General features: G+C 71.1%; 53 protein-coding genes and 1 pseudogene (2 of these 54 only partly in view). 41 read left to right on the top strand and 13 right to left on the bottom strand.

Annotation, left to right across the window (positions count from 1 at the left end; translation table 11 throughout):
- Positions 1–314 carry the 3' portion of an ATP-binding protein gene (locus tag WMF44_RS17725; RefSeq protein ID WP_437300296.1) on the top strand. The gene continues 1,243 nt to the left of window position 1, outside the view, so the window shows 314 of its 1,557 coding nt (coding positions 1,244–1,557); its start codon lies beyond the left edge, outside the window; its stop codon occupies positions 312–314.
- Between the two features lie 109 nt (positions 315–423).
- On the top strand, positions 424–831 hold the full coding sequence (locus WMF44_RS17720) for a DUF421 domain-containing protein (protein ID WP_437300295.1): 408 nt from the start codon (positions 424–426) through the stop codon (positions 829–831).
- 110 nt (positions 832–941) lie between these two features.
- Here WMF44_RS17720 and WMF44_RS17715 read toward each other — a convergent pair whose 3' ends face one another.
- On the bottom strand, positions 942–1,301 hold the full coding sequence (locus tag WMF44_RS17715; protein ID WP_437300294.1) for a four-helix bundle copper-binding protein: 360 nt from the start codon (positions 1,299–1,301) through the stop codon (positions 942–944).
- 91 nt (positions 1,302–1,392) lie between these two features.
- On the opposite strand from WMF44_RS17715, the gene WMF44_RS17710 reads away from it, so the two are divergent.
- From WMF44_RS17710 to mnhG, 12 genes are all read left to right on the top strand, one after another.
- A complete protein-coding gene (locus tag WMF44_RS17710) occupies positions 1,393–1,578 on the top strand; it encodes a hypothetical protein (RefSeq protein ID WP_437300293.1) in 186 nt (61 codons plus the stop codon).
- A 401-nt stretch (positions 1,579–1,979) separates the two neighbouring features.
- Positions 1,980–2,576 (top strand): hypothetical protein, encoded by a 597-nt coding sequence (locus WMF44_RS17705; protein WP_437300292.1) that lies wholly within the window; start codon positions 1,980–1,982, stop codon positions 2,574–2,576.
- Between the two features lie 560 nt (positions 2,577–3,136).
- A complete protein-coding gene (locus WMF44_RS17700) occupies positions 3,137–3,472 on the top strand; it encodes a hypothetical protein (RefSeq protein WP_437300291.1) in 336 nt (111 codons plus the stop codon).
- A 170-nt stretch (positions 3,473–3,642) separates the two neighbouring features.
- Positions 3,643–6,585 carry a UPF0182 family protein gene (locus WMF44_RS17695; RefSeq protein WP_437300290.1) on the top strand — a complete coding sequence of 981 codons (2,943 nt, stop codon included), beginning with the start codon at positions 3,643–3,645 and terminating at the stop codon, positions 6,583–6,585.
- A gap of 125 nt (positions 6,586–6,710) precedes the next feature.
- Positions 6,711–7,724: a universal stress protein gene (locus tag WMF44_RS17690; protein WP_437300289.1), complete on the top strand. Its 1,014-nt coding sequence runs from the start codon at positions 6,711–6,713 to the stop codon at positions 7,722–7,724.
- A gap of 47 nt (positions 7,725–7,771) precedes the next feature.
- Entirely contained in the window at positions 7,772–10,090 is a 2,319-nt protein-coding gene (gene mbhE, locus WMF44_RS17685) for a hydrogen gas-evolving membrane-bound hydrogenase subunit E (protein ID WP_437300288.1), read from the top strand.
- A complete protein-coding gene (locus tag WMF44_RS17680; protein WP_437300287.1) occupies positions 10,072–10,494 on the top strand; it encodes an MnhB domain-containing protein in 423 nt (140 codons plus the stop codon). The genes mbhE and WMF44_RS17680 overlap by 19 nt, the downstream gene beginning before the upstream one ends.
- Positions 10,491–10,841 carry a sodium:proton antiporter gene (locus tag WMF44_RS17675; RefSeq protein ID WP_437300286.1) on the top strand — a complete coding sequence of 117 codons (351 nt, stop codon included), beginning with the start codon at positions 10,491–10,493 and terminating at the stop codon, positions 10,839–10,841. The genes WMF44_RS17680 and WMF44_RS17675 overlap by 4 nt, the downstream gene beginning before the upstream one ends.
- Positions 10,838–12,328 carry a proton-conducting transporter transmembrane domain-containing protein gene (locus WMF44_RS17670; RefSeq protein WP_437300285.1) on the top strand — a complete coding sequence of 497 codons (1,491 nt, stop codon included), beginning with the start codon at positions 10,838–10,840 and terminating at the stop codon, positions 12,326–12,328. The genes WMF44_RS17675 and WMF44_RS17670 overlap by 4 nt, the downstream gene beginning before the upstream one ends.
- A gap of 4 nt (positions 12,329–12,332) precedes the next feature.
- Positions 12,333–12,830, top strand: coding sequence for a Na+/H+ antiporter subunit E (locus WMF44_RS17665; protein ID WP_437300284.1), 498 nt, complete (start codon positions 12,333–12,335; stop codon positions 12,828–12,830).
- 1 nt (position 12,831) lies between these two features.
- Positions 12,832–13,113: a monovalent cation/H+ antiporter complex subunit F gene (locus WMF44_RS17660; protein WP_437300283.1), complete on the top strand. Its 282-nt coding sequence runs from the start codon at positions 12,832–12,834 to the stop codon at positions 13,111–13,113.
- A complete protein-coding gene (gene mnhG / locus WMF44_RS17655) occupies positions 13,103–13,483 on the top strand; it encodes a monovalent cation/H(+) antiporter subunit G (protein WP_437300282.1) in 381 nt (126 codons plus the stop codon). The genes WMF44_RS17660 and mnhG overlap by 11 nt, the downstream gene beginning before the upstream one ends.
- 25 nt (positions 13,484–13,508) lie before the next feature.
- Here the strand turns inward: mnhG and WMF44_RS17650 are convergent, their stop codons facing one another.
- Both WMF44_RS17650 and WMF44_RS17645 read right to left on the bottom strand, forming a co-directional pair.
- Positions 13,509–14,540, bottom strand: a complete 1,032-nt coding sequence (locus WMF44_RS17650) for a mechanosensitive ion channel family protein (protein WP_437300281.1) — start codon at positions 14,538–14,540, stop codon at positions 13,509–13,511.
- 3 nt (positions 14,541–14,543) lie between these two features.
- On the bottom strand, positions 14,544–15,647 hold the full coding sequence (locus WMF44_RS17645) for an AI-2E family transporter (protein WP_437300280.1): 1,104 nt from the start codon (positions 15,645–15,647) through the stop codon (positions 14,544–14,546).
- Between the two features lie 408 nt (positions 15,648–16,055).
- On the opposite strand from WMF44_RS17645, the gene WMF44_RS17640 reads away from it, so the two are divergent.
- The 4 genes from WMF44_RS17640 to WMF44_RS17625 all read left to right on the top strand — a co-directional run bounded on the left by WMF44_RS17640 (position 16,056) and on the right by WMF44_RS17625 (position 19,626).
- A complete protein-coding gene (locus WMF44_RS17640; RefSeq protein ID WP_437300279.1) occupies positions 16,056–16,925 on the top strand; it encodes a hypothetical protein in 870 nt (289 codons plus the stop codon).
- A 198-nt stretch (positions 16,926–17,123) separates the two neighbouring features.
- A complete protein-coding gene (locus WMF44_RS17635) occupies positions 17,124–17,558 on the top strand; it encodes a DUF6184 family natural product biosynthesis lipoprotein (protein WP_437300278.1) in 435 nt (144 codons plus the stop codon).
- Between the two features lie 204 nt (positions 17,559–17,762).
- Complete coding sequence (locus WMF44_RS17630) at positions 17,763–19,130, top strand: glycogen debranching N-terminal domain-containing protein (RefSeq protein ID WP_437300277.1); 1,368 nt, start codon at positions 17,763–17,765, stop codon at positions 19,128–19,130.
- A 232-nt stretch (positions 19,131–19,362) separates the two neighbouring features.
- The gene (locus WMF44_RS17625; protein WP_437300276.1) at positions 19,363–19,626 is read left to right on the top strand and encodes a DUF6184 family natural product biosynthesis lipoprotein; all 264 of its coding nucleotides are present in this window, start codon (positions 19,363–19,365) and stop codon (positions 19,624–19,626) included.
- Positions 19,627–19,713: 87 nt separating this feature from the next.
- Here the strand turns inward: WMF44_RS17625 and WMF44_RS17620 are convergent, their stop codons facing one another.
- Complete coding sequence (locus tag WMF44_RS17620; protein WP_437300275.1) at positions 19,714–19,923, bottom strand: hypothetical protein; 210 nt, start codon at positions 19,921–19,923, stop codon at positions 19,714–19,716.
- A 5-nt stretch (positions 19,924–19,928) separates the two neighbouring features.
- On the opposite strand from WMF44_RS17620, the gene WMF44_RS17615 reads away from it, so the two are divergent.
- Both WMF44_RS17615 and WMF44_RS17610 read left to right on the top strand, forming a co-directional pair.
- Positions 19,929–20,426 carry a DUF421 domain-containing protein gene (locus tag WMF44_RS17615; protein WP_437300274.1) on the top strand — a complete coding sequence of 166 codons (498 nt, stop codon included), beginning with the start codon at positions 19,929–19,931 and terminating at the stop codon, positions 20,424–20,426.
- Between the two features lie 190 nt (positions 20,427–20,616).
- A complete protein-coding gene (locus WMF44_RS17610; protein ID WP_437300273.1) occupies positions 20,617–20,817 on the top strand; it encodes a hypothetical protein in 201 nt (66 codons plus the stop codon).
- A gap of 5 nt (positions 20,818–20,822) precedes the next feature.
- Here the strand turns inward: WMF44_RS17610 and WMF44_RS17605 are convergent, their stop codons facing one another.
- The 4 genes and pseudogenes from WMF44_RS17605 to gspC form a co-directional block, all read right to left on the bottom strand.
- Positions 20,823–22,382 (bottom strand): phytoene desaturase family protein, encoded by a 1,560-nt coding sequence (locus WMF44_RS17605; RefSeq protein ID WP_437300272.1) that lies wholly within the window; start codon positions 22,380–22,382, stop codon positions 20,823–20,825.
- A 47-nt stretch (positions 22,383–22,429) separates the two neighbouring features.
- Positions 22,430–22,714: pseudogene (locus WMF44_RS17600) on the bottom strand (hypothetical protein); the annotation flags it as partial.
- A 3-nt stretch (positions 22,715–22,717) separates the two neighbouring features.
- Positions 22,718–23,080 (bottom strand): hypothetical protein, encoded by a 363-nt coding sequence (locus WMF44_RS17595; RefSeq protein ID WP_437300271.1) that lies wholly within the window; start codon positions 23,078–23,080, stop codon positions 22,718–22,720.
- Positions 23,077–24,018: a type II secretion system protein GspC gene (gene gspC / locus WMF44_RS17590; RefSeq protein ID WP_437300270.1), complete on the bottom strand. Its 942-nt coding sequence runs from the start codon at positions 24,016–24,018 to the stop codon at positions 23,077–23,079. The genes WMF44_RS17595 and gspC overlap by 4 nt, the downstream gene beginning before the upstream one ends.
- A 369-nt stretch (positions 24,019–24,387) precedes the next feature.
- Between gspC and WMF44_RS17585 the strand changes: the two genes are divergently transcribed.
- The 3 genes from WMF44_RS17585 (at position 24,388) to WMF44_RS17575 (ending at position 27,919) form a co-directional block, all read left to right on the top strand.
- Entirely contained in the window at positions 24,388–25,863 is a 1,476-nt protein-coding gene (locus tag WMF44_RS17585; protein ID WP_437300269.1) for a sensor histidine kinase, read from the top strand.
- Positions 25,860–27,233 (top strand): sigma-54-dependent transcriptional regulator, encoded by a 1,374-nt coding sequence (locus WMF44_RS17580; RefSeq protein WP_437300268.1) that lies wholly within the window; start codon positions 25,860–25,862, stop codon positions 27,231–27,233. Before WMF44_RS17585 ends, WMF44_RS17580 begins: the two co-directional genes overlap by 4 nt.
- A gap of 227 nt (positions 27,234–27,460) precedes the next feature.
- Positions 27,461–27,919, top strand: a complete 459-nt coding sequence (locus tag WMF44_RS17575; protein ID WP_437300267.1) for a hypothetical protein — start codon at positions 27,461–27,463, stop codon at positions 27,917–27,919.
- Positions 27,920–27,938: 19 nt separating this feature from the next.
- On the opposite strand, the gene WMF44_RS17570 is transcribed toward WMF44_RS17575, so the two are convergent.
- Complete coding sequence (locus WMF44_RS17570; RefSeq protein ID WP_437300266.1) at positions 27,939–29,222, bottom strand: hypothetical protein; 1,284 nt, start codon at positions 29,220–29,222, stop codon at positions 27,939–27,941.
- Positions 29,223–29,471: 249 nt separating this feature from the next.
- On the opposite strand from WMF44_RS17570, the gene WMF44_RS17565 reads away from it, so the two are divergent.
- The 8 genes from WMF44_RS17565 to WMF44_RS17530 all read left to right on the top strand — a co-directional run bounded on the left by WMF44_RS17565 (position 29,472) and on the right by WMF44_RS17530 (position 41,089).
- On the top strand, positions 29,472–31,064 hold the full coding sequence (locus WMF44_RS17565; RefSeq protein ID WP_437300265.1) for a CotH kinase family protein: 1,593 nt from the start codon (positions 29,472–29,474) through the stop codon (positions 31,062–31,064).
- A 74-nt stretch (positions 31,065–31,138) separates the two neighbouring features.
- Complete coding sequence (locus tag WMF44_RS17560) at positions 31,139–32,161, top strand: calcium/sodium antiporter (protein ID WP_437300264.1); 1,023 nt, start codon at positions 31,139–31,141, stop codon at positions 32,159–32,161.
- 78 nt (positions 32,162–32,239) lie between these two features.
- Complete coding sequence (locus WMF44_RS17555; protein WP_437300263.1) at positions 32,240–34,186, top strand: TrkH family potassium uptake protein; 1,947 nt, start codon at positions 32,240–32,242, stop codon at positions 34,184–34,186.
- A gap of 189 nt (positions 34,187–34,375) precedes the next feature.
- Positions 34,376–35,059, top strand: coding sequence for a potassium channel family protein (locus WMF44_RS17550; RefSeq protein ID WP_437300262.1), 684 nt, complete (start codon positions 34,376–34,378; stop codon positions 35,057–35,059).
- 136 nt (positions 35,060–35,195) lie between these two features.
- Positions 35,196–37,925 (top strand): TonB-dependent receptor domain-containing protein, encoded by a 2,730-nt coding sequence (locus tag WMF44_RS17545; protein WP_437300261.1) that lies wholly within the window; start codon positions 35,196–35,198, stop codon positions 37,923–37,925.
- On the top strand, positions 37,925–39,268 hold the full coding sequence (locus tag WMF44_RS17540; RefSeq protein ID WP_437300260.1) for a hypothetical protein: 1,344 nt from the start codon (positions 37,925–37,927) through the stop codon (positions 39,266–39,268). Before WMF44_RS17545 ends, WMF44_RS17540 begins: the two co-directional genes overlap by 1 nt.
- A 2-nt stretch (positions 39,269–39,270) precedes the next feature.
- Complete coding sequence (locus tag WMF44_RS17535) at positions 39,271–40,359, top strand: hypothetical protein (protein WP_437300259.1); 1,089 nt, start codon at positions 39,271–39,273, stop codon at positions 40,357–40,359.
- A gap of 7 nt (positions 40,360–40,366) precedes the next feature.
- Positions 40,367–41,089: a hypothetical protein gene (locus WMF44_RS17530; RefSeq protein WP_437300258.1), complete on the top strand. Its 723-nt coding sequence runs from the start codon at positions 40,367–40,369 to the stop codon at positions 41,087–41,089.
- Between the two features lie 143 nt (positions 41,090–41,232).
- On the opposite strand, the gene WMF44_RS17525 is transcribed toward WMF44_RS17530, so the two are convergent.
- Positions 41,233–41,442 (bottom strand): MbtH family protein, encoded by a 210-nt coding sequence (locus WMF44_RS17525; RefSeq protein ID WP_437300257.1) that lies wholly within the window; start codon positions 41,440–41,442, stop codon positions 41,233–41,235.
- Positions 41,443–41,625: 183 nt separating this feature from the next.
- Here WMF44_RS17525 and WMF44_RS17520 point away from each other — a divergent pair, with 183 nt between their 5' ends.
- Together WMF44_RS17520 and WMF44_RS17515 are read left to right on the top strand one after the other, a co-directional pair.
- Positions 41,626–42,486, top strand: a complete 861-nt coding sequence (locus tag WMF44_RS17520) for an SDR family NAD(P)-dependent oxidoreductase (RefSeq protein ID WP_437300256.1) — start codon at positions 41,626–41,628, stop codon at positions 42,484–42,486.
- A gap of 399 nt (positions 42,487–42,885) precedes the next feature.
- A complete protein-coding gene (locus WMF44_RS17515; protein ID WP_437300255.1) occupies positions 42,886–43,209 on the top strand; it encodes a hypothetical protein in 324 nt (107 codons plus the stop codon).
- A 32-nt stretch (positions 43,210–43,241) separates the two neighbouring features.
- On the opposite strand, the gene WMF44_RS17510 is transcribed toward WMF44_RS17515, so the two are convergent.
- Complete coding sequence (locus tag WMF44_RS17510) at positions 43,242–43,640, bottom strand: hypothetical protein (protein WP_437300254.1); 399 nt, start codon at positions 43,638–43,640, stop codon at positions 43,242–43,244.
- 378 nt (positions 43,641–44,018) lie between these two features.
- Between WMF44_RS17510 and WMF44_RS17505 the strand changes: the two genes are divergently transcribed.
- Positions 44,019–44,951: a trypsin-like serine protease gene (locus tag WMF44_RS17505; protein ID WP_437300253.1), complete on the top strand. Its 933-nt coding sequence runs from the start codon at positions 44,019–44,021 to the stop codon at positions 44,949–44,951.
- 30 nt (positions 44,952–44,981) lie between these two features.
- On the opposite strand, the gene WMF44_RS17500 is transcribed toward WMF44_RS17505, so the two are convergent.
- Complete coding sequence (locus WMF44_RS17500) at positions 44,982–45,248, bottom strand: LysR substrate-binding domain-containing protein (RefSeq protein ID WP_437300252.1); 267 nt, start codon at positions 45,246–45,248, stop codon at positions 44,982–44,984.
- 236 nt (positions 45,249–45,484) lie between these two features.
- Between WMF44_RS17500 and WMF44_RS17495 the strand changes: the two genes are divergently transcribed.
- Positions 45,485–46,822, top strand: coding sequence for a hypothetical protein (locus tag WMF44_RS17495; protein WP_437300251.1), 1,338 nt, complete (start codon positions 45,485–45,487; stop codon positions 46,820–46,822).
- Between the two features lie 28 nt (positions 46,823–46,850).
- Here WMF44_RS17495 and WMF44_RS17490 read toward each other — a convergent pair whose 3' ends face one another.
- Complete coding sequence (locus WMF44_RS17490) at positions 46,851–47,786, bottom strand: LysR family transcriptional regulator (RefSeq protein ID WP_437300250.1); 936 nt, start codon at positions 47,784–47,786, stop codon at positions 46,851–46,853.
- A gap of 184 nt (positions 47,787–47,970) precedes the next feature.
- On the opposite strand from WMF44_RS17490, the gene WMF44_RS17485 reads away from it, so the two are divergent.
- The 6 genes in view from WMF44_RS17485 to WMF44_RS17460 are tightly spaced (at most 20 nt apart) and all read left to right on the top strand, a layout consistent with a single transcriptional unit that may run on beyond the window.
- Positions 47,971–48,930: a DUF2169 family type VI secretion system accessory protein gene (locus WMF44_RS17485; protein ID WP_437300249.1), complete on the top strand. Its 960-nt coding sequence runs from the start codon at positions 47,971–47,973 to the stop codon at positions 48,928–48,930.
- Positions 48,917–49,483, top strand: a complete 567-nt coding sequence (locus WMF44_RS17480) for a hypothetical protein (protein WP_437300248.1) — start codon at positions 48,917–48,919, stop codon at positions 49,481–49,483. Before WMF44_RS17485 ends, WMF44_RS17480 begins: the two co-directional genes overlap by 14 nt.
- A complete protein-coding gene (locus WMF44_RS17475; protein WP_437300247.1) occupies positions 49,480–51,681 on the top strand; it encodes a type VI secretion system Vgr family protein in 2,202 nt (733 codons plus the stop codon). Before WMF44_RS17480 ends, WMF44_RS17475 begins: the two co-directional genes overlap by 4 nt.
- Positions 51,678–53,861 (top strand): type VI secretion system Vgr family protein, encoded by a 2,184-nt coding sequence (locus tag WMF44_RS17470; protein WP_437300246.1) that lies wholly within the window; start codon positions 51,678–51,680, stop codon positions 53,859–53,861. Before WMF44_RS17475 ends, WMF44_RS17470 begins: the two co-directional genes overlap by 4 nt.
- The gene (locus WMF44_RS17465) at positions 53,858–54,367 is read left to right on the top strand and encodes a hypothetical protein (protein ID WP_437300245.1); all 510 of its coding nucleotides are present in this window, start codon (positions 53,858–53,860) and stop codon (positions 54,365–54,367) included. Before WMF44_RS17470 ends, WMF44_RS17465 begins: the two co-directional genes overlap by 4 nt.
- A gap of 20 nt (positions 54,368–54,387) precedes the next feature.
- A protein-coding gene (locus WMF44_RS17460; RefSeq protein WP_437300244.1) for a DUF6531 domain-containing protein crosses the window boundary here: on the top strand, positions 54,388–56,524 show its 5' portion. The gene runs 1,859 nt beyond the window's last position; only the first 2,137 of its 3,996 coding nucleotides appear in the window; the start codon lies at positions 54,388–54,390; its stop codon lies off the right edge, out of view.

Here is a 56,524-nt window from a genome sequence, read left to right as displayed (position 1 = left end):
TCACCGTCTCCGTGGGAGAGGACCGCGATCGTGCCTTCGTCACGGTCGCCGATCAGGGCATCGGCATCGCGCCGGAGGATCTCGAGCGGATCTTCGAGCCGTTCCGCCGCGTCGGCGCGTCCCGCGAGCTGGTGCCCGGCGTGGGGCTCGGGCTGTGGCTCGCGCGGCGGATCGCCGAGGCGCACGGCGGGTCACTCGGCGTGAGCAGCGCGCCCGGCCAGGGATCGGTCTTCCGCCTCGATCTGCCCCTCGCGGAGGGCGAAACGGGCCCGATGTCGCCGAGCGCTCGGGCGGCGTCGGCGCCGCGGAGCTGAGCGCGTTGGTGAGAGAGCCGCCGCGACGACCACGACGACACGTTCGACGTCTCGGTCGACGTCTCGGTTACCCCTGGACGTCCCCGGCCTGACCATCATGACAATGGACATGGCTGACGTGACGCGATCACGCTCGGCCCCGTCAAGGATGGGTCCGGTCGCGCTCGGCTCGACGCTCGCGACCGTGACGCTCTCCAAGAGCGCGGCGCTCCTCGATGGTGTTCTCGCGTTCGCGCTGCTCATCTCGCTCCAGTTCCTGATCACCTGGCTCTCGGTCCGCTCGAAGGCGGTGAGCCATACGGTCAAGGCCGAGCCGATGCTGCTGGTGCGCCGCGGGGAGGTGCTCCCGCGCGCGCTCAAGCAGGAGCGCGTCGTCGATGACGAGCTCCTCGCGGCTGCGCGCCAGCAGGGGATCATGTCGCTGGCGGACGTGGAGGCGATGATCCTGGGGACGGACGGCAGCTTCTCGGTGATACGGCGCCCTCCGTCGAGCGAGCAGGCCTCCTCCACGTCGTGAGCGGGCGCTCACCTGCGGCGACCCGGCGCGGGTTCAGCGGAGCACCAGGCCGCTCGTCATCGAGCGAGCCACGCTCCGCCGCTCCTCACGGGGAGCGCTGGACCGGACGCCTACGCCGCGCGCGCGACAGGGGAGGCGTCGCGGCAGGCTTCTGCGCAGGCGCGGCATACCTCCGCGCACATGTTCGTCCGCTCGTCGTCGAAGCGATCGCACTCGGACGCGCAGCGGTCGCATACCTCGGCGCAGACCTCGCACGTGCGGCCGAGGAGCGGCGACCCTCTGAGCATGAAATGCGCGCTCATCTGGCAAATCTCCGCGCAGTCGAGCATGATCTCGACGTGGCCCGGCTCGGCGTGCGCGCCGCCCTGACGGAGACAGTGGATCACCATCTTCTTGCAGAGCTCATGGCAATCGAGGCACGCGCTGATGCAGGCCTTGGTGTCCTGGCTCATCTTCGAAACGTCGATCATGATCTTCCTCCTGCGGTCGGTGTTTCCGGAGCTGTGCTCTATCGGACGGTCGCGTGAATCCCGCTCTGGAGAGCCCGGACACTCCGCACTCATGGGCGATGTCCTCGATGTGGTGCTCGTCGTCGCCTGCCTGGGAGAGGGCGCAGCGCTCGCGTTGGCTCAGCCCCTCGTCCGTCAGGCGCTCGGTGCTCTCCGCGCGCACGCGTGCGCCCTGTGCGCCGTGCACGGCGCGTGCCGAAAGACGCTCCAGGATTCACGCGAGTGGCTCCTGGCGTGAATCGCACATTGGACCCTTCGCGCTTTGACACAGGTCGTTGTACGACGAGCAGAGACGCCGCTCTGCGCGACAGGAGACACTCACGGGCATGACCGAGATCGTCGCACCGGCAGCCGATGGCGTCGAGGATGCCGCTCGGGCGATGTGCAGCTCGTCGAGCAGAGTGCACCCGCGCGCGTGGACGCACTCCGCCTGAGGTGTTGTCGAGCGCTTCGGCGCGCTTGGCCCCGAGCGCCGGGCTCCGTCGCTCGCACGGGGCGATCGGGGCACGAATTTGCATGCAAACGTCGCGTGCCCCGACCAGCCAAGGCACTGCAGCCTCTCACGTGCGGGTGGCTGCGCTCGTTCACGCACCGGCTCGACCGTGCGTGAAGCAACTCTCAATCAGGGGAGCAGGACGCATGATGTTCTACAGGACCGCATCGTTGGTCTCGGCGATGGCCGCCGCGGCGCTCGTGGTCGCTTGTGACCGCAACCCGGGCGAGGACGTTGTTCAGGCCCGCAAAGAGGCGCAGGAGGAGATCGCGCGCATCCAGCGCGAGGCGGAGCAGAAGATCGCCGAAGCTCGGCGCGAGGCCCAGGAGGAGATCGCCGAGGCCAGGAGAGAGGCGAGGCAGGAGCGGGCCGGCGTGCGCGAGGACGTGGCCGAGGAGCGCCGGGAGCTCGAGGAGGCGCTCAAGGGCGCGCGGCACGACACGAAAGAGGAGTACATCGAGTACGCGCGCAAGCGGGCTCGGCTCCTGGAGCTGCGGGCGGCGGAGCTCAAGGCGCAGGCGCCCACCGTGCCGGCGGTCGACCGAGGCCCCGTCGACCAGGCGCTGCAAGAGATCGAGGCGAAGCACCGCGAGGTGATCGGGGCTCTGAACGAGCTCGGCAAGGACACGAGGCAGCCCTGGAGCTCGGCCAGGGCGGAGATCGACAGGAAGCTGAGCGAGCTCGAGCAGCGCGTCGACGCGGCCGGCGGCGCCGCGAAGGCGGCGGCGAAGCCCGCCCGGTGAGCGTTTCGCAGCAACAAGGACTGCGACAATCCGTTCGACACCCCGGCAGGCGGCGTCCACCAGAATGCGCATCTGCGAGGCGGCGATGAGCATCTGGTTGTCGACGGCGAAGTCCTCGAAGAGCGATAGCAGGTCGACCTCCTGCGGGTAATCGAGCCCTGGTGGCGGTGCGCCCTGCTGCAGATCAGCCGCTGAGAGCGCCGCGCCAGGGGCGTGCGCCTCGCGGGAGGCCGGCGCAGGCCATTGACCAGCCCGCGCGCTGGCTTCATGGATATTACCGTGGAAAGCCGCTGCCTCCGGCGTGATGCCGCGCTGCGGGGCGAGCTCGAACGAAGACCGACGAGGAACTGGGAGGGGTCGATATGCCAGGAGACAACCCGTCTGCCACGAGCACGCCGGACGACGTGCGGGAGCGGGCCGCCGAGGGCAGCGCAGCGACAGCGCAGCCCAGGCCGGATCGGGAAGATGGCGCAGCGGCCGAAGCGGAAGCGGAGGCGGAAGCCGAGGTGGCGGGGAATGCTGCCTCGGCCTCGAACTCGGCTGCATCCAGAAATTCGGCTGTGGCCACGTCTGCCGCGGCGGCCACCGACGCCGACGCGGACGCGGACGCCGACGCCGACGCCGCTGCGGGAGATGCAGCCAGCCGCTCTTCCGCTTTCCACAAGAGCTCATCGGGCCACAACCGCGGTGACGCCAGGAACGTGAACATCGTCATCTTCCCGGACTCCGGCGCGACCGTCGCCTGCCTCCTTCTGGCGTTATCGAAGACTGGTGGTCTGAGCCTCGGCGCTCCCGCGCCCGTGACGCAGCTCCTCGAGTCGCTGCTCGCGCAGCAGCGGGAGATGCATCAGCAGCTCGTCCACGCGCTTCAGGCGCTCGCGCTCAAGGGCGGCTGAGGCGTGCCGGACGAGGGCGCTCAAGGGGCGGACCATCCCGGCGCGCTGCCGGCTCGCCTGTCCGTGCATCGCTGACACGCACCCGCAGCTCTGGATCGGGCGCGGTCCTTGCGCCTTGAGGGCGCACGCTGTCGCGCCCCGCGTGGGGCCCTGCTCGAGGGAGGCATCGAATGTACGTTCTCGTTATCCTGGTGCTGCTCGGCGCCGGAGCAGCCCTGATCACGCGGGGGATGTGGATGCGCAAGCGCCTGCCCATCGCGGCGGGAGCGCTGCTTGTGGTAAGCACGCTCGCGTTCTTCGGGTTCCTGAGCTTCTGGGGCGAGTACCTCTGGTTCGCCGAGCTCGGTTACACCGCGCGCTTCTGGAAGGTGACGCTGGCCCGGTTGATCTCGGCGCTCGTCGCCGCAGCGCTCGGCGGGCTCGTCGTCTTCCTGCTGACCCTTCCTGCGCGGTCGCGCGGCGCGCGGCGCATCCCGACGCTTCTCGGCGCGGCGCTCGGCGCCATCTGGGGCTTCTTCGGCTGGGCGGTGATCCTGCGCTTCCTCGAGCGCGCGCCCACGGAGCTGCGCGACCCCGTCCTCGGCCGCAGCACCTCGTTCTACCTGTTCTCGTTGCCGTTTCACGATGCGGTTTACTTCCTGCTGTGGGCCCTCGCGCTCTTCGCGCTCGCCGGGGCGGCGGTCGACGCGGGCCTTGTGCCGGTGAGGCGGAGGGTCCGTTATCCCGCCCCGGAGCACGCCGCGGCGCCTCCTGCGGAGCACGCCGCGGCGCCTCCTGCGGAGCACGCCGCGGCGCCGGCCGTCGCGGGCTCCGCCGCGGACGCCGCGCCGGCCGGTGCCGCACGGTACCGCGCGCTCTTCTTCTCTCTCGGCGCGCTCGCCCTCGTCGTGGCCTGGGGGCGCTGGCTCGCGGCCTATCACCTCATGTACTCGGAGTGGGGCGTGGTCGTGGGCCCGGGCTGGACCGACGTCCACGTGCGCCTGCCCGCGACCCGGATCGTCGCCGTCATCGCGGCGCTCGTGGGGTTCGCGCTCTTCCTCCCGCCCGTGCAGCGCGCCCTCTATCGCCTCGCCGCCGGCGAGCGCGGGCCGGGCCGGCGCACCGTGGCGGGGCTCGCCGCGCTGCCGGCGCTCCTCGTCGCGGCGCCGTGGGCGCTCGGCATGTTCGTGCTCCCGCTGCTCTTCCAGTGGCTCAAGGTGGTGCCCAACGAGCTCGCGCTCGAGCGCCCCTACCTCGCCCACAACATCGCGTTCACCCGCGCGGGGTTCCGCCTCCACGACGTCGAGGTCACCGAGTTCCCCGTCTCCGACCGGCTCACCCGCGAGACCCTTGCGAACAACCAGGATCTCCTGTCCGAGGTGCGCCTCTGGGACCCGCGCGCGCTCGACGCCGTGCTCCATCAGTTCCAGGCGATCCGCCTCTATTACGACATACCTGGCATCGACATCGATCGCTACACTGTGGGCGACCGCTACCGGCAGGTCATGCTCGCCCCGCGCGAGCTCAGCGCGGAGAACCTGCCGAGCGAGCACCAGACCTTCGTCAACCGTCGCTTCAAGTACACGCACGGTCACGGCGTCGCGATGGCCTCGGCGCACGACTTCACGCACGACGGGCAGCCGAACCTGCTCGTGAAGGACATCCCGCCCGTCTCCGTCTCCCCCGAGCTCGCGGTCGAGCGCCCGGAGATCTATTACGGAGCGACCACCCACGGCTACGTGGTGGCCAACTCCAGAGAGCCGGAGTTCGACCATCCGAGCGGCTCGGAGAACGTCTACACGCGCTACGCGGGCACCGGCGGGATCGCGCTCGAAGGCTTCTTCCGAAAGCTCCTCTTCGGGTGGAAGCTCGGCGGCACGAGCTTCCTCGTGTCCGGCATCCCCACGGACGACAGCCGGGTGATGTTCCGCCGCGAGGTCCGCGAGCGCGTGGGGGCGATCGCCCCCTTCCTGGCGCTCGATCGCGATCCGTACATCGTCGTCGCCGGCGGGCGGCTCCACTGGATCGTCGATGCGTACACCACGTCGAGCTATTACCCTTACAGCGAGAGCTTCTTCTCCGCTGAAGACACCGGGATGAACGGGGGGCACGCGCTGGGCGACGCGGGCGGGCGGGCAGGGTTCACGCATCACCTCCGCCACGCGAACTACGCGCGCAACTCGGTCAAGGCGGTGGTCGACGCCTACGACGGCTCGGTGCGGCTTTACGTCTTCGAGCCGGAGGATCCGATCATCCAGGTCTACAGCCGCATCTTCCCCGGCCTGCTCCTGCCGCGCGAGGAGATGCCGGCGGAGCTCCGCGCGCACGTGCGTTATCCGGAGGATTTCCTCCTCGCGCAGGGGCTCGTCTACGCGAAGTACCACATGAGAGATCCCGAGGTGTTCTACAACCAGGAGGATCTCTGGACGCGCGCGACCGAGAAGTATTACGAGGAGGTCCAGCCGGTGGAGCCCTATTATGTGATGTGGAAGCCGCCGGGCGACGGGCGACCCGAGTTCACCCTGATCCTGCCGTTCACGCCGAAGAACCGGCAGGTGCTCATCGGCTGGATCGCCGGCATGTCCGACGGCGACAACTACGGGCGCATGCTCGCGTACAAGTTCCCCAAGGAGACGCGTGTCCTCGGCACCCAGCAGATGGATACCAAGATCGACCAGGATCCGGTGCTGTCGGCGCAGCTCTCGCTCTGGAGCCAGCGGGGTCAGAAGGTGATCCGCGGCAATGCGCTGGTCATCCCCGTCGAGGACACGCTCCTCTACGTCGAGCCCATCTTCCTCCAGGCGGACACGGCGGCGTATCCGGAGCTCCGGGTGGTGGTGGTGATGCACGGCGACCGGATGAGCTACGCGAGCTCGCTCGACGCGGCGCTGCGCGGCCTGGTGGAGGGCGAGCCGCCCCCGACGCCGGCCGTGGCGGGCCTGCCCGGCGTGCCCGAGGCGCCGGGTGGGCCCAGCGTGACCGACGGGCTGGCGCAGCGGGCCAACGGCGCCTTCGCGAGCTACCTGCGCCTGCTCGGCGAGCGTCGCTTCCACGAGGCCGCCACGGAGCTCGAGGCGCTGAGCCGGACGCTCGAGGAGCTCCAGCGACCGTCCGCCCTGCTCGACGAGCGGTAGCGGGACGCCGCGCGCGGCCGGTCGGGGCGGGCGAGGCGGCTGCGCGGTCGCTCGACCAGCAACCGAGCGCGCAGTCGTCGCACGCCGCACAGGCAGGCACACCTTTCGCTGCTCCACGGTGGTCCATGCCAATCGTCTGCGACACCGACTTCTCTCCAGCCGCACAGCAGGCTGGGCGGGCCGCTGCGTCCCTCGCCCAGCGGCTCGGCGAGGAGCTGCATCTCGTCCACGTCGTCGACGAGCTCGGCTCCGAGCTCCTTATCGGCCACGAACAGGACGCGTTGCTCGATCCAGAGCGCGAGATGCTCGAGCGGCAGACCGACGCGCTGCGACAGCTTGGAGCGCGGGTCGAGGCGCGGCTCGTCGCCGGGTTCCGGCACGCCTGGCTCGCCGAGATCGCGAGCGCCTGCCGAGCCCGCCTGATGGTGATCTCGCACCGCCCCGCGAACCGGCTCGAGCGGCTGTTCGGGGACGGCGTCGAAAGAATACTCCGGAGCTCGCCCGTCCCGGTGCTGGTCGCCAAGGGCTCCGAGCGCCTGCTCGATTGGCTGCAAGGCGAGCGCCGCTTGCGCGTCCTGGTCGGGCTCGACCCCGCCGACTCTCCTCGAGCCGCTCTGGGCTGGCTCACCGAGCTCGACGGGGCGGGGCCGCTCGAAGCGCTCGTCGCGACCTTCCACCGAGAGCTCGGCCTCGTGAGCTTCTGGACGCGGTTCGTGTCTGCCGCGGCGAGCCGAGGCGTCTTGCATCCCTACCGCGACAGGCCCCTGGCCGGGGCTCGCAGCGCGGTCGAACCGCGCGCGCTCGACGGGGCGACCTCACACCTCGAGGTCATCACCCGCCATCCGGCCGCCGAGCTGCTCCGCCTGGCCCGGCGAGAGCAGGTCGACCTCCTGATCCTCGCTCGCGATCCGTCGCAAGGTCGCCTGTGGCGAGCGCCGGTCTGGCGCACCATCCTTCAGCCGAGCCTGCCGTGCAGCGCCGTGTGCGTGCCCGCGACGTATGCGCCGGCAGAAGCCTCGATCTCGCGCAGCGAGCCCGCGGCTCGACGCATGCGGCGCCGGCGCCCGCGGGCGCGATGGTCTGCGCGGAGCGCGCGCGGAGGACAGAGAGCCCATGGCAACATGCAGGGCAGAGCGTAGCCACATGCCAGGGGGGACGCGCCCCGTTCGGCAACAAGGGTTCTTGCATGCTACCGACCCTCGCATCGACGATCGCCATTCCCTTCCTGGGTGCGGCGCTCGTGCTGGTTCTCTCGCCGCGGTGGGCTGGACGCGTCGCGCTCCTCCCCCCTGTGCTCGTGCTGTTCATCATGCTCCCGCGCTGGTCCGAGGTGTCCGGGGGTGCATCGACGACGATCCCGATCGCGTGGCTCCCCTCCGTCGGGATCACGGCGAATTTGCGCCTGGACCGCCTCGGCGCCTTCTTCGTGCTGCTCGTCGCCGGCGTGGGCCTCGGCGTCGTCCAGTACAGCCGCGCCTACCTCGGACCGAAGGGCAAACCCGCCTACTGGGCGACGCTCCTCGCGTTCATGGGGGCCATGATCGGGGTCGTCCTCTCGGACTCGCTCGTGCTCCTCTACGTCTTCTGGGAGCTGACCACCATCGCGTCCGCGCTGCTCATCGGGATGGACTTCACCGATCCGGAGGCGCGGAGCGGCGCGGTCCGCGCGTTCCTGGTCACGGGCGCAGGGGGCCTCGCGATGCTCGCCGGCGTGGTGTTGCTCGGGCAGCTGGCCGGAACGTACAACCTGTCCGAGCTCGCCCCGCGCGCGGGCGAGCTCGTGGCGAACCCGGCCCATGTCCCCGCGCTCATCCTCCTGCTCGTGGGGGCGTTCACCAAATCGGCGCAGTTCCCGTTCCATTTCTGGCTCCCGGGCGCCATGGCCGCGCCCGCGCCCGTCAGCGCCTATCTTCACTCCGCCACCATGGTGAAGGGAGGTGTCTTCTTGATGGGCCGCCTGTTCCCGGTGTTCCATGCGTCCCCCGTCTGGCAGCCTGTCCTCGTCACGGTGGGGCTCACCACGTTCGTCGTTGCCGGATGGGACGCCGTCCGGGCCTGGGACCTGAAGAAGCTCCTCGCGTACAGCACGGTGGCGTACCTCGGCGTGCTGACCGCGCTCTACGGCCTCTATGCGAGGACAGGGACGCGCGGTGAGCTGCTCACTATCGCGAACCACGCGCTGTACAAGTCCTCTCTGTTCTTGCTCGTCGGCTGGATGGAGAAGGTGACGGGGACACGCGATCTTTCGGTGCTGAAGAGGGAGCACTGGTTCCGGCGCGAGCCGGTCGCCGGGGTCTTGATCGGGTTCGGCGCCGCCGCCATGGCGGGCTTTCCCTTCGTGTTCGGCTTCATCAGCAAAGAGATCCTCTTCGAGGCGCTGCTCGCCGATCGCTCCCCGGCCGGCGTGGTCGCGGTCGTGGCGGCCGTCGTGGGCGGGGCCCTCGCGGTCGCCTATGCGCTCAAGCTCTTCGTCGGCTCGTTCTGGGGCCCCGACATTCCGCCCGAGGATCGCGGCCATCCGAGGCACCAGCTCTCGCCATGGCTGCTCGTCGTCCCCCTCCTCCTGCTCGCCCCGCAGGTGCTCGGCGGCGTGGCTCCGGGGCGGCTGGGTTCTCTGCTCGAGCCCGGAGCCGAGCGGCTGGGGTGGCTGGCCGTGTGGCACCACGTGGACGCCCTCTTCGCCCTCAGCTTGATCACGATCGCGCTGGGGGCGGGCGGTTATCTCCTCTGGAGGCTGCACGCGAAGCCCCCCAGCGAGCCGGAGACACAGATCCTCTCCGACCGCATCTCCGGGGTCGTCCTCCGCCTCTCGGGCTGGGCCGGTCGAGCCGTACAGGCCGGGGGACTGCCGCGTTACCTGGCGGTGATGCTCCTCTTCGCCGCCGCGGCGTCGTGCTCCGCCGTCGCCCTGGGGGATGGGCTCGGCGCCACGGGGACGTGGGGCCCCGATCTCGGGGTCGCCTGCCTCCCGGCGCTCATGATCGTCGCCGGGGCCGCGCTGACGCCCTTCGGGACGAGCCGTGTCGCCAGGGTCGTGACCATGGCGGTCGCGGGGTACGGCGTCGCGGTCTTCTACATCGTCTTCCGCGCGCCCGACCTCGTGCTCACGCAGGTCCTGGTCGAGACGGTCTCGCTCATCCTGCTCCTGCTCGTCTTTCGCAGGCTCCCCAGGCTCGCTCCCGACGCGCGGCCTCGAGGGGTGCGCATCGCGCACGCCGCCGTGGCCGGCACCGTGGCGGTCCTCGCGGCGACCCTCGCCTGGAGCACCGGTGTCCATCGTCCGAGCGCCCCTGCCGGAGCGGATCAGCTCGCGCTGTCGCTCCCCGAGGCGCACGGGAGAAACGTCGTCAACGTCATCCTCGTGGATTTCCGGGGCGCCGATACGCTCGGCGAGATCACCGTGCTCGCCGTCGCCGCCTTGGGCGTGGCGGCGCTGCGCCCGCGGCGCGAGCCGGCTCAGGCGTCCAGGCATGGGGGGGCCGGGTCATGCGATCGCCCTTCCTGAGCTACGTCGCCACAGGGGTGCTCCCGTTGATCGTCGTCTTCGCGCTCTTCCTGCTGCTCCGCGGGCACGACGCGCCGGGCGGCGGCTTCATCGCCGGGCTCGTCACGACCATCGCGTTCGTCCTGGCGGCCCTGGCCTTCGGCGCGGGCACCGTGCGGGCCGCGCTCAACCCGCTCGCTTGCCGGATGCCCTGGATAGGCCTGCTCATCGCCGCGGCGTCGGGGCTGCCTGCCGTCGCGCGCGGCCAGGGCTTCTTGACCCATTACCACGTGCCGATCGGCGCCGACGAGGCTCCCGCGCTCCGCCTCTCGACGACGCTGCTCTTCGACGTCGGGGTCTATCTCACGGTGGTCGGCGCGGCGATCAAGGTGCTCGACGCCTTCTCCGCGGAGGCGCCGCCGTGATCGGAGCCGCCGCGATCGCCGCCGGGGCGCTCCTCGCTGCGGGTCTGTATCTCATGCTGTCCCGCGACGTGCAGCTCGTGGCGATGGGCTTCTTCCTGCTGTCCAACGGCGTGAACCTCTTCGTGCTGACCGCCTCGGGGATGCCCGCGGGCGCGGCGCCGCCGCTGATCCCGGAGGAAGATCCGGCCGCCGCCCTCGCCCGCCCCACGGCCGATCCGCTCGCGCAGGCGTTCATCCTCACGGCGATCGTGATCGGCTTCGGGATGGCCGCCTTCCTGCTCGCGATGGCCGTCGACATGCACCGGAGGAAGGGGAGCGATGAGCCGTCCGGGGGGGACGACGCATGAACGCCGCGATCGTGGTGGTGCCGGTGCTGCTGCCCCTGTTCACCGCGGTGCTCCTGGCGCTGTTCTCCGGGAGGCCGCGGCTGGAACGGTGGCTGTCGCTCGCCAGCGGCGCCCTCCTCTTCACGACCGCTCTCTTGCTCACCGCCCGGACGGCCCGCGGCGCGATCTTCGTGCTCGCCATCGGGGGCTGGCGCCCGCACGTCGGCGTCGTGTGGGTGGCGGACGCGCTCTCCGCCCTGATGCTGCTGTTCGCGTCGATCATCGCCCTGGCCGCGCTCGCCTACGCGCCCGGATCGCTGCGCGGCGCGCGCGAGCGGCGGTGCTTCTATCCGCTCCAGCAGCTCATGATGGCAGGGGTCAACGGCTCCCTCGTGACCGGCGATCTCTTCAATCTGTTCGTCTTCTTCGAGCTCATGCTCCTCTCGTCCTTCGCGCTGCTCGCGCTCGGCACCCGGGCTGCAGCGCAACGGCATGCGCTCGCGTACGTGGTGATCAACCTCGTCGCCAGCGCGGTGCTCCTCGGCGGCGTCGGCGCGGTCTACGGCACGGCCGGCACCGTGAACATGGCCGAGCTCGCGGTGCGCACCCGCGAGGGGGGCCTGCCGTCCGCCTTCTGGGGCGCGGGGGCGCTGGTGATCGTCGTCTTCATGGTCAAGGCGGCCCTGGCGCCGGTGTTCTTCTGGCTGCCCGACGCGTACCCGGAGGCGTCGGCCGTGGTGAACGGCCTCTTCGCCGGGCTCCTCACCAAGGTGGGCGTCTACACGCTGTTCCGCTCCGTCCCGCTCCTGGGCGCCGCCGCGCCCGGCGGGCTCCGCTCGGCGCTCCTCGTGATCGCCGCTGTCACGATGGTCGTCGGGGTCGTGGGGGCGCTCGGACGAAGCACGATGCGCGGCATCCTGTCGTTCCATATCGTCAGCCAGGTCGGCTACATGATCTTCGGGCTAGCGCTGTTCACCCCGATCGCGGTGGCAGCGGGGCTGTTCCACACGCTCCACAACATGGTCGCGAAGACAGCGCTCGTCTTCGCAGGAGGCGTCGTGGAGGGCATCGCAGGGCCGGGGGCGCTCGGCCACGCCCGCGGGCTCGCGCGCGCGCACCCGTGGGTGGCCGCGGGCTTCTTCGTCCCTGCCATGTCGCTGGCCGGACTGCCCCCGCTCAGCGGGTTCTGGGGCAAGCTGCTGCTCGTCGTCGCTGGCTTCCGGGCCGGAGCCGTCGTCGCCACCACGGTATCGCTCGTCGTCGGCCTCCTCACGCTCGCGTCGATGCTCAAGATATGGACGGCCGTCTTCTGGGGGGAGCCCACCGGCCTGCGCACGCGCGGCGCCGGCGGCGACCGGGGCATGCTGGGCGCGACGCTCGTCCTCGGCGCGCTGACCGTGATCCTGGGCCTCGCGGCGGCGCCGCTCTTCGCGCACCTCGAGCGGACGGCGACCACGCTCCTGGAGGTGACGCCGTACGTGGACGCGGTCCTCGTCCAGCGACGATGAGCCGATGAACCGCCTCGCGTTGAACCTGCTCCTCGCGATCGTCTGGGTCCTGCTCCAGGTGGAGCTCTCCCTGGGGCGCCTGGTCGTGGGCTTCCTCGTCGGCTTCGGCGCGATTGCGCTCACCGAGCGAGCGCTCGGCAGGAGCTTCTACGCGCGCGCTGCGGCGGGCGTGCTCGCCCTGGCCTGGAGCTTCGTCAAGGAGCTCGTCCTCTCGAACCTCACGCTCGCGCGCGACATCCTCCGCCCGCGGTCCGTGTTCCATCCGGCGTTCGTCCGCCTCGATGTGCGCGCCCTGAGCCCCGTGCAGACGATCCTCCTCGCCAGCCTCATCTCCCTGACCCCGGGCACGCTGACGGTCGACGTGGGCCTGGAGGAGCAGGCGCTCTACGTCCACTCGCTCTACGCGCGCGATCCCGCGGAGCTGCGCGGCCGGCTGCGCCGGTTCGTCCGTCTGATCCAGCGCGCCGCAGGCCGCGGGCTGCCGCCATCGCTGGAGGAATGACATGGGAAGCGTCGATCCGCGGTCCGCCGTCCTCTTCGCCTCGCTCTTCGTGCTCGGCGCCGGCATCGGGCTCTGCACGATCCGCGTCGCGCGCGGGCCGACGAACTTCGATCGATTGCTCGCGTTCGATTGCCTGTTGATGAATGTCGTCGGCGTGGCGCTCGTGGCGTCGATGCTGCTCGCCACGGACGCGTTCATCGACATGGTGCTGGTGACCGCGCTGTTCGGGTTCATCGGCACCATCTCGCTGGCCGCCTACCTGGAGGGCTCCCTTGCTCGCTAGCGCGCTCGAGATCGCCGCCGCCGTGGCGGGGACGTTCTTCATGTTCGTGGCGTCGCTCGGCGTCCTGCGCCTGCCGGACTTTTATGCGCGCATCCACGCGCCGACCAAGGCTGCGACGCTGGGGCTCGCGTTCCTGCTCGCCGCGCTCGCGCTGCACTTCCAGGAGCTCGCGAGCGTGACCAAGGCGGCGCTGGTGCTGTTCTTCGTGGGCGTGACCGCGCCCGTGGGCGCGCACATCCTCGCGCGAGCGGCGTACCGGAGGGGCGTGCGGGCGCCCGGCACGCGGGTCGACGAGTACGGGCCTTCCGTGCAGCACCTGCGCAGCGAACCCGAGCGTGAGGAGGAGGTGAAAGGCAAGGAGGACGGGTGAGCCAATGCCGACCGGGAGACGCTGGTCAAGGCGCGCCCCCGTCGGTATCGCGGCGCTCTCCCCGGCCCGGCGGAGCCGCGTCTCGCGGCTCCTGCGCCCGGGCCACGCCGCGGGGCCGCGGCACCGGGCTCTTGCCGGCGGGCCACCCCTCGCGCTGGCGGGAGCGATCGCCGTCGGTCTCCTCGGTCTGGTCGTGGAAGAGCACCTGCGTGGTCGGGAAAGGCAGATCCACGCCGCCCTCGGTGAGCGCCCGCTTGATGGCGACGAGCACCCGATCGCGCGCGTCGAGCGCGTCGTGCTGGCGGGGAGGCCTGATCCACCAGCGGACGCGCAGGTTCACCGAGCTCGCGGCGAGCTCCATGGCCAGCACGTCGGGCGCTGGCTCAGGGAGCACGCCCTCCACGCCGCGGAGCGCCTCCAGGATGAGCGCCCTGGCGCGCTCGATGTCGTCGCCGTAGCCGATGCCCACGTCGTACTCGATCCTGCGCACCTCGAATGCCGTGTTGACCACGACCGAGTTCGTGAACAGCTCCGAGTTCGGGATCACGACGCGCCGGCCGTCGTACGTCTTGAGGAGCGTCGCGCGGGTCTGGATCTCCTCGACCGTGCCCTCGTAGCTGCCGAAGCGGATCTGGTCGCCGATGCGGAACGGCTCGGTCAAGAGGAGGAGGATGCCCGCGAGGTAGTTCTGGAGCACGTCGCGGAACGCGAAGCCGATCGCGACCGATCCGATGCCGAGGAACTGGAGGAGCGAGGCCGGCGTGAAGTTCGGGAAGACGATGACGCACCCGACGAGGGCGCCGAGGATGAACATCGCCCCCTGGGTCAGCCGTCCGAGGACCAGCCCGAGGTTCTGGTTCCGGCGCCGCGTCATCGCGATGCGCCGGATCGTGGTCCTGAGCAGCTTGCCGGCGACGTAGAAGGCCGCGAACACGGCGAGCGCGATCCCGATGCTGGGCAGCGAGGAGATCAGGTCGGCGGCCAGGTGATGCACCTTGTCGACGGCCTGCGCCCACGCAGAGGGGCTCTCGCCGGGAGGCGCGGCGCTGGCGCTCATGGCCTACCGCTGCTCAGGGAGCCCCGGAACCGGCGCATCCTCCCCCTGGCTCACCGTGGTGTCGCCCAGCACGCCCTCGACGTAGACCCGCTTCGCGAGCACGACGAGGACGACCAGGATCGGCGTGGCGAGGACGACGCCGAGGCCGCCGGTCAGCGTGCCCATCAGCACCTGCGTCACCAGGATGAGCCCCGGCGGCAGCGACACCGTGCTCCGCTGGATGAGCGGTGTGATCAGGTAGCTCTCGACGACCTGGATGCCCAGGTAGAGCGCGATCACGTAGCCTGCCAGGGCCGGGCCTTGCAGCAGGCCGAGCAGCGCGGCGGGGACGGCCGAGAGCACCGGTCCGACGTAAGGAACGAACGTCAGCACCGCCGCCAGGATCGCGAGCGTCAGCGCCAGGTGGATGCCGAGGAGCGCGAGGCCGATCCAGGTCATGACGCCCACGATGGCCATGGAGAGCAGCCTCCCGAGCAGCCATCGGCGGAGGAGGTGCCCCATGTCATCGAGCACCGTCGACGCCTGGGCCCGCCGCGCGACGGGGACGAGGCGGAGCAGGCCCTTGCGGTAGGCCGCGGGCTCGGCCGCGAGGAAGAGGCCCAGGAACAGGACGACCACCGCGCCCGCAAGGGCGCCGAGCGTTGTCGAGAGCAGGCGTGTTGCGCCGAGGACGGCCTGCCGCGCGTGCGGGAGGACCTGGACGTCCGAGAGGCGCTCAGCGAGCTCACGGCCCCAGGCGTACCGCCCGGTGTGCTCGGCGGCGCGGCGTGCCGCCTGGGGCAAGCGCTGCGCGAGCTCGTCCACCTGCGCCGCGAGCGACGGTGCGATGAGCCAGGCGCCCGCCGTGACGGCGGCGGCGAGCGCGGCGACGGTGACGGCCAGCGCCCAGCCGCTCGAGAGAGGGGAATGGCGGCTCAGCCAGTCTCCGATGCCGCGCAGAACGATGGCCAGGAGGAGCGCCGCGAAGACGAGGAAGACCACCTCGAACACGGCCCCGAGCACCCAGAGGAGCAGCCCGATCACGGCCACGGTCGCGACCGCGGCGATGCCGCTCGATCGCGCCTGCCCGAGCCCGTCGGCGTCCGAAGCCGGTCTCCGCTCCACCATATCGGCTCCGCGGGCGCGCCGCTGCGCCTCTGCACACGCCTATTCCGCCGGCGGGGTCGCACGTCAAGCCACCGAGGGCGCGCTCGTGCCAGCCTGACGTGCGGCGGGCGTGCGCCGGGGCTCTCGAGTCCAGCTCACGAGTGCGCATGACGGTGACGGCGCTCGGCCGTGCCCGGCGCCGCTCCGGGAGCACCGTCGCTTGCAGGCTTGCCCGTCGCTGGACGGGCGCGGCGTTCCCTTGCGGGCACCGAGGCGTCTGCGGCAGCGCATGTCGAGCCTGTGGCGGCGCTGCCGGCCCGGCGTCTCGCGCCGGCCGATCCCTGCCGGCGAAGCGCTCCGCGGTGTCCCTGGCGTGCGATGGCCGAGCTCGGCGTCGGCAGAGGCACGCCAATCGCAAGATGTCGGGGCATGTTGCGAAGAACCTGCACGCGGATGCTCTGGTCGGGGACGGTTCTGATGGTGGCCGTCGCCGGCTGTCGAACCGATGAGCCGCGCGGAGAGGCCCTCGGGGAGAACCTGCAGAAGGAACCTCCGGCGCAACAGCAGCAGCGCGGCGCGCAGGCGCCTCCGGAGAGCGCAGCGCGGCAGGCTCCTCCGGCCGACGTCGAGGTTGGCGGCGTGCTGTCTTGCCGCCCCGAGGCCGAGATCGAGGCCACCATGACCCGCCTCATCGCGCTGGCGGACTCGAACGAGGACCGGGCGCTCTCGAAGGACGAAGCGCTCGGCCTGACGAACGTCGTGGTCGGCGGCTTCTTCTTTCGCGCCGACGAGAACGGCGACGCGGTGGTGACGCCCGAGGAGGGCCGGAAGGTGCGAGCGGAGTTCATGGACCAGAACCCCGCGGCCGCCGCGCTCTTCCAGGAGGCGCGCAAGACGACCGGCAAGAGCCCCTTCGCGACGCTGGCCCGGCTGTTCGACGTCGACTACGGTAAGCCGCTCCCCATCGCCGAGGCGCGCGACGCGGCCCGCGGCGCGGTCGAGGACCTGTACCGCGCGGCCGATCAGAACCGCGACGGGGTCCTCTCGCGCGCCGAGGCCAGCGGCGTGGCGTGGGAGGGCGCGCGGGCGCTGGGCCGGTCGGCGTTCGAAGCAGCCGACGGCGACCGGAACGGGCGCCTGACGTCGCAGGAGTTCCAGGCAGCCCTCCAGGGGCCGGCCAAGGTGGCCTTCGCCATGGCCGATACCAACAACGACGGACAGCTCGCGGAGGACGAAGCGGCCAGGGCGATGGGGCAACTCGTGCAGCGGCTCGGCGTCCAGCCGCCCGCGGCGCAGTAGCAGGTGACGCGCTCGCCACGGCCGGCGTGCCCTGCTGGCGCCCGCCTGGATCGCGAGCGCGCGGCCTGATGACGCCGTCCAATCCGGGATGTCGCCATCGAGGTGGATGTGCTCCGGCCGAGAGGCACCACCATCGCGCGATCGCGGCGCGCTGGACAGCGCCCGATCTGCGCGATCGGGCTGGTTGGGGAGGAAGAGATGATGCGAACGAACCATGGGACATCGGTAGTAGGCCTGGTCCTCGCGGCGGCGGCGACCCTGCTCGCGACGGGATGTGATCGAGAAGAAAGGGCGCTCGGGACGACGCGCCCCCCGGAGGGCGTCCAGGCCCAGGCGCGGACGGCGGTCGCCAGCGCGGTCGATAGCATCGTCGCGGCGCGGTGCGACCGCGAGGCGCGGTGCAACAACGTCGGCCAAGGCCGCGAGTATGCGAGCAAGGACGCCTGCGCCACCAGGATCCGTGCCGAGTGGCGCGACGAGCTCAACTTCGCCGAGTGCCCGGGCGGCATCGATTCCAAGGAGCTGAACGAGTGCTTGCAGGAGATCCGCAACGACGACTGCAACAATCCGTTCGATACCCTCGGCCGGATCGTCGCCTGCCGCTCGAGTGATCTCTGCCGAGCCACTCCCTAGCTGCGCTCTCGCGGCACGGCGATCGCAAGGTACGTAACGCACGTCAAGCGTATGCAACGGAGCGCGATGCGAGCTCATGAGTCCACCCGTGCAACTGACCCGGAGAGCGAGCGCCGGCCGCGGCCAGGACCCGGAGCAGATGAGCGATCTCCCGCCGGGCGGCAGGAGCGCAAGGAGCGGTGGCTCACCCAGGGCGTCCCCTCGATGGCGCAGAGCATCGCGGACGCGGTCGTCCTGAAGGAAGGCGGCGTCTTCCTGGTCACCGACCAGCGCGGCGCGATCCCCCTGCGCGGCGAGCACGGCTTCGGTCTCTACTACCGCGATTGCCGGTTCCTGAACGGCTATTGCATCGAACTCGACGGCATCCGGCCGGAGGCGCTCGCCTCCACGGCGGAAGCGGGCCATGCAGGCACCTTCCAGCTCTCGAACCCCGAGCTCCGGATGCGCGATGGTCACCTCCTGTCTCCGCACGAGGTGGGTATCCGGTGGGAGCGGATCATCGACGGCGCCGCGGCCGCGCTCTACGAGGAGATCACGATCCACAACTATGCTCGCTCGGCGATCGAACTCGAGGTGAGGCTCACCTTCCGCGCCGAGTTCGAGGACATTTACGTGGTCCGCGGCCTCACGCCCGAGGCGCTCGGCGAGCTCCGCGCCCCGGCATGGGACGCCGAGGAGCTGCGCTTCTCGTACGATGGCGCCGACCGGCGCCGCCGCGCCGTGACGGTCCGCTGGGCCCGCCGGCCGGACGCGATCGATGGCACCTCCGCGAGCTTCCGCGTCCGGCTGCCGCCGGGCAGGAGCCAGCCGATCCCCCTCGTGATCACGCTCTCGGAATTCCCGGCCGCGGCGCGGAACCACGTGCGGTCGTGTCCGGACGTGGACGTCGGGGCCGCGAGGCGGCGCGCGGAGGAGCGCTCTGCCGCCTTGCTGGCCGAGCGAGCCCATATCGAGACCGACAGCCTGCTCGTCAACCGCGTCCTCGCGCGCTCGTTCGCGGATCTGCGCCTGCTGCGAACCCCGCTCGGTCAGGACATGTTCTTCGCGGCCGGCGTGCCGTGGTTCACGACCCTGTTCGGCCGCGACAGCCTGATCACGGCGCTCGAGGTGCTGCCCTTCCGGACGGACATCGCCGCCGACACGCTGCAGCTCCTCGCGCGGTTCCAGGCGCGCGAGCAGGCCCCGCGGCGCGATGGCGTGTTCGGCGGCATCGTGAGGGCTGCCATGCATTTTCGGATGTACCGGCTGCCCGAGCTCTTCTGCGGCTTCGCGCGCGATGAGTACGGCGGCCCGGTCCGCTACCCGGTCTCATGTCATCCGCAGGCGTGGGCCGCGGGGGCGGTCCCGTACATGCTCGCCTCGCTCCTCGGGCTCGAGCCCGAGGGCTTCGAGCGACGCCTGCGCGTCGTGCGCCCGGTCCTGCCCCGGCTCGTGCGCCGCGCGACGGTGCGCGGGCTCACCGTGGCAGACGGCCGCGTCGACCTGGACCTCCGCAGGGCTGGAGGCGACAGGGTCGAGGTCGACGTGCTCCGGGTCGAGGGCAACATCGATGTCGTGGTCGAGGAGCGCTGAGCCGCACCGGCCGCTGCGCTCCGTCTCTGATGTGACATGTGACGAGAAAGAGAGAGAGAGAGGGGTAACCATGCAGAGGATCGTTGGGAGACCGGTGGTGGGCCTGATCCTGGCTTCGGGGATGAGCCTGTTTGTGGCGTGTGGCGGAGAGGAGGGTTCTCAGGGGACGCGAACCCCGGACGGCGCCCGGCGCGAAGCGCCGGTGCCGGTCGGCAGCGCTGTGGATAGCATCGTGGCAGCGAGGTGCGAACGCGAGGCGCGGTGCAACAACATCGGACAAGACCGGGAGTACTCGAGCAAGGATGCGTGCTCGAACGAGATCCGATCCGAGTGGCGCGACGATCTCAACTTCACCGAGTGCCCGGGCGGCATTGACGCCGAGGAGCTGAACGAGTGTCTGGAGGGGATCCGCAATGAGGAGTGCGGCAATCCGTTCGACACCCTCGGGCGGGTCGTCGCCTGTCGCTCCAGCGATCTCTGCCGCGACACGCCCTAGGGGCTGGTCCGACCGGGCGCCGCTCCGGTCATTGTTGTGAAAAGGGGAAAGCGGACATTCCGCCGCTCCGCTGCGCCCGAGAGGGGCTCATTCTTCACGGGCGAGCGCAGTATACAGCGCGACGAGCGCCCGCTCGGCAGCGCGCAGCGCGATCAGGATCTGCTGGTCGGACGCGGGTACGCGGTCCGCGAGTGAAGGCCGCCCGCCGATGGGTCCGGCCGCGCCGGGTTCTCTCCCTCCGATAAACGTCGCGGTGGAGCTGCGCTGCAGGCTGCCGCCCCATGGATCACGGAGCATGTCGCGTGTTCTTCAGCAACTGGAACAGCCTGGGTCGGATCGTGCTGGTCGGCGGCCTCGCCTACGTGGCGCTGGTCGTGCTGCTCCGGGTCTCCGGGAAACGCGTGCTCTCGAAGATGAACGCCTTCGACCTGGTCATCACCATCGCGCTCGGCTCGACGCTCGCGACCGTGATGCTCTCGAAGAACGTGGCGCTCCTCGATGGCGTGCTCGCGTTCGCGCTGCTCGTCTCGCTCCAGCTCCTGATCACCTGGCTCTCGGTCCGGTCGAAGGCGGTGAGCCGGATGGTCAAGGCCGAGCCGACGCTGCTCGTACACCGCGGAGAGATGCTCCCGGGCGCGCTCAAGCAGGAGCGCGTCGTCGAGGCCGAGATCCTCGCGGCTGCGCGCGAGCACGGGCTCATGTCGCTGGCAGAGGTGGAGGCGATCATCCTGGAGACGGACGGCAGCTTCTCGGTGATACGCCGCTCGCCGTCGGGCGGGGAGGCGTCCTCCACCCCATGAGCATGGCGCTCGCCCGTTGACGCGCTGGACAGGCTGTAGAACCCGGATTCTCTCAGGGGTAGGGTGATGATGAAGATGGGAAACGCACTTTCTGTGCACGGTTTGCGGAATGAGCGGTGACGGCTACTCCTTCTCAAGCCGAACGGCGCTGTTCTGGTGAGCGGCTGCCTGCCGAAGGAAAGGTTCCCTGATGTTGCTGCATTTTGCTGCACCGAAGCTGATTGTTGTCCTGTCGAGCGTCGCCGCCGGCGCGCTCGTCTCCCCTCTCGTGGGGCGCGCGGTGCGTCCCCTGCGCGCCCCCTCGTCAAGCGCGATCGGGCTCGGCATGATGCTGCGGATCGTCCTCCATCGCCGTCACCCGCCGCCTCATGGCGAGATTCACGACGGCTGAGCCGGTCAGCGCTCCGCGGCCGGCCCGCGGCCGTGCTGCTCAGGCCGCGCCGAAGGGGCCTGCCGGCACCGCAGCGGCGGGCCGCCACTCTCCTTCCACGCCGCGAAGAGCTCGTCGTCCCTCAGCTCGACGGTTCGACCGAACACCTTGCGCAGGGCCGTGCGGGCGGCGAAGTAACCGCACATGCCGTGGACGCCTCCGCCCGGCGGGGTCGAGCTCGAGCAGACATACAGGCTCCAGTTCGGAGTCGAATACGGATCGAGCCGCGCGACCGGGCGGGTGAACAGCTGGCCTGCATCGGTGACGCCTCCGGCGATATCACCGCCAACGCAGTTCGCGTTGTATCGCTCGATGTCGGCCGGCGAGCGGGCGCTCCGGCCGAGGATGCGGTCCCGGAAGCCGGGGGCAAAGCGCTCGATCTGGGCCTCGATCACCGCGGTCATGTCCAGCGTCCCCCCGTGAGGAACATGGCAGTACGCCCATGCGACCTGCTTGCCGGAAGGCGCGCGCGTCGGATCGAAGAGGCTCTGCTGGGCGACCAGCACGAAGGGGCGCGCAGGGTACTCTCCGCGCCAGACGGCCGCCTCCCCCGCCTCGATCTCCTCGAGCGTGCCTCCGACGTGCACCGTCGCTGCCCGCAGGCACGCCGGCGCCTTCCACGGGATCGGGCCGTCGAGCGCCCAGTCGACCTTGAAGACCCCGGGACCGTAGCGATAACGCTCCAGGCGGCGGACATAACGCGCGGGGAGCCGGTCCCCGGCGATCCTCACGATCTGGCGAGGCGTCAGATCGAACAAGATCGCCTTCGCCGCCGGCAGCTCGTCGACGGACACGACGCGCCGCCCCACCTCGGTCTCTCCGCCGAACGAGCGAAAATAGGCGGAGAGCGCTGCCGTGATCGCCTGCGAGCCGCCGCGCGCGCAGGGCCAGCCGCGCGCGTGGCCGGCCACCGCCAGCGCCAGGCCGGTCGCCGACGCGAGCAGCCTGTCGAGCGGGATGGTCGCATGCGTCGCACAGCCCGCGAAGAGCGCTCTGGCGTGCTCTCCACGGAAGCAGCTTCGGGCGAGCCCCGCCGCCGAGCGGACCGCGCGCAGGGCGAAGCGGGCCATCACCAGCGGGTGGCGAGGCCAGCGGAGCGGGCCGAGGATCCCGGGGAGGAGCGCGCCTGCGTGCTCGACCAGCGGCCCCATCAGCGCCGCATAGGCGCGCGCATCCGCGCCGAGCGTCCGCCCTGTCTCCTCGATCGAACGCTCGAGCACCGCGGCCGTCCCGTCGTCGAACGGGTGCGCGAGCGGGGACGGCGGGTGGACCCACGAGAGCCCCAGATCCGCGAGGGGGAGCGCGCGGAAGAGAGGCGAGGCCACCGCCATCGGGTGGATCGCGGAGCAGACATCGTGCAGGAACCCGGGCAGGGTGAGCTCGGCGGTGCGGGCTCCTCCGCCGAGCGTCTCCCCGGCCTCGATCAGCAGGACCGAGCAGCCGGCGCGAGCCAGGACGCCCGCGGCGGCCAGGCCGTTGGGACCTGCCCCGATGACCAGTGCGTCGTAGGTTGCGTGGTTCGCCATGACTCGACTCGCGAGCTACCGCAGAGCGCGTAAGCGTGAAGGGAGCGTCACGAGCGGTGAGCGCCGCCCACGCTCATCCGGGCGACATGAGCACGAAGAGCGCACCTCATCGGCAGAGCAACGCCCATGCGCAAGGTTCGAAGGGCGAGCTGGGCGCTCTGCCCGCGCGCGGCAAGCCCCACGGCCGCCGACAGGTTGCGCGCCGCGTTCACCAGCGCGACGCGCGAGAGCGCCTGCGGGAAGTTCCCGAGGAGCCTCTTTTCACGCGGATGGTACTCCTCGGACAGTAGGCCGACGTCGTTCTTCAGGGTGAGAAGGCCACCCAGGACGCTTGTCTACCGCGCTCGCGTGGTGAAGAGGGACGTGATGGAGTCCAGGATATCCTGGATCGACAGGGCAGGAGGCGGCTTGTCCGGGTCGTCGAGGGCCCTGTCCACGTAGTGCCCGAGGTACTCGGTCGTAACGAACGCCGTGATCGCGTTCGTCACCGCGCCGGCCAGGGGGATCAGCCCCAGGGTCATGGTGAGCACGAGTCGAACGGCGCCGCCGCCCCAGATGATCTGGTGGACCTGGGACCACGCCGCCTTCGAGAGGGACGCGCCTCGCTCCTTCGCGAGCGACGCCGTGAGCAGGTACTCGGAGATCTCCTGTTCATCTTCATCGATGGCACGCCGCGCAGCGCGTGAGCCGCGCCTCACTGGATCCGGAGATCGATCGTCATGTCCTTTCCCCCCCGCTGGAGGGAAATCGCGAGGTTGTTCGCCGAGCGCAGCCGGGCGTAGGCTTGAAGCGCGCTCTGCGGATCGGTCATGTCGAAGCCGTTGATCGAGCGGATCGTGTCCCCCTTGCGCAGGCCGACCGCGGTCAGCAGCGAGTCGGGCGCGACGCGGGCGAGGCGGACGCCGACCACGCGCTCCCCCTCCCGCGCAGGCACGATCCGCGCGGAGCGCATGAGCTCCCCCTGCTTCTCCAGGACCAGATCGATCGCCGTCCGGTCGACCACGAACTCGCGGTCGCTCACCTTCCGGATCTTCGACGCGATCTCCCGCGGGAGCGCGCCGCGCTTCGGCCGCGGCGCCGCGGGCGGTGGCGCGGGCGTCGCGCGCGGCGCGCCCCGGTTGTCGCCGATGCGGACCTGACACCGCGCCCCCGGCTCGGCGAGCCAGACACGATCCCAGCCGATCGCGACGACCGAGCGGCCCTCGACCGCGTCGCCCTCCCGGCGCAGGAGCGGCTCCCCTCGCCCGGCCGCGATCGTGGCGAAGGACCAGGAGGGATCCTCCGAGGCGGCGATCAAGAGGACGCGCGCGCCCTCGCAGATCGGATCCAGCAGAGGATCGGCGCCCACGGCGGACGCCTCGTCCTCCTCCTGGCTGGCGGGCTTCGGCGTGAGGGGCCCTGTCACCGAGTCGAACGGGTTCCGCGCCACGATGGCTGCCGCGCTGGTCGTGTGATCGCCGTCGTCCAGGAGGGGCCGCGGCTGTGACCGCGGTTGCGGCCGCGCCGGCGGCAGCCCGGACAGCCACGCTTCTTCCACCAGGTACGAGATCCCGGACGCCTGCTGGTACGCGGCGACTAGGATCATCCCGCCGACGAACGCCGGGAAACATCGCTTGATGAGGGAATCCGGGATCACGTCGTTTTCCAGAGCGAGAGCCCCGCGCGCCGGTGCGCAGGCGGCGAGCGGCCGTGGATGGATCGCAGGAGCCGTTCCGGGCGCCCTGCGCGGAGAGGCCCTCGGGCGAGGGCAGCCTGGCCGCGGTAGAGCAGCATCCGTGCCCGCGTGGCTTGGGAGTTGCTGATTGCCGGCGCATGAAGAAAAAGACGGCTTTCGCGCCGCTCCGCCGCCTCCTCGCCGCCGTCGGCGGCCCTGCAGCCGCGGGCCGCGCGCCGGAGCCGCGCAGCACGCCGGGCTCCACCTGCGAGGCCCCATGAGGTGCGACATCGTGTCGCATCTGGGACAATGGATCGCATGGCCGTGCACAGCCTAGGGGAACGGAGCGCGATGGGGCTGACGCTCCAGCTTTGGCTCATGCTGCTCGTGCCGATCGTCCTCGCCGTTGCGCTCTACGGGGCGGCGATCCACACGACGCGGCACCAGTTCCTCCGCAACCAGGCGTCGGCCGAGCTGCGCCACCACGCGAGCCTGGTCGAGGCGGCGATCGGCGGGGCCGTCGAGCGCGGCCAGGTCGCGCTGCTCAAGCAGCGCATCGAGCGGCTCGCGCAGGCCGATCGCATCCTCGGGATCGCGGCGTTCGACGAGCGCGGGGGCCCGATCCTCGTGACGGATCCCATCGCCGGCGAGTCGGCCGAGCTCGCGGCGCTGGCGCGGCGGGCGCTCGCGACGGGCGCGGAGATCGAGGAGGAGCGGACGCTCGGCGGAGGGCCGGCGCTCGTCCGCACGGTCACGTTCTCGCAGCGGGGTCTTTCGGTCGTCGCCGTCGTCGTCCGGGAGCTCCGCTACCTGGACGCCTTCGCGCGGAGCTCGAACCGGGGCCTGGCGCTCGCCGGGGCCGCGCTGCTCGCCGCCGTCGCGTTGATCGCCGCGTTCGCGAGCCGGGCGACGGTCGGGCGCCCGGCCGGCGCGATCGTGGCGGGCGTCGAGCGGGTGGCGCGGGGGGAGCTCGAGGTGACGGTGCCCGAGGCGGGCGCCGAGGAGCTCCGGCGGCTCGCGCGGGCGTTCAACGCGATGACGGCCTCGCTCACCGAGGCGCGCGCCCGCCTGGAGCAGGAGCAGGCCGCCCGCGCCGCCGCCGAGCGGAAGCTGCAGCAGGCGCACGCGCTGTCGGCCGTCGGGCAGGTGGTCGCCTCGATCGGCCACGAGATCGGCTCCCCGCTCAGCGTCATCCTGGCGCGCGCCCGCCGCCTCGCCGACCAGCCCGGGTGGCCCGAGCCGGCCCGCGGCGAGCTGGAGACGATCGCGACGCAATCCGAGCGCATCTCCCGCGTGGTGGCGCGGCTGCTCTCGGTCGCCCGGCCGCCGAGGCTCCTCGGCCGCGGGAGCGACGTGGCCCAGGTCGCGCGCGAGGTGCTCGCGTTCCTCGGGCCGGAGTGCCGGCAGCGCGGGGTCGCGACCCGGATCGAGCACGACGGGGCGCCGCTGCACGCGGTGCTCGACGCGGACCACCTGTTCCAGGTGGCGTTCAACCTGTGCCTGAACGCGGCGCAGGCGCAACCTCGCGGGGGCGAGATCACGGTGCGGCTCCAGACCGTCGACGCCCGCAAGGCGGCCATCGAGGTCGAGGACCGCGGGCCCGGGATCCCTCCCGAGGTCGCCGAGCACATCTTCGAGGCGTTCTTCACGTCGAAGGGCGATCGCGGCGGCACCGGCCTCGGCCTGGCGATCGTCGAGGGGATCGTGCGCGAGGCGGGCGGCTCGGTCGAGCTCGTCCCGACGGACCACGGCGGCGCTTGCTTCCGCGTCACCCTGCCGCGCGGCGCGTCCGCGCCGCTGCCCGCGCGCGCGGAGGCTCGATCGTGAGCGCCCGCGCGAAGGTGCTCATCGTCGACGATGAGCTCGAGATGGTGAAGCTCGTGGCCGACATCGCCCGCGACATGGGCCACGAGCCGGCGACGCTGACCGCGCCGCTGCTCGCGCTCCCGCTGCTCGAAGAGCGGGAGTTCGACCTCGTCGTGACCGACGTGCGCATGCCCGAGATGGACGGGATCGAGCTCATCGAGCGGATCGCGCGCTTCGACCCCCGGACGGCGATCATCGCCATGACCGCGTTCGGCTCGATCGACACCGCGGTCCGCGCCATGCGCGCCGGCGCGTTCGACTACCTGCCGAAGCCGTTCCAGCCCGCGGACATGGCGCTCCGCATGGAGCGGGCGCTCGGGCAGCGGGCGATGACGGTCGAGCTGACCGAGCTCCGCTCGGAGGTCGCGCAGCGGTTCTCGATCGCGGGCATGATCGGGCGCAGCCGGGCGATCGAGGAGGTGATCGCGCTCGTGCGGCGCGTGGCCGACAGCCGCGCGACGGTCCTCGTGAGCGGCCCGAGCGGGAGCGGCAAGGAGCTCGTGGCGCGCGCGCTCCACGGCGAGAGCCGGCGTCGCGGGAGGAAGTTCGTGGCGGTCAACTGCGCGGCGATCCCGGAGTCGCTCATCGAGGCGGAGCTCTTCGGGGTGCGCAAGGGCGCCTACACGGACGCGCGCAGCGACCGGCCCGGGATGTTCCAGGAGGCCGACGGCGGGACGTTGTTCCTCGACGAGGTGGGCGAGCTCGCGCTCCCGCTCCAGGCGAAGCTCCTGCGGGTGCTCCAGGAGCGGGAGGTCCGCCCGGTCGGCTCGGCGTCGTCGGAGCCCGTCGACGTGCGCGTCATCGCGGCGACGAACCGCGATCTGCGCGCGGCGGTCGCCGAGCGCAGCTTCCGCGAGGACCTCTTCTACCGGCTCGCGGTGATCGAGATCGCGATCCCGTCGCTCAGGCACCGCACGGACGACATCCTGCCGCTCGCCGAGCACTTCCTGGCCCGCGCGGCCGCGAACGCGGGCAAGCCGATCGCCGGGTTCTCGGGCGCGGCGGTGAAGCGCCTGCTCGCGTACGACTGGCCCGGCAACGTCCGCGAGCTGGAGAACGCGATCGAGCGGGCGACGGCGCTCTGCGACGGCGCGCGGATCTCCCCGGACGACCTCCCCGAGGGCGTGCGCGCGCGGCGGGGCGCGCCGGATTTCCTCGATGCCGCCGCGGATCGGCTGATGACGCTCGACGACCTCCAGCGCGAGTACGCGCAGCTCGTCCTGCGGCGCGTGGGCGGCAAGAAGCAGCGGGCGGCGGCCCTGCTCGGCGTCGATCGGCGGACGCTCCAGCGCTGGTTCGGCGGGGGGAGCGACGGCGAGCAGGAGCCCTGAGGGTCGCCCTGGAGCGCCGCGTCCACTCCCCGCTGGCGGCGCTCGCTCGGGCCATCGAGCGCTTCGCGCGCGGCGACAAGACCGCGCGCGCCCCGGCCAGGGCCCGCGGAGCTGCGCTCGATCGCGGGCGTGTTCTCGGGCCCCCGGGGCCGAGCGCGCTGGCCAGACCGGCACGCCCGGCCCAAATTATTTTGATCTCAAACAATGAGCAGGCTAGAAATTCTGTCATGAGCCTGTCCTTCTCCGGGCCGAAGGGGTGGATCGAGCAGCGCTGGATCGTGTATGCGCTGATGCGCGACAGCATTCAGCACCACCTCGAGGACGGGCGGCCGAGCGCGGAGTTCGCGACCGTCCACGGCGCCGCCGCGGCGCTCGGCGGGCAGCGCGTGAAGCTCCCTGCGCGACGGCTCCACGACGAGCTCAGGCGCGCGCGCGCCGAGCTCGCGGGCCGATCGATCGACGACCTGGCGATCAGCGGCCGGACGCGCGCGGTCCTCAGCCTGCGCTGGCCGCCGCCGGAGGAGATCGAGACGATGCTCGTCACGGACTGGGGGGACTCGGTTCCGCTGCTCGGCGCGCCATGCGGCGACAGCCTCGACGACGTCTTCGGCCACCTGCTCGACGGCCTCTTGCGCATCACGGAGGGGGCATCCGAGTCGGATCACGTCGAGATCATGGACCTGTAAGCGCCAGCCTCACCGGAGATCATTCCTTGGATAGATAAGCGATCATGAAGCACATCTCCTGATTCGTCCCTTCCCCCCAGGGCACGTCCTGCGGCGGGAGGGAGAACTGCCCCTCGCTGTCCACCGTGTTGTCCCATGTGCACTCGGTGACGAAGCGATCGCCCGACCCCCAGCGCATCGGCTCGTCGAACATGTAGAGCGCCTGGTGGTGGAACTCGAACTCGCCGCGCGCTGCGCACTCGCTCTCTCCGCCGTCGCGCTCGATGAAGGCCCGGTAGGAGCGGCCGAGCACGTGCATGTGCGGCATGACGCCGTACACGAGCAGCGGCGGGCCCTCGTTCGGCGCGGAGCTCCGCTCGGTGTGCGTCTCGGCGCCCGCGGGGATCGTGAAGGGGACCGGGCCGAACACATCCATGTAGACCTCGGCGCGAGGCGCCTCGCGCGAGAGCTCCAGGCGGTAGCCGGACCGATCGCGCGCAGCCGAGTTTCTGCGCCCGAAATAGTGCATCTGCATCACGAGCTGCTCTCCGGGCTCGACGCGGACCCCGGCGCCCTCCGGCAGCCGCGTCACCCCGACGCCGGGCGCCCAGCTGTGGAGCAGCTGCCAGTCGAGCTCGATGACCGGATCGCGGCACGGGAACGCGCGCGTCCCCGGCGCGACGCCATAACCGATGCCCGCGTCGCCGCCGAGATCCCGGTACACGGCCATGTGGTGCACAACGGCCGGATTGCCGACCTCCGCCTCGAACGCCGTGATCCAGGCCGGCTCGGAGAAGGGGTTGTCGATGATCGTGCAGAAGTACTCGTTGCCGTCGTCGTCGAGGGAGACCTCGTGCTCCTCGGGCATCTCGAGCGTGGCGTCGGGCGACTCGATCGTGTCCGCCCGGCTCCGCGGCGGCGGCGAGTCGACCGGATCGCCGAGCGGAGCGCCGTCGCGCGCCCATGCGTCGAAGAGGAGGCGCTCCTCTCGACTGAGGCTCATCCGCTCCGCGCCTTCGTAGCTGCGGCAGCTCGGGTCCAGCACCGGCGGCGGCATGTCCCCCGCGCTCACCCGCAGCGACATGAGCGCGGCCAGCCGCTGCGCCGTCGCCGCGTCCGTCAGCGCCACGCCGCCCACGCCCGCGCCGTCGTGGCACGAGGCGCACGAGCGCTCCACGAGCGGCTGGATGTCCCGGAACCACGTCACCTCCGGCCCCGGCGACGCGGGCGCCTCCCCGTCGCCACCACACCCCATCGTCCCCACCGCCCCGAGCACGAACACAACCGCGCTCCGTGCCCTGCGCACAGCTTCGCCCCTGGTCATCCCACGCCTCCTGTCGTCCCGGCCGGCTCAGGCGCCGCATCTCCGCGAGCGCTCCTGTCAATCGACCGTTTCAAACGATTGTTTAATAGCCAGTCGGCGGTGTGTCAAGGGCCGAGCTCGACGAGGACGGCGGCGGTCCTCGAGCGGCCGCGACGTGAGAACGGAGAGGCGCGTGTCGGCGCGCGTGCGGATGCCAGCGCACATCCAGCACGGGGGCCGAGCCGCGCGCGCTCGGCTAGGATCGCCAGCATGCGCAACCCCCGCCTTTTCCTGCCGCTGGCGACGGCCCTGGTCCTGGGATCCTTGCAAGGTGCCGGCTGCTCCGGCGAGTCGCCCGCTGACGCGGGCGCGACCGCCGGCGCGACCGCTGGCGGGTCGTCCGGCCCCGAGGGGTCGCGCTGCGAGCCGTCAGGCGGTGGACCCCACTGGCTCCTCGAGGGCGAGACCGTGACGTTCCCCGTGACGTGCGCGACCGGCCTCGCGCTCCCCGACGGCGCGATCGAGGTCGGCCCGCTCCCCGACGGCGCCAGCTACGACCCTGTCGCGCGCGAGGTGACGTTCTCACCCGGGCTCGACCAGGCCGCGGTCTACGAGATCGAGATCCGCGTCGCGCAGACGTCCGAGGTCGGGCGCGTCAAGATCGGCGTCGCCGACGCCTTTGCCGATCCGTCGAACGTGCCTGTCGTCGATCCGGCCCGTTATCCCGAGGAGTACGGCTTGCCGGTGCTCTTCCTCTCGCCGACCCCCGAGGCGAAGGAGTACGCGCCGGCCACGGTGGTCTACCGCGGCCACACGTACACGGCCGAGGCGGAGCTCCGCGGCGAGAGCTCGCTCGGGTATCCGAAGAACAGCTTCACCCTCAAGTTCCCGAAGGAAGACAAGTTCGACGAGCCCGACGAGGCAGGCGGGTTCACCGATCGCCGCAAGGTCGTGCTCGTCAGCACGTTCGACGACAACTCCTATGTCCGGCAGCGCCTTGCGTACGACCTCTGGAACCGCCTCGATCCGGAGCACATCCAGATCAAGACGTACAGCGCCGTTGTGTACCTCGACGGGCAGTACGCGGGGCTCTACACCGTCGCCGATCACGTCGACGGCTACCTGATGGAGGACCACGGGTACTCGCAGGACGGCAACCTCTACAAGGCGGTCAGCCACGCCGCGAACTTCGCGCTGACCACGCGCAACGGCGAGCCGAAGGAGACGCTGCACGACGGCTTCGAGAAGAAAGAGGGGACGCCGGACGAGGGCGAGCCGGACGCGTTCGCGGACCTGGAGGACCTCGTGAGCTTCGTCGCCACGTCCGATGAGGCCGCGTTCGCCGCCGAGATCGGGTCACGGATCGATCTGCGCGATTACGAGGACTGGTGGATCTTCGTCACGTTCATCATGGCCGACGACTCGGCCGGAAAGAACAGCTACCACTACCGCGATCCGGTCGCAGGCGGCGTGTTCCGCTACGCGCCGTGGGACTTCAACGCGAGCTTCGGCCAGACGTGGGAGACGGAGCGCCAGCCGGCCTCCGATCGCGTCGAGTACCTCCAGGTGAACCTCCTCTTCCAGCGCCTCCTGGAGGAGCCCTCGATCGGCGATCCGCTCCGCGCCCGCTACGGAGAGGTCCTGCGCGGCGCGCTCGGCGACGCCGAGATCCAGGCCATCGTGGACGGCTACGTGGCGCGCATCGACGCGAGCGCGCGCCGGGACGAGGCGAAGTGGGGCGAGGCGTACCGGAGCTACGAGGGCTGGAGCTGGCGCGGCGACTTCACGACGTACGAGGAGGAGATCGCGTACCTGAAGGCGTGGATCTCGGAGCGGTGGCGGCACCAGGACGCGATCTACTGACCAGGCGGGACAAGCTACTGACCAGGCGGGACAAGCTGCTGGGCCGCGGCGGCGCCGGATGATAATGCGTCCCCGTGCTCCTCCACGCCACGCAGCTCCTCCTGGGCGGGCTCTTCCTCTATCTCGGCGCCGAGTGGCTGGTCAAAGGCTCGTCTGGCCTGGCGCTGGCGTTCGGGCTGCGGCCGCTCGTCGTCGGGCTCACCGTGGTCGCTTATGGCACCTCGGCCCCGGAGCTGACCGTGAGCCTCGCGGCCGTGCTCGAGGACCGGGGCGCCATCGCGCTCGGCAACGCGGTCGGCTCGAACGTCGCCAACCTCGGCCTCATCCTGGGGTTGACCGCGCTCGTCTGCCCGCCCCGCGTGGAGGGCGGCCTGATCTGGCGCGAGATCCCGGTGCTCGTGGGCACGGCGGCCTTGGTGCCGCTCCTGCTCGTCGACGGCATGCTAAGCCGCATCGAGGGAGCGCTCCTGTGCGCGGCGTCGGTCGGGTACACGGCGTGGGTCGTCCAGAGCGCCCGCAGGGGCGCGCCGGGAGGCGCCGCGGCCAGGGCGCGCACGTCGCCACCGTCCCCGGACGAGCGGAGCGCGTTCGCGGCCGCCCGCGAGATGGAGATCGACGCCGAGCGGGCCGGCGCCCCCGCGGGCCGCGGCAAGCGGCGCCTCGCGCTGATCACGGCGGTGGGCCTCGGCCTCCTGATCTTCGGCGGCAAGGTGTTCGTGAGCGGCGCCGTGGGCGTGGCGCTCGGCGTGGGCATGAGCGAGCGGCTGGTCGGGCTGACCATCGTCGCGGTGGGCACCTCGCTCCCGGAGCTGGCGACCAGCATGATCGCGGCCGCGCGCGGGCACTCGGACATCGCCGTCGGCAACGTGGTCGGCTCGAACATCTTCAACGTGCTGATCATCCTCGGCGCCGCCGCCCTGGCGCGGCCGCTCGCGGGCTCTCCCGCCGGCATGGCCGTCGATCTCGCCGCCCTCGGCGGGGTGACGGTGTTCGCGGCGATCGCGATGCGGACCGAGCGCGTCCTCCGCCGCGCGGAGGGCGCCGCGCTGCTGGCGATGTACGCGACCTTTCTCGCCGCGCTGATCCTCGCCGCCTGATCGGCGCGCCCGCCCGGCGCCGGACCGCTCGCCGCGCGGCCGGAGCGGACGTTGACATCCTCCAGCGCGGCGGCGTGAATGCTGCGCGTGGATCCATCACCTCCCCCCTCGTCCTGGCCGCGCGCACCGCGCGCCGACCTGCCCGGCAATCACGGCGACCGCGCGGAGCCCTCACTGACGGTCGCCTCGCTGGTCGCGCAGTCCGTTCCGCCGCCCTCCGCGGCCGACAGCGCGGCCGCGGTCGCGCCCCGGCCGCGCGCCGCGTGGATGCGGCCGGCGCCGCTCCTGGTCGGCAGCGCTGTCCTCCTGGGGATCGACCTGGCGTTCGCGATCACCCCGCGCGCCTCGATGGCGCTCACCGCGCTGGAGACGCTGCTCGTTCCCGCGTGGGTCGCGGCCGTGGTCTCGCTGGAGCGCCTGCGGAGGGCGCTCGCGGGCGCGAGGATCGAGGCCAGGCGGCCTCGGCTCGCGCTGTTCCTGCTCGCGTTCGGCCTGCTGCTCGTGTGCATCGGCGAGAAGTGGCTCCTCGTCTGGCAGCCGGCCGACGACCCGGAGAACCGCGGCGTCGCGCTCTACCGCGCGTACACCGTGCTCGCGTTCCTCCTGGCCATCGGCGGGCTGCTCGGGCGCCGGCCGCTCGAGCGGCTCCTCGCCACCGCCGCGGAGCACCCGGCGCGGCTCATGGCCGTGTCGTTCGGGGTCGCCACGCTGATCGGCAGCTTCCTGCTCACCCTGCCGCAGTCGCTCCGGGACATCGCCGACGCCTCGTTCATCGACGGCCTGTTCATGTCCGCGAGCGCTGTGTGCGTGACCGGGCTCGCCGTGCACAACGTCGCCGAGACGTACACGCCGTTCGGCCAGGCGGTCCTGCTCCTCCTGATCCAGATCGGCGGGCTCGGGATCATGGTGCTCTCGACGTTCTTCGCCATCCTCGCCGGCAGGAGGCTCAGGCTCCGCGACGCGGCCGTGATGGCCGAGATGATCGACGCCGAGTCCTTTGCCCGCCTCCGCCGCAACATCGCCGCGATCGTCCTGTTCACGCTCGGCATCGAGGCGGCGGGCGCGCTCGCCCTGCTGCTCAGCTTCCTGCCCCACCACGAAATCGCCTCCGGGCCCGTCGCCGGGGAGCCCCTCTCCGGCGCCGGCGATCACCTCTGGGCGGCCGTCTTCCATGCGGTCAGCGCGTTCTGTAACGCGGGCTTCTCGCTGTTCAGCGGGGGGCTCGTCCCGCTGGTCGGCTCGCCCGCGGTCTGCGGCGTGGTCATGGCGCTCGTGATCCTGGGGGGCCTCGGCTTCCCGGTGCACGACGAGCTCATGCGCCGGCTCAGGCTCCGGCTCCGCGGCGAGCGGCCGCCGCGGCTGTCGCTGCACAGCCGGGTCGTCCTGCTCACGACCGCGGTGCTGCTCGTCGCCGGGGCCGCGGGTTTCCTGCTGCTCGATCGGCGCCGATCGATGGGGGACCTGTCGTGGCCCGTGACGGTGCTGGCGAGCTTCTTCCAGTCGGCCATGACGCGGACGGCGGGCTTCAACACGATCGATCTGGGCCTCATGGGCCCGGCGACGTGGATGCTCACCTGCATGCTGATGTTTGTCGGCGGCGCGCCGGGCTCGACCGCGGGCGGGGTCAAGGTCACGACCGTCGCCGCGCTGTTCGCGACGCTGCGCGCCGAGCTGCGCGGCGAGGAGGCGCCGCGTCTCCTCGGTCGGACCCTCCCGGCGGCCACGGCGCGCCGCGCCCTGGGGGTCGCGTTCCTCAGCGTGGTGCTCGTCTCGGGGTTCTTGCTGATCATGCTCGCCCTGGAGCCGCACGACCCGATGGGCCTCGCGCTGGAGACGGTCAGCGCGTTCGCCACGGTCGGGCTGTCGGCGAACCTCACGCCGTCGCTGAGCGCGCCGGGGAAGGTCGTCATCACGCTGGCGATGTTCATCGGCCGCATCGGGCCGCTGACGCTGGCGCTGGCGCTCGCCAACCAGGCGAGGACGCGGAGCTACCGGCTGCCGGAGGAGCGCGTCGGCATCGGGTGAGCGCGGCGCTGGTCGCCTCCGCCTCGGCCGTGGACGCCTGCTCGACGCCGGGGGTGGTCGCCCGCTCCTCGGAGATCGGGGGCGCTCCGGGCCCCGGATCCCCCGGTCCTCCGATCTGTGGCGCTGGCCGCGGATCCGTGCGACGTTCGCGGCGCCGCGCCGCCAGGAGGCGGCGCGCGATACCGGACCATGAGATCGAAGAGCGTCCTCGTCATCGGGCTCGGCCGGTTCGGCACGTCGATCGTCGAGACCCTGTGGAAGGCCGGGGCGGAGGTGATCGCGGTCGACAATAACCCCGAGGCGGTCGACGCGGTGAAGGACAAGACATCAGCCGCCTTCGTCGGCGACGCCACGGTGCACAAGGTGCTCGAGGGGATCGGCGCTCAGTACGCCGAGACCGCCATCGTGACGTTCGGCGAGCACTTCGAGCCGTCGGTGCTCTGCGTGGCCTCCCTGGTCCGGATGCGCGTGCGCGAGGTGATCGCCCGCGCCGCCACCGATCGCCAGGCCGACATCCTGCGCGCCGTGGGCGCCACCCGCGTGATCCAGATCGAGACCGAGATGGGCCGCCGCGTCGGCGCCGACATCACGATGCCGCTCGCCCAGGATCTGCTCGATCTGGCCAGCCACTACCGCGTGGTCCCCTGGAACGCACACGGGCCGCTCGTCGGGCAGACGCTCGCCGGCTCGAAGATCCGCCAGCGGTACCGGATCAACGTGCTCGGCGTGCGGCCGCACACGAGCAAGCTGCCCGGCGACAAGCCGCGCCTCGAGGCGCCCACGCCGGACTACGTGATCCGGGATGGAGACACGCTGCTGCTCGTGGGCGACGCCGACGACGTGAGCCGGTTCGTGGCCGAGGTCGGGGGCTGATCGGCCTCCGCGTCCCGCGTCGAGGCGCCCCGAACAGGCCACCCGAGCACATCCCGGCCGCGCGTTCCGGCTTTTCCCCTCGTCCTCGATGTGCGAGAGCGCCAGGCACATGCGTCCTTTCAAAGCGCCCTCTGCGATGCGCCTCGCTGTCTCGGAAGCGCTGCTGCTCGCGGTCGCGATGACCGCCAGCTCCGCGCGCGCGCAGCCCGCCGACGAGCCTCCGCCCGAGGGAGACGTGGGTGGGGCCTCCGTTCCTCGCGGCGGGGCCGGCGCGGTCGTCGTCCCCCAGCCGGGCACGGCCCAGCCGGCGCAGCCCGCCGCCGTCAGCCCGCCGAAGCTGATCACGTACGCCCCGCCCGCGTATCCGGAAGAGGCCCAGCGCGCGGGCGTCGAGGGGAGCGTCATCCTCAAGCTCGACATCGACAGGACCGGGCGCGTCACCAAGGCCGAGGTCCAGACGCCGGGCGGACACGGCTTCGACGAGGCCGCGCTCGCGGCCGCGCCCGGCCTCGTGTTCGAGCCGGCGCGGCGGCCGGACGGCACGCCGGCGCCGGCGCGCATCCTCTACCGGTACGCGTTCACGCTCACGCCCAAGCCCGAAGGCGCGGCGGCGCCGGCCCCGCCCGCGGACGTCGAGACCGTCGTCGGGACCGTCCTGTCCGCGAGCACCGGCGAGGGGCTCCCGGACATCTCGGTCAGCCTCCTCCGGCCCGACGGCGGCCGCGAGGACGTGAAGACCGACCAGCGCGGCAAGTTCCGCTTCAAGAACCTCCCGCCCGGCAAGTACCGCGTCGAGGTCGCCGCCGCGGGGTTCGAGCCGTTCACGGCCGAGGAGGACATCGCGGAGGGCGAGGCGATCGAGGTGCGCTACCGCATCTCGCTCGCGAAGCCCAAGGACGGCCAGCCGCAGGGCATCGAGGTGACCGTGCAGGGCGAGCGCCCGCCGCGCGAGGTGACCCGGAGGACGCTCGAGCGCCGCGAGATCGACCGCATCCCGGGGACCGGCGGCGACGCGCTGCGCTCGCTGCAGAGCCTGCCCGGCGTCGCGCGCAGCGGGTTCGGGCTGCTCATCGTGCGCGGGTCCGCGCCGCAGGACACGCTCACGTTCATCGATCGCACCCCGGTGCCGATCATCTACCACTTCGGCGGCCTCTCCTCGGTCGTGCCGACCGAGATGCTCGAGAAGATCGACTTCTACCCTGGCAATTTCAGCGCCGTGTACGGCCGCGCCATGGGCGGCATCGTCGACGTCGGGCTCCGCTCGCCGAAGCAGGACGGCAAGTACCACGGCGTCGTCCAGCTCGATCTCATCGACGGGCGCGTGCTCCTCGAGGGGCCCGTCCCGTACCTCAAGGACTGGAAGTTCATCGCGGCGGGGCGGCGGAGCTGGGTCGACGCGTGGCTCGGGCCCGTGCTCAAGGAGGCGGGCTCCAGCGTGACGCAGGCGCCCGTCTACTACGACTACCAGTTCGTCCTCGAGGGCCGCCCCTCCGCCAGCGAGCGCGTGCGCGCGAGCTTCTACGGATCGGACGACGCCTTCAAGATCACCCTGGACAAGCCGCCGGAGGACGAGCCGGCGCTGACGGGCGATTTCGGGCTGCACACCGCCTTCCAGCGCTTCCAGCTCAGCTACGAGAACCGCCTGGGGAACCGGGACAGGATCCTCTGGTCGCTGGCCCTCGGCAGGGACGTCTTCGACTTCGGGGTCGCTCCCCTCTCCTTCAACGTCACGACGGCCTCGCTCGACCTGCGGCTGGAGTACTCGCACCGGTTCGCCAGGTTCCTCACGATGAACGTCGGGACCGATCTCACGAGCGGCATCGCGACGGTCAACCTCCACGCGCCGACGAGGCAGCCCGCGGGCCACCCGTCGAACCAGCCGTTCTCGACGCTCCCCGCGCAGGACCAGTCGTTCGACGGCCCGTACTCCCGGCCGGCCGCCTACGCCGAGTTCGAGGTGGTCCCCTCGCCGCGCGCGCGGATTGTCCCCGGGGTGCGCGTCGACTACGCGCTCGACACGCGCACGCTCGACGTGAGCCCGAGGATCAACGCGCGCTACGACATCCGGAGCGGCTTCCCGCGGACGACGGCCAAGGGCGGCGTGGGCCTCTACTACCAGGCGCCCCAGTTCCAGGAGAGCGTCGAGCCGTTCGGAAACGCGGATATCAAGTCGAACCGATCCATCCACTACGGCCTCGGGGTGGAGCAGGAGATCACGCCGCAGATCGACGTGACGGTGGACGGGTTCTACAAGCAGCTCGATCGGCAGGTCGTCTTCTCGGCCGAGAAGGACGGATATGCCAACGACGGCACCGGGTACGCGGTGGGCGGCGAGGTGCTCTTGAAGTACAAGCCGGACGACCGCTTCTTCGGCTGGGCGGCGTACACCCTCTCGCGGTCGGTGCGCACGGACGGCCCCGGCGAGGAGGAGCACCCCACGCCGTGGGACCAGACGCACGTGCTGACCGTGCTCGGGAACCTGCAGCTCGGCCGGGGCTGGGAGGTCGGCGCGCGCTTCCGCCTCGTGTCGGGCAACCTGGAGACACCCTATGTCTGCGATCCGGAGCAGAAGGGGTGTGATCCGAACCGGGTGAACGCGATCTACCATGCTTCCTCGGGCAAGTACTCGCCCTTCCCGCTCGGCGGCGACTACAGCGAGAGGATGCCGCTGTTCCACCAGCTCGACGTCCGCGTCGACAAGACGTGGCGATTCAAGAGATGGCAGCTCGGGCTCTACCTGGATGTGCAGAACGTCTACAACCACCAGGCTGCGGAGGGCATCAGCTACAACTTCAACTTCACGAAGCGGGAGTACGTGACGGGGCTCCCCTTCCTGCCCACGCTCGGGCTGCGAGGAGACTTCTGATGAAACGGACCCGACTGCCCGCTCGCCGCGCGCTGCTCGCCGCGCTCTCGACCCTGGCCCTCGGCATCCCCTGCTGCTCGGGGAGCGACCTGGCTCCGTCGTCCGAGGTGGAGGGGCTCCGCGTCCTCGCCGTGACGGCGGACGAGCCGTACCCGGCGCGGGGCACGCCCGTGACGTTCCAGATGACGTACGCCGACGCGCTGGGCGACGCCGACGGCAACCCGCGGAAGATCGAGGTCACGTGGATCGGGGGCTGCGTGAACCCGCCTGTCGGGCTGGACGCGCAGATCGGATGCCTCGGGCAGTGGATAGGCACGTACATGGCGGCAATGCTTTCGCCGCAGGGAGGCGGAGGTGGCGGCGGCTCCAGCGACGGCGGCGGCGGCTCCAGCGACGGCGGCGGCGGCTCCAGCGACGGCGGCGGCGGCTCCAGCGACGGCGGCGGCGGCTCCAGCGACGGCGGCGGCGGCAACGGCGGCAGCGCCGACGGCGGCGGCGGCAACGGCGGCCAGGAGGAGCAGACCGCTCTCTTCAAGCGACAGGAGCTCGAGCCGGAGCTGAGCGGCAAGCCCAACGCAGCGTCGTTTACGTGGACGCTGTCCGGCGACATCCTCAGGCGGGAGGACGCAGGACACACCGCGACCGGAACGAAGTACTCGTCGGCCTACGTGTTGTTCGCCGCGTGCGCCGGCAAGATGCGGCCGACTCCGGCGCTGTCCGCAGCGCTGACGGCGGTGCTGACAGGCGCTGACCCGTCCTCGGCGCTGGGAGACGTCACGGGGATTCCACTGGAGTGCGTCGATGAAGACGGGAGGGTGCTCGGTCCGGACAGCTTCGTCGTCGGCTACACGCAGGTGTTTGTCTTCCAGGACTCGGATCAGCGAGCCAACACGAACCCGCCCATCGACGCCTTCACGCTGAAGCTGGATGACAAGGAGGTCGCGCTCGGCGAGAGCGGCCTGCCCGTCGTGGAGCCGTGCATCCGGCCGGAAACGAAGGCCCAGGGATGCGCCCCGGCAGAGCCGGACGCCGGCGACTGCACGACCTACGACATCGACGTGATCGTGCCGTCCGATGCCGCCGACGTGGACGTGGAGGCCACGGGGCTCGGGGGGCCGCCCGCGCGCGAGGCGATCTGGGTCGACTACTACACGGACGGGGGCGGATTCGACGGGGCGAGGCGCCTCGTGAGCGACGCGGTCACAGGCCCCGGCGAGCGCCACGGGACCACCTGGACGCCTCCCTCGAAGCCGGGGCGCGTGTCGCTGTGGGCGGTCGTCCACGACACGCGGGGCGGATCGAGCGTGAGGCAGTTGGAGGTCGAGGTGCAGGAGAAGGAGTAGTCATGCCGCCGCTCGATCTGCACGTCGCCCTGTTCGGCGCCTCCGGCGCCGGCAAGACGGTCCTCCTGGCGGCCTTCTACCGGGCGCAGACGCAGCCCTCGTTTCAGATCGAGCACGCGTACAAGATCCAGGCGGTCAACAAGGCGCAGGGCAACCAGCTCCTCGGGCGCTTCTACCGCCTCGAAGAGGGCAGGTTCCCGGACGGCAGCACGCGCTTCGACGCGTACGAGTTCGACTTCTTCCCGAGGGACCTGCCGGAGGCGGCGGTCCGCATCCACTGGTACGACTACCCCGGGCGCTGGTGGGAGGACGAGCCGATCGACGCCGAAGAGCGGGAGGCGATGCGCCAGGGCCTGCTCAAGCTCGGCATGAGCCACGTGGGGATCCTCCTTGCGGACGGCGCGAAGTACCGGAGCGAGGGGACAAGCTACATCCGGTGGCTCTTCGAGCACTTCGCCGACGAGTGCGACCGGCTGCGCCGGACCAGCGCCGCCACGGGCGACGAGGTGAGCTTCCCGCGCGAGTGGATCCTCGCCCTCAGCAAGGCCGACCTGTTCCCGCCGGAGTACAGCGCGAGCGACTTCGAGCGCGAGGTGTGCCGCGACGCCGACGATCAGCTCGCGAAGCTCTGCGCCGTGCTCCGCGCCGAGCGCGCGTTCGGCCACCGGTTCATGCTGCTCTCGTCGGTCGCCGCGCCGGTCGACGCCGACGCGCAGGTCGACCCGGGCACCTCGCTCGGCGTGCGCACGCTCGCGCCCGCGGTCCTTGTGAGCACCGTCGAGGGCGCGGTCCGCGAGGCGCAGGCCACGCGGAAGGAGAGATCGGCTGGCGAGACGTTCTTCCAGGGGCTGCGCGATCTTGTCACGTTCGTCGACTCCCTCGACGACTTCCTCCCGAAGCGATACCAGATCGTGAGCAAGATCCTGCGGTTCGTCTCGATCAAGGACTTCGCGACAACGCGGCTCGACAGGCTCCAGAAGACCCGCGAGGGCGCGATCCGGAGGGGCGACGCGTTCACGGCGGTCCTGAGCGCGATGGCCGCGGCCCTGCGCAACGACGAGGGGGCGCGGGCCTACCACCAGAACCAGTAGGACAGCCATGCTCGCGCCCGCGCCAGCGTCCGTCGTCGAGACATCGCGCCTCCTCTGGAGGACGCGCGGCGAGCACTGGGACTACGAGTTCATCTGCGTGCCCGAGATCCCGGCCCTCCCCGCCTGGCTCACGGCGCTCGAGGCCATGATCGGCGACGCCGACGCGAGCGCCGGAGAGCTCCGTTATGGCCTGCTCGAGATCGACGAGCCCGGGTCGAGAGGCCCTCTCGTGTTTCCCTACGTGGCGACGCGGTTCCTCGATCCGGCGCGGAAGGACTGGACCGGAAGGCAGGTCCAGCACTTCGCCGTGTGGTTCCCGCCGATCCCGGAGGAGGCGATCGAGGCGCTGCCCGGGGCGATCCCCGCCGACTGGCACCTTCGCGTGCTCGAGGGCCTCGCGGGGACGTACGGCTCCGGCGAGGTGTTCGGGCTGCCCGAGGCGGCGATCCGCGCGTCGAGGCGGGGTGTTCCGGAGAGCCGGGCGGCGCGCGCGATGGCGATCGTGAAGCACACGCCCCCTGTGGCGCTGCTCGAAGGCGAAGCCGCGCCCGCGCAGTGGAAGCGGGTGCCCACCGTAAAAAAAAAGTGCCCGGATCCTCCCGGCGCGGTGAGCCTGCAGGTGGCAGGAGCAGGCGATGACGGCAAGCGCCCGGGACTCGGCTGCTTCGCGGTCAGTCTGCTGGTGATCCTCGCCGTCGGTCGACTGATGATCGGATGGGTGGCGGGCTGAGGCGGCCTCGCGGCGCGCGCGCGCCCTGGAGCTGGAGCTGGAGCACGCACGCGGGGAGCGGCCGCCGGGCGCGAGCTCCAGCCGGCGGGACGCGCCCCGTCAAGGGCCGAGAGGGCGGCCGGAGCGCGCGCGCGGGACGGCGTTCATTGACCGTCCATGGCCTGGCGCAGGCTCAGCGGCCGCATGTCGGTCCAGACCTTCTCGATGTGCTGGAGGCACGCCGCGCGCGTCCCCTCGGTGCCCTCGGCACGCCAGCCGAGCGGCAGATCACGGGTCGCCGGCCAGATCGAGTACTGCTCTTCGTGATTGACGACCACCCGGAAGATGGTCTCGCTGTCCTCGGAGTCGCTCATCGTGCACCTGCGCGGCTGTCGGCCAGCGCGCATGGTAGGAGCGGCTGCGGTGACATGCAAGCCATTCGTGGAGGTGGTCACTTCACGCCGGATGGCCGTGGCCGGCCCCGCCGGCGCCCCCTATGCTCGCCCCGATCGCCGCGCCAGAGGCGGCGCGCCATCAACACATGACGGAGATCTGCTGTGAATGACCATCCCGCATTGACACCTGGCCGCGCCGCCGTGGTGACCGGCGCCGCCAGCGGCATCGGCCTCGCGGCCGCCGAGCGCTTCGCGCGCATGGGCATGAAGGTCTGTCTCGCCGACCTGGACGGACCGGCGCTGCACGAGGCCGCCGGGCGCGTCGCGGCCGCCGCGCCCGGCGGCCAGGCCGACGTGCGCGCGGTGCCGACCGACGTCGCCAGGCTCGAGGACGTGCATCGGTTGAAGCAGGCCGCCTACGACGCGTTCGGCGAGGTGGCGGTCCTGATGAACAACGCCGGAGTCGGCGGCGGCGGCAAGCCGTGGAAGGACATCGAGCGCTGGCGGCGGCTCATCGAGGTCAACCTGTGGGGCGTCATCCACGGCGTGCAGGCGTTCACCGAGGTGATGATCGCGCAGGGCACCCCGTGCGCCATCGTCAACACGGGCTCGAAGCAGGGCATCACCACCCCGCCCGGCGACGCTGCCTACAACGTCTCGAAGGCCGGCGTGAAGGTGCTGACAGAGCAGCTCGCCCACGAGCTGCGCAACGTGGCGGGCTGCAAGATCACCGCGCACCTCCTGATCCCGGGCTACACGTTCACCGGGATGACCGCGCGAGGCCCGGAGAAGCCCGCGGAGGCATGGACCGCCGATCAGGTGGTGGATCGGATGATCGGCGGCATGGCCCGGGGCGACTTCTATCTGCTCTGTCCCGACAACGCGGTGACGCGCGAGATGGACGAGCGCCGCGTGCAGTGGGCGGTCGACGACCTGATCCAGAACCGACCTGCGCTGTCGCGCTGGCACCCAGAGTACGCCGAGGCGTTCGCCGCGTTCATGGCGGGCGCCGCGAAGCCCTGACGGGGCGGGCTGCCCGGAGCGCGCGCCGCGCGCAAGCGAGGCGGGCTCGGTCCCGGGCAGCATAAAGATCCGTCGCTGTAATCCGTCGCTGTAATCCGTCGCTGTAACAGGCGAACTGCACAGGTTGTTTTCAGCCGCCCGAATTGAATGTTTCACTTCGCGTGATGGTCGGGCTCCTCACAACACAACAGCGCAGAGATGCTGGCCCGTTGCGCTGCTCCTCCTCTGGATGCAGATCTTGCGACGAGGTCCTCGACGAACGGTCGCCCGCGGCCCAGTCTACCCGCCAGCTGTATGGTCCCGCTCCCTGCCCGTCCGCTTCAGACCCACTGGTGCAACGAGGGCACGGTAAAGATCTGGTGTCCCGCGCCGGCGCTGATGGTCACGTGTGTCACCGGGGTGCTGGTGGAGGCGGGAGCCGCGGCGATCGAGGAAGTGTTGTTGCGGCGGGTCGCCGCGGAGGGCCGAGTGCTGGTCTTCAATGACTGGGAGGCGATGACCGATTACGAGCACGTGACGCGCACGCGGCTGACCGCGGCGACGATTTCCGTCCTCCATGCGGTCGAGGGAGGTCACTTCCTGCTCCAATCCAGGGTGGTCATCTTCGGGGTTCAGATCGCGAATACCGCCATCCGGAAGCTGACCGTCCATCCGTCGCGCGCGGTGTTCGAGCGCGCGCTGGAGGACGCGCTCCGCCAGCGCGCGCCGGACGGCACGGTCTAGTCCCTGGGTTGGCCCGCGCGGCTGGCGGGGAGCTACGATCCGGATGGACGCCTGTCGATCAGCGTCCACGCGCTCCAGTGGGCGTATCGCGCGGAGGCGAGCGCCCAGACAGCGAGCGGCGCCCGCGCGTTGCCGAGCGAGTTGCCGAGCGGCGGCGACGGCTGGTCCACCTCGCGCAGCAGCGCCGACGTGGCGATCTCGACGCCTGGGACGAGCAGCTCGGCCGAGGCGCGGGCGCGCGGTAGATCGCTCGCGACCACCACGCCCGCCTGCGTCGCCAGGCGCCGGAGCGCCGGCGGCGGGAGCTCCCCGGGCGCCAGGCCCGCGGCGTCGTAGGCGTCGCGCCAGCGCTGGAGCCCGGCGGCGTCGATCCAGCCGGTGTGGACGTGCCCCGAGCGGCCGTGACGGACCAGGATGATGCGCGCGCTCAACGTCGGTCCTTGCGAGGTCCGTCCGGGGGAATCGCAGCGCCTCTCCTGGCTGTCAAGGCGCGGACCGCGGGCGCTGCTCCGTGCGGGCGCGATGTGCCCGTGGTGCACGTCGGCCGTCTGGGCCCGAACACCGAGGGGGGCCGGAGCACCGACGTCGCCGCGCCAGGGGCGGCCAGCCCCGTCGCGGCGGTCTCTCACAAGGAGGCATGCGGGCCTCCGTGAATCCGTGAAACCGAAAGATCCTCCGCGCGTAGAGCCGGCATCACCTGACCGAACCGGTCAGCGACGAACGTTCAATCCTTCCCTGCCCGCCGAGGACCGGCAATTCGGCCGCTCGACGGTGCGACGACGCTCGTCGGTGAATCGAGGAGAAGACCCATGACGACGAAGAAGATGATGCTCGTGCTCGGCGCCCTGTTGATGTCGTCCAGCGCCCTGGGCTGCGCGGTGGGCACGGACGATGAAGAAGCCGCAGAGCTCACCGGAGAGTCGGAGGAGGCCATCATCAATAGCGCCACCGACCCGAACGCCGCGTATCGCGCCGTGAGCCTGCTCATCAACATCGTACCGAACGAAAACACGTACTTCGTCCCTACGCGCTGCACCGGGACGCTGGTCGCGAGCGCCTGGGTCCTCACCGCGGCGCACTGCGTCTCGGATCTTCGTGGTGGCGTCCCGCTCCCTCCGGCCAACATCTCCGTGTCCGGCGCCGGCACCGTTTCCAGCGTGCACGTGGTGCCAGGCTGGAACGGCAGGCCGAGCTCGGCCTGGACGGGCGCCCCCGATGTGGCGCTCTTGCACCTCGCCGCGCCGGTGCTCGGCCAGACGAACGATATCAACCTGCCATGCCCCCGGGTCGACGCCACGCACGGCTGCGTGGTGTCGTCGATCCTGAGCTCCTTCCCGCGCGGGCTGTCGCCGGCCGACAGGAACATCCACTGCGTCAGCAACGGCCCGCGGACAGCGGGCGGCAGCTATTTCCTCTCCGGGAGCGCAGGCAGCGCCGACTTCCTCCAGGACGACGCCGACCTCCTCGCCGGCACACCGTGGTACGTGTACCGAACCAACGCCGCCGGGCAGAGGCTGGCCCAGACCGACGAGGGAGGTGGCTGCTTCTGGAGACCCTCGGGCAGCAGCGCGATCCGGGGTTGGCTCGTGAGCGTGAACAGCTTCGACAGCGCCGAGAACGTCATCCCGCATTCCTCCACGCACCTCGAGCACGCGACGGCATCGGAGTACTTCTTCAACTGGGTCCAAAGCGTCATCCCGCCGGAGCAACGCACGGTCGTATCTCGCATGGGCGGGCTGTAGCGATACCAGGCACCCGCGCACCGCGGCGCCTCACGCGCGCCGGCCGCTGCGCCGGGGAGAGCCCCGGCGCGGCGGCCCTGATGGCGCGAAGATCTCCGCGAGAAAATCGACGAACACGCGCACCTTCGGCAAGAGGTGCCGATTCTTCGGGTACAGCGCGTGAATCGGCCAGGTCGCCGTCGCGAATTCGTCGAGCACGGTCACGAGCGTCCCGTCAGCCAGCGCGTGCTTCGCGAGGAAGTCGAGCATCGCGATCATCCCGCTCACGACGATCGCGAGGTGGCTCAGGACGCCCACGTCGTTCGGCGTGTTTCTTGGCAGCCCGACGGATCGGTAATATGGTGTCCCGTCATTCCCAGCCCACAACAAAATTATTGGTTTATTGAAAACCACTTTGCGCGGACCGTGCTCTCGGGAGACCCACGTGAATACCGACATGACGAATGGCGTGGTCGAAGGCGGCGCCGATGCGGCCATCGTGGATGTCGGAACGTGAACCCGTGTACCCGATTCACCGCCGGAGGAGATTGATCATGAGCACCTGGAAGACGCCCAGCGCAACCCTTGTCGTCTCTCTCTCGCTGGCCGGGATCGCTGCGCCGGCCACGAGCAACGCGCAGCCGGTGGAGCCGGCTCCGCAGGCTGCGCCGGGCGCGGCCGCGCCGGCGCCCGTGGAGGAGCCCCGTCCCGAGCCTCCTCCGCCGCCTGTCGAGCAGAAGAAGGCCGATGACAAGCCTCTCGTTCGTGTCTACGGGATCGTCAAGCCCACCGTCGTCGTGGGGAACGGCCTCGAGTCCTTCGGCAACCCGAACTACACCGCCCCGACGGCCGCGGTGAACCCGCTGTTCCTCGCCGATCCGGACGCCGTGGGCCTCACCTTTCAGGCGCAGCAGACGCGCCTTGGCGTGGCCGTCGGGGAGGGCACGCCCGTGAAGGGGCAGGTCGAGGTCGATTTCATCGATTTCGGCAAGTCCTCTCCGGCCCAGGGGACGAGCCTTCGCGTGCGTCAGGCGTTCCTGGACTGGACTCCCGCCGACGGGCACAAGCTGACGCTCGGCCAGACATGGGATCTGTTCTCGCCGCTGAACACGCACACGTACAACCTCGTAGGTGGGATGTTTCAGTCCGGAAACTCGGGCTTCGTGCGCCACCAGTTCATCTACCTGGCGAACGCCGGCAGCCTCGAGGTGGGCGCCGCGCTCGGTCTGGTCAGCCAGAACGTCTCGGCCATCCTCAACAACGTCGAGTACTCGCGCACGCCGACCGTCTCGCTGCGCGCGAGCTATCGCGCCGAGAAGACAGCGTGGGTGGGCGCCTCGGTGATCGGCACGCGGCTCGCCTTCGACGCGAACCTGCCGACCGAAGAGGGGCGGCTGGCGCTCGGCGGCAACCTGTTCGGCGAGATCACGAGCGGCTCGCTGAACGTGCGGGCCGAAGCGTACGGCGGGAAGAACCTCGCCAACCTGGGCCTCCTGACGCTCGGGCAGGGCTATCGCACGGACGACGTCGCCGAGGTAGGCGGCTGGGTGTCGGGCAAGGTCACGTTCGACAAGCACTCTTTGCACCTCGTCGCCGGGACCGCGATGGTGCTCAGCACCGACGAGATGCAGCTCGGCTACACGCCCGGAACCCCCGCGGCGGGCGGCACGCCGGCCACCGCGCCCGCGCGCGTGGGCGCCAATGGTCCCGGCATCGAGCGCAACGTGACCCTGCGCGCGGGGTATGCCTTCGCGCCCATGAAGGGGCTCTCCATCGTGCTCGAGCCCTCCCTGTTGCTGACGCGCCACAAGCTCGATCCGACGGACGCGGCGCAGCATGACGCCGACCGCACGGGCTGGGGCGTCGAGGCCGGCGGGCTCTACCAGTTCTGACAGCGCCGGCGGCCCCGCGAGGGGGCGCTCAACGCCGCCCGCTCCGCCGGCGCTCTCCCCGGCGCTCGGGCGAGGGTGGAGCGAAGATCTCCGCGAGAAAATCGACGAACACGCGCACCTTCGGCAAGAGGTGCCGGTTCTTCGGGTAGAGCGCGTGAATCGGCCAGGTCGTCGTCGGAAACTCGTCGAGCACGGTCACCAGCGTCCCCTCGGCCAGCGCTTCCTTCGCGAGGAAGTCGAACATCGCGATGATCCCGCTCCCGGCGATCGCGAGGCGCCTCAGGACATCCACGTCGTTCGCGTGGAACGGCCCGGAGATGGGCACCTCGAGCACGGCGTCGCCGTCTCCGGTCAGGAAGCGGAACCCCGCGGGCCGCCCGTCGCGCAGGTACCCGACGCAGTCGTGGCGCGCGAGATCGGCCGGCGTCGCGGGCGCGCCGCGCCGCGCGATGTACGACGGCGCCGCGCAGTGGACGAGGCGGCTCGCGCCGAGCCGGCGCGCGACGAGGCTCGAGTCGCCGAGCGGGCCGATGCGCACGAGCAGGTCGAGCCCCTCGGCCACGGGGTCGACGTGCTGATCGCGCAGCGTCAGGTTGATCCGGACGTCGGGGTAGCGCGCCGCGAAGCGCGGCAGGCCCGGCGCGATCACGTCCCGTCCGAGCGCCACCGGCGCGTCGACGCGCAGGAGCCCCACCGGCTTCTTGCTCGCGCGCGCGATCGCCTCGGTCGCCTCCCCTAGCTCCTCGACGATGCGGACGCAGCGCGCGTAGAAGGCCTGCCCGTCGTCCGTCAGGCGGAGCGACCGCGTCGTGCGCGCCAGCAGCGCCACGCCGAGCTCCTGCTCGAGGCGCATCACGCGCCGGCTCACCGCGGACGGCGTGACGCCGAGCCGGCGCGCGGCGCCCGAAAAGCTGCCGGTCTCGACGGTGGCGACGAGCAGCTCGATCGCGGCGAGCGAGATCATGATCTGTGCCGAAATAGCACAGGTGACGTTCCCTCGCGCGGACTACCGCGCCCCGGATGGCTCGATCCAGCCATTGGCCTAGCTGGATTCATTCTCTCGATTCTTGATGCCATGCCTCACGTTCCGATACGTTCCGAGGAGCCGCGGAATGTTTGCGAACGCCACACCGGTTGCTGCTCTGGCCGTGCCCCTGCACGATGAGCGGGGTGTCGACGTCGTCATCCTTCTGGCCAAGGCCACCTTCGCCAGGCGCGGTCCCACGCTCGTGCTCCTGGAGGAGCAAGCTCCCCTTCGCCTCAACGACGTGCCGACGGACGAGGCGGCCGTCCGGGACGGCCGTGAGTCGAGCATTCGTTACCCCAGCGACGTCTGCTGCGAGAAGCCGGGGGCAGACGTCGTGATCGTCGGCAGCGCGGTCTCCTCGAAGGCCGTCAGCAGCCTCGACGTCGCCGTTCGCGCGCCGGGCCGCTCGATGTCGCTCACCGTGCACGGCGAGCGGGTCTTCTACAAGAGCGGCCTCGGCATCAAGATCTCCCCGGCAGCGCCGTTCGAGCGCGCCGCGATCACCTACGAGCGCGCGTACGGAGGGACATCGAAGGACGGCACCGTCGTGGAGTGGCACAACCCCGTGGGGCGCGGCGCCCACAGATCGACGTCGGAGCTCGATGGATCCCCGGCCCCGTGCATCGAGGATCCCGCGCACCCCGTCACGGGCACGGACGCGACGCCTCCGGCCGGATTCGGCGCCATCGCGATGTGGTGGCTGCCGCGGCGCGCGCTGTCGGGGACGATGGACGCGGCGTGGCAGCGCGAGCGCATGCCGCTGCCGCCGCTCGACTTCGATCGACGCTTCTATCACGTCGCTCATCCCGGTTTGCAGCTGGATCGGCCGCTCGCGGCGGGCGACGTCATCGCCACACACGGGCTGTGTCCAGAGGGGCTGTTCGACGTGACCATTCCCGAGCTCGCGATCGTCGCGCACCTCCGCCGGGCGACGGGGCGGGCGGTGTCCCTGCCCCTCGCGCTCGACACGGCCGTCCTCGAGCCCGACACGGCGCGCGTCGAGCTCACGTTCCGGCGCGTCGTCCCGCTCGGCAGGGGCGACACGATGCTCCGGGAGGCGCGGCTCGATGTCGACGCGTGACGCCCTCCTGCTCTCCGTGCCCGCCGACGGGCGGATCCCCGCAGCGCTCCGCGCTCCCATCGAGGGGGTCTCCATCGCGCACTACCTCGTCGTGGAAGCGGCGCAGCTCGACGGGCTCCCCGTCCCCGCCGTGCTGGAATGGCTCGGCGTGCCGCGACGCGCGTTCGCGCGGGCCGAGGAGCTCTGGAGCGAACGAGTGGCCGACGCGCTCGCGGGCGAGGACGGCGGCTTCGACGCGCTGTACGAAGACGCCATCGGCCGAGCGCTCTCGCTCTGGGCGCGGGCCGTCGACCCGCTCGACCGGGAGTTCGGCGCCTGGATGACGTTTCAACGCCACGCGCTCGAGGCCGACGATCCGGGCGAGCTCGCCCGCCGCGCGGGGCTCACCCGGGGTGACGAGCTGCGCCTCGCGCGCCTCTGGCGCGGGCGGCTGGTCGAGGCCGAGCCCGAGCTCGTCGCCCTGGCCGAAGCGGTGATGTCGGGGCCGCTCGCGCCCCTGCCCGCGCTCACCGTGTCTCCGTTCGTCTTCCCACCGGCGGAGGAGCGCCCGTGATCAACCAGGCAGAGCTCCGGCTCGACGGGCTCGAGGGCGCGGAGATCGTACGGGTCCGCGGGCGTGAAGCCATGAACGAGCTCGGCGCCTTCGTCGTCGATGTCCTGCACCCCGACCCGCACATCGACCCGGCGGCGCTCGTCGACAAGGACGCGACCCTCGGGCTGGCCGACGGGAGCGGACACACGACGACGTTCCACCTGATCGCGCTCGAGGCCTCCCACGGCGGCCATTTTCGCGGCAGCGACCGCTATCGCATCACGCTCGGGCCCGCGGCCGAGCGCCTCGCCCTGCGCGTGAGCCACGCGATCTTCCAGGACAAGACCACCCAGGAGATCGTGGCCGAGCTCCTGCTCCGCGCGGGCATCCCCGCCGCCCAGGTGAAGTGGCGCCTCGCCGGGCAGTACGCGAAGCGAGACTACACGGTGCAGTACGGAGAGAGCGAGTGGGCGTTCATCGCGCGCCTGCTCGCCGACGAAGGCATCAACCACTGGCTCGATCGAGACGACGACGCCCCGCTCCTCGTCTTCGGCGATCACCCGAGCTCCCATGAAGGGATCGAAGGGCCGAGCCCCGTCGTGCCGTTCGAGGACGCGAGCGGCAGGAGCTCGATGGCGTTTGCCTTCCATGCCCTGCGGCGAAGCTGGTCCATCGCCTCGACGAGGGCGAGCCTGCGCGACATCAACGTGCAGAACCCCGGCGTGCCCGTGGACGGCGAGGCAGGCGAAGGCGCGCTCGAGGTCTTCGAGTATCCCTCGAACCTCATGATATCGAAGGCGGCGACCGCGCGGGCCAAGGTCCGCCTCGAGCAGCTCCGCCGCCATCGCTCGACGCTGGTGGGCGAGAGCGGCAACGCGCGGCTCCGCGCCGGGCGGGTCGTGCAGATCACCGGCGCCGCGGACGCCTGCTTCTCGGGCAGGTTCCTGATCACCGCGGTGGAGCACGAGCTCGAGCAAGCCTCACGGGAGCAGCCCCGGGGCACGCCGTACCGCAATCGCGCCACCCTCGTCCCCTTCGCCCCGGACGCGCCGTACCGGCCCGGGGTACCGCGCTCACGGCCGATCGTGGCAGGGATCGAGAGCGCGATCGTCACCGGCCCTGCGGGGGACGAGATCCACGTCGACGATCTCGGTCGCATCAAGGTGCGCTTCTTCTGGGATCGCTCGGGCGTGGGCGACGACAAGAGCTCACGCTGGGTCCGAGCGCTCCAGATGAACCTCACGACGCCGCAGATGCTGCCCCGCGTCGGGTGGGAGGTCCCGGTCATCTACGAGAACGGCGATCCGGACCGGCCCTTCGTCCTCGGGCGAGTCTACAACGGCGGGGCCGCGCCGCCCTACGGGCTGCCCGACAGGCGCGCGACGAGCACGCTGCAATCGGCCACCTCGCCGAGCGACGGGACGACGCAGGAGATCCGGATGGGCGACGACGGGGGGAGCGAGGAGACCTTCGTCCACGCGACGAGGGATCAGACGGTATCTGTCGGCGGCGCTCACGCGATCAAGGTCGGGGCGAACCGGCTGGACACCGTGCAGAAGGGGCAACAGCTCCTCGTCGACGGCGCGCAGACGACGACGATCGGGGGCGACCAGTCCATCGTCGTGGGCGCCGACGGGAACATCGTCGTCAAGGGGGCGCGCTCGGAGAGCATCGGCGGCAGCGAGAACATCGGCGTGACGGGCACCTACAAGACGACCGTCGACGGCGCTTACGTCGAGCAGATAGGCGCCCTCTACAGCCTGCGCTGCAACGAGTACAACGCGAAGATCCAGGGGGCGTTCACGCAGGTCATCGGCGCGGCGCTCTCGACGACGGCGGGGCTCGGGAGCAACCAGTCGGTGGCGGGCGCGCGGACCGAGGTCGTGAGCGGCGCCCGCAGCTTCACGGCCGGCCTCGCGTACGCCGACGGGACCATGGGTCGAAAGAGCGTCACCGCCGGGGCGGCGAACGAGAGCGCGAACGCCAAGCTGGCCTTCAACGCGGGCGCCCGGGCGACCCTCCAGGCGGGCGGTGTCCTGTCGATCGAGGGCGGCGGCAAGGTCGTGTTCGAGGCGAGCACGATCTCCGTCAAGGCTGCGACGCTCACCGCGAACGGGGGGAGCACGATGAAGCTCGCCGGGGCGATGAAGTCGACGTCCACCGTCAAGCTCGACGCGCCGACGGTCAAGAAGAACGACAAGGTCGAGGTGGGGCCGTGAGGGCCGCGTTCGATCTGACCATCGAGGGGGCCCCGCCGCTCTCGGTCCAGTCGTTCGATGCCCACGAGCGGACGCATGTCGGCGGCAGCGTGTGTGTCCTCGCGCGCGTCGCTCCAGGGCGGGACGAGGCGCTCGTCCCCGACGAGCTGCTCGGCAAGAAGGCGACGCTGGAGATCACGCCGAAGGACGCGCTGCGCGACGTCCCGCGGAGGTTTCACGGGGTCGTCGACGTCATCGAGAGCGCGGGGCAAGGCGCGCTGCTGACGATCGTTCCGCGCCTCATGCCGCTCGAGGACGGATCGGATCACCGTATCTTCCTGGAGCAGGACTCTGTCGCCATCGCCGAGGGGCTGCTGCGCGAGGCAGGCCTCGCCCTCGACGTCCGCGTGGCGACCCGACCCGAGCCGCGGGTCCAGTGCGTCCAGGCCTTCGAGTCCGTTCTCGCGTTCGTGCGGCGGATCCTCGCCGAGGACGGGATATCGCTGTGGGTCGAGCACCAGGAGTCGGAAGACGTGGTGGTGTTCGGCCAGGACGACTCGGCCTGCCACGATCTCCCGGGCGGCGCGCGCGTCACGGTGGCGCACGACGGAGGGCTGACGACGGGCGAGGTGGTCACGGATCTGCGGCTGCTGCACCGCGTGACGCACGATGGCGTCGCGGTGTCCGACCACGATCCCGATCATCCCGCGGTCGATCAGGCGGCGTCGGTGGGTGGGCAGCGCTTTCAGCGCTTCGCGTACCCTGGACACCATCGCTCGCCCGAGGCAGGCGCCTCGCGGGCGCGGCTCCTCCTGGAGGAGGAGCAGACCGAAGGCGTGATCCTCCGGGCGCGCACGACCTGCCGGCATGTCGCGGTGGGGTACATCGTGGAGCTCGAGGGCGCCCCGCGGGACGATGAGAACGGGCGCTTTCGCGTCCTGGAGGTGCGACACCAGGGGCGCGACTTCGCCGCGAACGGCCCGGGCGATCTGCGTTATGAGGCCGAGTTCACAGCGGTCCCCGCGGCGCGGCCCGTGCGGCCGAGGCGACAGCCGGCGAAGGGGCTGGGCGGGCTCCAGACGATGACGATCATGGGGCCGCCGGGCGCGGAGATCCACACCGACCCGCAGGGGCGGGTCAAGGCGCGCTTCCGCTGGGATCGCCTCTCACCCGACGACGACACGGCGAGCGCGTGGGTCCGGCCGATGCAGCCGCCCTTGAGCGGTGGGTTCTTCCTGCCGCGGGTCGGCTGGGAGGTGCTCGTCGGGTTCATGAACGATCCTGCGCCGACGGGGGATACCCCGCTGTCGCTCGGGCGCCTCGACAACGGGCACGCGCCCCCCGCCGAGAGCCTGCCGAAGCAGAAGGTGCGGTCGAACTGGGGGACCCAGAGCACCGGGGGGAGCGGGAAGCAGAACCAGATCCGGTTCGACGACGCCGCGGGCAACGAGGGGATGCACTTCGCTGCGTCGAAGGACGCGAACGAGAGGACCGAGAACGACAAGGTCGTCAGCGTGACGGCCGACGAGGAGAACGTCGTCGGGGGCAACCACACGAGCACGGTGACCTTGCAGCAAGTGACAGCGGTGAAATCTGCCCAGACGTACTCGGTGGGTGGCAATCGCGACGTGACGACGACGGGCGCGCTCGGGATCTTCGCCGCGAGCGAGAGCGTCAGCGTGGGCGCGACGCGGAAGCTCACGGTGGGGGGCGATTACGAGATGAAGGCGGCCACCGTCAGCCGCATCGTCGGGGCCGCGGAGAACGTCGTCGCGATCCAGGGGACGAACCGCCACGTGACAGGCGCCTCGACCATCGCCGTGGGCGGCACGTGGACCGAGATCGGCGGCATCACGGCGTCCACCGGCGTGCTCGGCGCCAGCACCCTGACCGCCGGCGGGCCCCTCTCGGTGAGCGCGAGGAGCGTGTCGATCAACGCGTCGGTGCTCTCGGAGACCTACGCGGGGCTGTACAGAGCGCACGCCGGCGCGGATTTCACGGTGGGGGCTCCCATCGTGAAGCTCAAGGCGGGCGGGGCCATCCGGGCCAAGGGAGCCGACGTGTCCTTCAAGGCGAAGTCGAGGATCGTGCTCAAGGCGGGCGGCGTCACGGTCACGATCACGCCGGCGTCGATCACGGTGAAGGGAAAGCTCAAGGGCGATTCGACGAGCGTCGTGACGACGAGGGAGGAGGTCAAATGAGGGCGACGAGGACCATGAACCAGGGCGCGAGCGCGCGGCCTGCGCCGAGCAAGGGCGCCGCGCGCAAGGCCGGGCCGGGCAAGGTGGTGAAGCTCGGCCGCCGCGCGGAGGCGGCGCCGCCGCTCGGCGGCGGAGCCCATTTCGCGAAGCTGCTCAGGAAGCTCGCGGAGGGGCGGTACGAGGCCTCGCTCTTCGGCGGAGAGCCGCGCGAGGTCGGGGTGCTGCCGGAGGTGGATCTCGAGCTCGCCGACAGGTGCCTCGCCGAGCAGGGCGTCGTCCTCGTGGGGATGGTCGGCGACGACGCGGTGATCTTCGGCGCGCTCCAGACGAGGGAGCGCAGGGCGGAGGAGATCGTCGTGGAAGCGCCGCGGAGGCTCGTGCTCAAGGCGGGCAAGTCGCGGCTGGAGCTGTCGGCCGACGGCCGCGTGAAGCTGTCGGCCGACGCCGTGACCGTGGACGCCCCGCGCGAGGTGCGGCTGGCGAGCGCGCACGTCGAGATCCCGTAGGCGAGGCCGCCGGAGCGACGATGAGCAGCGTCGGCAAGAAGGAGATCGCCACCAAGAAGAGCGGCCACGGCGCTGTCGCGCCCGGCGCCATCAGCCCGGTCAGCCCGCCGGCGCCCCCCGTCCCGACGCCGTTCCTGTACACGGCGCGCAGCGCCAACAAGACCGGGACGGAGCACAACTCCAGCTACTGGATCTGGGACACGCAGGCGCTGGTCGAGGGCAGCCAGATGAACGTCGATCCGCCCGCGAACGCGCCGTCGAAGACCGCCGGCGGCGACCTCGTGACGCACGCCGACACGAAGATCGCCGTCATGAAGACCGGCTCGATGGTCGTGAAGGCGGCCGGCAAGAACGTGTGCGGGACCGGCGATCTCGTGAACATGAACGTGCTGACCGCCGAGCAGAGCATCGCTCAGATGGTCGTTCCCCTGCTCAACAAGGTCGATCTCGCCCGTGCGTCGAAGTCGACCGCTCACGCGCACAGGGTCAACGAGGAGTACTATCGCGCGTTCCACCCCGAGCGCGCCAACCAGACGAACGTCGGTGATCCGATCGACGTCGGCACCGGCTTCGTTGTCGACGAGGGCACGGACCTGAGGCTGCCCGGACCGATCGAGCTGGTGTGGCGGAGGACGTACTCGTCGGGCTACCACAGGAGGACGACGGCGCTCGGCAAGGGGGGGTGGGTGCACTCCTTCGAGCAGTGGATACAGCCGAGCGAGCGGGTGATCCGGCTCCACGACGAGGAGGGGCTGCCGGTCGACTTCGCCGTCCCGCCGCCGGACGGGGGCAGCTTCCACCGGGGCCGGCGCCTGGAGCTCCGCGCCGTGGGCAAGCGCTACCAGGTCCGGAGCCTGAAAGACCGGCTCGTGCGGGAGTTCAGCGCGCTGCCGAACGGCCGCTTCGCGCTCGCCGCGATCACCGATCCGTACCAGCACCGGATCGAGCTCGAGTACCGCGGGAGCTCGCTCGTGCGCATCGCCGACAGCTGCGGCCGCGACGTCCGTGTGATGAGCACCGAAAAAGGCCGCGTGGTCCGCGTCGAGGTCTGGGCGCGCGCCCCGGGGAGCGACGGGGCGCCTGCGCTAGAGACCTGGTTCGATTACGACTATCATGTCGAGGGGACGCTCGCCTCCCACACCAATGCGCTCTCGCACGTCAAGCGATGGGAATACGACGGTCTGCACCGCATGGTGAAGACGACGGCGCGGAACGGGATCTCTTTCCGCTACGAGTACGACGAGGAGACCGGCCGGTGCGCGCGGACCTGGGGCGACGGGGGCCTTCACGACGTCCGCCTGGTGACCGACGACGATAAGGGCGAGGCGCGGACCCACGGCACGAGCCGCGCGCGGCGATATCACGTGAAGGACGGCATCGTGGTGCGCGAGGAGACGTTCGACGGCGGCTGGGCGTCGGAGCGCGAGCTCGATGGTGATGGGCTCCTCATCCGCCGGGGCAACGCCGCGGGCGAGGCGATGACGTACGAGCACGACGCGCGCGGGAACCTCGTGAAGGAGACCGACCCGGCGGGCAACGTCACGGCGTGGGAGATCGAGGCCGACGCGCCCGTGCGGCGGATCGACGCCGCGGGCCGCGAGATGCGCTACCGGTACGACGCGCATGGCGCGCTGATGAGCGTCACGCTCCCGACGGGCGCGTCCTTCAGCCTGGCGCGCGACACGGACGGGCGCGTCGTCGGCGCCTTCGGTCCGAACGGCACGCTCGCGACGTTCACCTACGATGAGCACGGGAACCTCGCGTCGGAGACCTCGGGGCGCGGCGAGACGACCTGGTACCACCACGACGCGCTCGGCAGGCCCGTGGCGCGGGTCGAGGCGTCGGGCCATGTCACGCGCACCGAGCGCGATCGGCTCGGCCAGGTGCTCGCCCTGGTGCGGGCCGACGGCACGCGCCTGACGGCGAGCTACGACCCGGTGGGAAACGTCACCAGCGCGACCGACGCGGCGGGCAGGACGACCCGCTTCGAGTACAGCGGAACAGGGCACCTGGCGAGGATCGTCCCGCCGGACGGGCAGGTGGTCGCCCTCCTGCACGACGCGGACGAGCGGCCGATCGAGATCATCAACGCGCTGCTCGAGCGTTATCGCCTGGAGTACGACCGCGCCGATCGCGTGGTGTCGGAGCGGACCTTCG

It is taken from the genome of Sorangium sp. So ce426, from assembly GCF_051475585.1.
In the GTDB taxonomy this organism is placed as follows: domain Bacteria; phylum Myxococcota_A; class Polyangia; order Polyangiales; family Polyangiaceae; genus Sorangium; species Sorangium cellulosum_B.
This window is presented reverse-complemented; position numbering and strand designations above follow the sequence as displayed.

Excerpts from the sequence above, each read along its gene's own strand:
- WMF44_RS17555 (WP_437300263.1), top strand. The coding sequence starts at position 32,240 with ATGCTGCGCGTGGATCCATCACCTCCCCCCTCGTCCTGGCCGCGCGCA.
- WMF44_RS17490 (WP_437300250.1), bottom strand. The coding sequence starts at position 47,786 with ATGATCTCGCTCGCCGCGATCGAGCTGCTCGTCGCCACCGTCGAGACC.
- WMF44_RS17650 (WP_437300281.1), bottom strand. The coding sequence starts at position 14,540 with ATGAGCGCCAGCGCCGCGCCTCCCGGCGAGAGCCCCTCTGCGTGGGCG.
- WMF44_RS17645 (WP_437300280.1), bottom strand. The coding sequence starts at position 15,647 with ATGGTGGAGCGGAGACCGGCTTCGGACGCCGACGGGCTCGGGCAGGCG.
- WMF44_RS17465 (WP_437300245.1), top strand. The coding sequence starts at position 53,858 with ATGAGGGCGACGAGGACCATGAACCAGGGCGCGAGCGCGCGGCCTGCG.
- WMF44_RS17715 (WP_437300294.1), bottom strand. The coding sequence starts at position 1,301 with ATGATCGACGTTTCGAAGATGAGCCAGGACACCAAGGCCTGCATCAGC.
- WMF44_RS17610 (WP_437300273.1), top strand. The coding sequence starts at position 20,617 with ATGTTGCTGCATTTTGCTGCACCGAAGCTGATTGTTGTCCTGTCGAGC.
- WMF44_RS17640 (WP_437300279.1), top strand. The coding sequence starts at position 16,056 with ATGTTGCGAAGAACCTGCACGCGGATGCTCTGGTCGGGGACGGTTCTG.
- WMF44_RS17695 (WP_437300290.1), top strand. The coding sequence starts at position 3,643 with ATGTACGTTCTCGTTATCCTGGTGCTGCTCGGCGCCGGAGCAGCCCTG.
- WMF44_RS17605 (WP_437300272.1), bottom strand. The coding sequence starts at position 22,382 with ATGGCGAACCACGCAACCTACGACGCACTGGTCATCGGGGCAGGTCCC.
- WMF44_RS17585 (WP_437300269.1), top strand. The coding sequence starts at position 24,388 with ATGGGGCTGACGCTCCAGCTTTGGCTCATGCTGCTCGTGCCGATCGTC.
- WMF44_RS17635 (WP_437300278.1), top strand. The coding sequence starts at position 17,124 with ATGATGCGAACGAACCATGGGACATCGGTAGTAGGCCTGGTCCTCGCG.
- WMF44_RS17480 (WP_437300248.1), top strand. The coding sequence starts at position 48,917 with ATGTCGACGCGTGACGCCCTCCTGCTCTCCGTGCCCGCCGACGGGCGG.
- WMF44_RS17495 (WP_437300251.1), top strand. The coding sequence starts at position 45,485 with ATGAGCACCTGGAAGACGCCCAGCGCAACCCTTGTCGTCTCTCTCTCG.
- WMF44_RS17535 (WP_437300259.1), top strand. The coding sequence starts at position 39,271 with ATGCCGCCGCTCGATCTGCACGTCGCCCTGTTCGGCGCCTCCGGCGCC.
- WMF44_RS17545 (WP_437300261.1), top strand. The coding sequence starts at position 35,196 with ATGCGCCTCGCTGTCTCGGAAGCGCTGCTGCTCGCGGTCGCGATGACC.
- WMF44_RS17530 (WP_437300258.1), top strand. The coding sequence starts at position 40,367 with ATGCTCGCGCCCGCGCCAGCGTCCGTCGTCGAGACATCGCGCCTCCTC.
- WMF44_RS17570 (WP_437300266.1), bottom strand. The coding sequence starts at position 29,222 with ATGACCAGGGGCGAAGCTGTGCGCAGGGCACGGAGCGCGGTTGTGTTC.
- WMF44_RS17550 (WP_437300262.1), top strand. The coding sequence starts at position 34,376 with ATGAGATCGAAGAGCGTCCTCGTCATCGGGCTCGGCCGGTTCGGCACG.
- WMF44_RS17680 (WP_437300287.1), top strand. The coding sequence starts at position 10,072 with ATGCGATCGCCCTTCCTGAGCTACGTCGCCACAGGGGTGCTCCCGTTG.
- WMF44_RS17705 (WP_437300292.1), top strand. The coding sequence starts at position 1,980 with ATGATGTTCTACAGGACCGCATCGTTGGTCTCGGCGATGGCCGCCGCG.
- WMF44_RS17525 (WP_437300257.1), bottom strand. The coding sequence starts at position 41,442 with ATGAGCGACTCCGAGGACAGCGAGACCATCTTCCGGGTGGTCGTCAAT.
- WMF44_RS17630 (WP_437300277.1), top strand. The coding sequence starts at position 17,763 with ATGGCGCAGAGCATCGCGGACGCGGTCGTCCTGAAGGAAGGCGGCGTC.
- WMF44_RS17540 (WP_437300260.1), top strand. The coding sequence starts at position 37,925 with ATGAAACGGACCCGACTGCCCGCTCGCCGCGCGCTGCTCGCCGCGCTC.
- WMF44_RS17670 (WP_437300285.1), top strand. The coding sequence starts at position 10,838 with ATGAACGCCGCGATCGTGGTGGTGCCGGTGCTGCTGCCCCTGTTCACC.
- WMF44_RS17620 (WP_437300275.1), bottom strand. The coding sequence starts at position 19,923 with ATGCTCCGTGATCCATGGGGCGGCAGCCTGCAGCGCAGCTCCACCGCG.
- WMF44_RS17505 (WP_437300253.1), top strand. The coding sequence starts at position 44,019 with ATGACGACGAAGAAGATGATGCTCGTGCTCGGCGCCCTGTTGATGTCG.
- WMF44_RS17665 (WP_437300284.1), top strand. The coding sequence starts at position 12,333 with ATGAACCGCCTCGCGTTGAACCTGCTCCTCGCGATCGTCTGGGTCCTG.
- WMF44_RS17660 (WP_437300283.1), top strand. The coding sequence starts at position 12,832 with ATGGGAAGCGTCGATCCGCGGTCCGCCGTCCTCTTCGCCTCGCTCTTC.
- WMF44_RS17575 (WP_437300267.1), top strand. The coding sequence starts at position 27,461 with ATGAGCCTGTCCTTCTCCGGGCCGAAGGGGTGGATCGAGCAGCGCTGG.
- WMF44_RS17720 (WP_437300295.1), top strand. The coding sequence starts at position 424 with ATGGCTGACGTGACGCGATCACGCTCGGCCCCGTCAAGGATGGGTCCG.
- mbhE (WP_437300288.1), top strand. The coding sequence starts at position 7,772 with ATGCTACCGACCCTCGCATCGACGATCGCCATTCCCTTCCTGGGTGCG.
- WMF44_RS17565 (WP_437300265.1), top strand. The coding sequence starts at position 29,472 with ATGCGCAACCCCCGCCTTTTCCTGCCGCTGGCGACGGCCCTGGTCCTG.
- WMF44_RS17710 (WP_437300293.1), top strand. The coding sequence starts at position 1,393 with ATGGGCGATGTCCTCGATGTGGTGCTCGTCGTCGCCTGCCTGGGAGAG.
- WMF44_RS17690 (WP_437300289.1), top strand. The coding sequence starts at position 6,711 with ATGCCAATCGTCTGCGACACCGACTTCTCTCCAGCCGCACAGCAGGCT.